The organism is Pseudogemmobacter faecipullorum (assembly GCF_020539525.1).
Classification (GTDB): domain Bacteria; phylum Pseudomonadota; class Alphaproteobacteria; order Rhodobacterales; family Rhodobacteraceae; genus Pseudogemmobacter; species Pseudogemmobacter faecipullorum.
Window position 1 is genome coordinate 114632 of the sequence record NZ_JACDXX010000008.1, and the last position, 57176, is coordinate 171807.

General features: G+C 63.2%; 55 protein-coding genes (2 of these 55 running past the window's edge). 19 read left to right on the forward strand and 36 right to left on the reverse strand.

The genetic code is table 11. The annotated features are described in order from the left end of the window. On the forward strand, window positions 1-739 hold the 3' portion of the coding sequence (fahA, locus tag H0485_RS10365; protein ID WP_226935301.1) for a fumarylacetoacetase. 524 nt of this gene lie to the left of the window's left edge; the window shows 739 of its 1263 coding nt (coding positions 525-1263); the start codon falls outside the window, past its left edge; its stop codon occupies window positions 737-739. 131 nt (window positions 740-870) lie between these two features. Here fahA and H0485_RS10370 read toward each other — a convergent pair whose 3' ends face one another. From H0485_RS10370 to H0485_RS10400, 7 genes are all read right to left on the reverse strand, one after another. Continuing rightward, entirely contained in the window at window positions 871-2589 is a 1719-nt protein-coding gene (locus H0485_RS10370) for an FAD-dependent oxidoreductase (RefSeq protein ID WP_226935302.1), read from the reverse strand. After that, window positions 2576-3358, reverse strand: coding sequence for an SDR family NAD(P)-dependent oxidoreductase (locus H0485_RS10375; protein ID WP_226935303.1), 783 nt, complete (start codon window positions 3356-3358; stop codon window positions 2576-2578). Before H0485_RS10375 ends, H0485_RS10370 begins: the two co-directional genes overlap by 14 nt. A gap of 10 nt (window positions 3359-3368) precedes the next feature. Beyond that, window positions 3369-4106, reverse strand: coding sequence for an SDR family NAD(P)-dependent oxidoreductase (locus H0485_RS10380; protein ID WP_226935304.1), 738 nt, complete (start codon window positions 4104-4106; stop codon window positions 3369-3371). Window positions 4107-4172: 66 nt separating this feature from the next. After that, window positions 4173-5291: a C4-dicarboxylate TRAP transporter substrate-binding protein gene (locus H0485_RS10385; RefSeq protein ID WP_226935305.1), complete on the reverse strand. Its 1119-nt coding sequence runs from the start codon at window positions 5289-5291 to the stop codon at window positions 4173-4175. A gap of 133 nt (window positions 5292-5424) precedes the next feature. Beyond that, window positions 5425-6732: a TRAP transporter large permease gene (locus H0485_RS10390; RefSeq protein ID WP_226935306.1), complete on the reverse strand. Its 1308-nt coding sequence runs from the start codon at window positions 6730-6732 to the stop codon at window positions 5425-5427. Between the two features lie 7 nt (window positions 6733-6739). Beyond that, a complete protein-coding gene (locus H0485_RS10395) occupies window positions 6740-7246 on the reverse strand; it encodes a TRAP transporter small permease subunit (protein ID WP_226935307.1) in 507 nt (168 codons plus the stop codon). 18 nt (window positions 7247-7264) lie between these two features. Further along, a complete protein-coding gene (locus H0485_RS10400) occupies window positions 7265-8023 on the reverse strand; it encodes an SDR family NAD(P)-dependent oxidoreductase (protein WP_226935308.1) in 759 nt (252 codons plus the stop codon). 118 nt (window positions 8024-8141) lie between these two features. Here H0485_RS10400 and H0485_RS10405 point away from each other — a divergent pair, with 118 nt between their 5' ends. Both H0485_RS10405 and H0485_RS10410 read left to right on the forward strand, forming a co-directional pair. Beyond that, on the forward strand, window positions 8142-8891 hold the full coding sequence (locus H0485_RS10405; protein ID WP_226935309.1) for a GntR family transcriptional regulator: 750 nt from the start codon (window positions 8142-8144) through the stop codon (window positions 8889-8891). Then, window positions 8888-9499, forward strand: coding sequence for a glutathione S-transferase family protein (locus H0485_RS10410; RefSeq protein ID WP_226935310.1), 612 nt, complete (start codon window positions 8888-8890; stop codon window positions 9497-9499). The genes H0485_RS10405 and H0485_RS10410 overlap by 4 nt, the downstream gene beginning before the upstream one ends. A gap of 59 nt (window positions 9500-9558) precedes the next feature. Here the strand turns inward: H0485_RS10410 and H0485_RS10415 are convergent, their stop codons facing one another. From H0485_RS10415 to H0485_RS10435, 5 genes are all read right to left on the reverse strand, one after another. Continuing rightward, the gene (locus H0485_RS10415; RefSeq protein WP_226935311.1) at window positions 9559-10296 is read right to left on the reverse strand and encodes an aspartate/glutamate racemase family protein; all 738 of its coding nucleotides are present in this window, start codon (window positions 10294-10296) and stop codon (window positions 9559-9561) included. A gap of 81 nt (window positions 10297-10377) precedes the next feature. Continuing rightward, window positions 10378-11181, reverse strand: coding sequence for an ABC transporter permease (locus H0485_RS10420; RefSeq protein WP_226935312.1), 804 nt, complete (start codon window positions 11179-11181; stop codon window positions 10378-10380). Continuing rightward, window positions 11181-12314 (reverse strand): ABC transporter permease, encoded by a 1134-nt coding sequence (locus H0485_RS10425; protein ID WP_226935313.1) that lies wholly within the window; start codon window positions 12312-12314, stop codon window positions 11181-11183. Before H0485_RS10425 ends, H0485_RS10420 begins: the two co-directional genes overlap by 1 nt. A gap of 95 nt (window positions 12315-12409) precedes the next feature. Next, the gene (locus tag H0485_RS10430; RefSeq protein WP_226935314.1) at window positions 12410-13459 is read right to left on the reverse strand and encodes an ABC transporter substrate-binding protein; all 1050 of its coding nucleotides are present in this window, start codon (window positions 13457-13459) and stop codon (window positions 12410-12412) included. Window positions 13460-13515: 56 nt separating this feature from the next. Then, entirely contained in the window at window positions 13516-14640 is a 1125-nt protein-coding gene (locus H0485_RS10435) for an ABC transporter ATP-binding protein (protein WP_226935315.1), read from the reverse strand. Between the two features lie 205 nt (window positions 14641-14845). Between H0485_RS10435 and H0485_RS10440 the strand changes: the two genes are divergently transcribed. Beyond that, on the forward strand, window positions 14846-16225 hold the full coding sequence (locus H0485_RS10440; protein ID WP_226935316.1) for an aminotransferase-like domain-containing protein: 1380 nt from the start codon (window positions 14846-14848) through the stop codon (window positions 16223-16225). A gap of 94 nt (window positions 16226-16319) precedes the next feature. Here H0485_RS10440 and H0485_RS10445 read toward each other — a convergent pair whose 3' ends face one another. Beyond that, window positions 16320-17339: a LacI family DNA-binding transcriptional regulator gene (locus H0485_RS10445; RefSeq protein ID WP_226935317.1), complete on the reverse strand. Its 1020-nt coding sequence runs from the start codon at window positions 17337-17339 to the stop codon at window positions 16320-16322. A gap of 198 nt (window positions 17340-17537) precedes the next feature. Between H0485_RS10445 and hisD the strand changes: the two genes are divergently transcribed. From hisD to H0485_RS10460, 3 genes are read left to right on the forward strand one after another with little or no spacing between them, the layout of a single operon-like run. Further along, window positions 17538-18845 (forward strand): histidinol dehydrogenase, encoded by a 1308-nt coding sequence (gene hisD / locus H0485_RS10450; protein ID WP_226935318.1) that lies wholly within the window; start codon window positions 17538-17540, stop codon window positions 18843-18845. Beyond that, window positions 18838-19590 (forward strand): SDR family NAD(P)-dependent oxidoreductase, encoded by a 753-nt coding sequence (locus H0485_RS10455; RefSeq protein WP_226935319.1) that lies wholly within the window; start codon window positions 18838-18840, stop codon window positions 19588-19590. Before hisD ends, H0485_RS10455 begins: the two co-directional genes overlap by 8 nt. Then, entirely contained in the window at window positions 19587-20564 is a 978-nt protein-coding gene (locus H0485_RS10460) for a zinc-dependent alcohol dehydrogenase (protein ID WP_226935320.1), read from the forward strand. The genes H0485_RS10455 and H0485_RS10460 overlap by 4 nt, the downstream gene beginning before the upstream one ends. Window positions 20565-20829: 265 nt before the next feature. On the opposite strand, the gene H0485_RS10465 is transcribed toward H0485_RS10460, so the two are convergent. From H0485_RS10465 to H0485_RS10545, 17 genes are all read right to left on the reverse strand, one after another. After that, window positions 20830-21726: an NAD(P)-binding domain-containing protein gene (locus H0485_RS10465; protein ID WP_226935321.1), complete on the reverse strand. Its 897-nt coding sequence runs from the start codon at window positions 21724-21726 to the stop codon at window positions 20830-20832. Window positions 21727-21751: 25 nt separating this feature from the next. Then, entirely contained in the window at window positions 21752-22804 is a 1053-nt protein-coding gene (locus tag H0485_RS10470; protein ID WP_226935322.1) for an ABC transporter substrate-binding protein, read from the reverse strand. 45 nt (window positions 22805-22849) lie between these two features. Further along, the gene (locus H0485_RS10475; protein ID WP_226935323.1) at window positions 22850-23644 is read right to left on the reverse strand and encodes an ABC transporter ATP-binding protein; all 795 of its coding nucleotides are present in this window, start codon (window positions 23642-23644) and stop codon (window positions 22850-22852) included. A 20-nt stretch (window positions 23645-23664) separates the two neighbouring features. Next, on the reverse strand, window positions 23665-24441 hold the full coding sequence (locus H0485_RS10480) for an ABC transporter permease (protein WP_226935324.1): 777 nt from the start codon (window positions 24439-24441) through the stop codon (window positions 23665-23667). Window position 24442: 1 nt separating this feature from the next. Beyond that, window positions 24443-25294 carry an ABC transporter permease gene (locus H0485_RS10485; protein WP_226935325.1) on the reverse strand — a complete coding sequence of 284 codons (852 nt, stop codon included), beginning with the start codon at window positions 25292-25294 and terminating at the stop codon, window positions 24443-24445. A gap of 198 nt (window positions 25295-25492) precedes the next feature. Further along, window positions 25493-26956, reverse strand: a complete 1464-nt coding sequence (locus tag H0485_RS10490; protein ID WP_226935326.1) for an NAD-dependent succinate-semialdehyde dehydrogenase — start codon at window positions 26954-26956, stop codon at window positions 25493-25495. Between the two features lie 132 nt (window positions 26957-27088). After that, window positions 27089-27403 (reverse strand): NIPSNAP family protein, encoded by a 315-nt coding sequence (locus tag H0485_RS10495; protein WP_226935327.1) that lies wholly within the window; start codon window positions 27401-27403, stop codon window positions 27089-27091. A gap of 21 nt (window positions 27404-27424) precedes the next feature. Beyond that, window positions 27425-28438, reverse strand: coding sequence for a YeiH family protein (locus H0485_RS10500; protein ID WP_226935328.1), 1014 nt, complete (start codon window positions 28436-28438; stop codon window positions 27425-27427). Further along, window positions 28435-29103, reverse strand: a complete 669-nt coding sequence (locus H0485_RS10505; protein ID WP_226935329.1) for a fumarate hydratase C-terminal domain-containing protein — start codon at window positions 29101-29103, stop codon at window positions 28435-28437. The genes H0485_RS10500 and H0485_RS10505 overlap by 4 nt, the downstream gene beginning before the upstream one ends. Then, window positions 29100-30056: a fumarate hydratase gene (locus H0485_RS10510; protein ID WP_226935330.1), complete on the reverse strand. Its 957-nt coding sequence runs from the start codon at window positions 30054-30056 to the stop codon at window positions 29100-29102. The genes H0485_RS10505 and H0485_RS10510 overlap by 4 nt, the downstream gene beginning before the upstream one ends. Window positions 30057-30068: 12 nt before the next feature. Then, a complete protein-coding gene (locus H0485_RS10515) occupies window positions 30069-31826 on the reverse strand; it encodes an L-aspartate oxidase (RefSeq protein WP_226935331.1) in 1758 nt (585 codons plus the stop codon). Between the two features lie 2 nt (window positions 31827-31828). After that, window positions 31829-32170 carry a succinate dehydrogenase, cytochrome b556 subunit gene (gene sdhC / locus H0485_RS10520; RefSeq protein WP_226935332.1) on the reverse strand — a complete coding sequence of 114 codons (342 nt, stop codon included), beginning with the start codon at window positions 32168-32170 and terminating at the stop codon, window positions 31829-31831. Continuing rightward, complete coding sequence (locus tag H0485_RS10525) at window positions 32167-32499, reverse strand: succinate dehydrogenase (protein WP_226935333.1); 333 nt, start codon at window positions 32497-32499, stop codon at window positions 32167-32169. The genes sdhC and H0485_RS10525 overlap by 4 nt, the downstream gene beginning before the upstream one ends. Window positions 32500-32501: 2 nt before the next feature. Then, window positions 32502-33209, reverse strand: a complete 708-nt coding sequence (locus H0485_RS10530) for a succinate dehydrogenase/fumarate reductase iron-sulfur subunit (RefSeq protein WP_226935439.1) — start codon at window positions 33207-33209, stop codon at window positions 32502-32504. 150 nt (window positions 33210-33359) lie between these two features. Then, complete coding sequence (locus H0485_RS10535; RefSeq protein WP_226935334.1) at window positions 33360-34406, reverse strand: YeiH family protein; 1047 nt, start codon at window positions 34404-34406, stop codon at window positions 33360-33362. Window positions 34407-34478: 72 nt separating this feature from the next. Continuing rightward, the gene (locus H0485_RS10540) at window positions 34479-35660 is read right to left on the reverse strand and encodes a UxaA family hydrolase (RefSeq protein ID WP_226935335.1); all 1182 of its coding nucleotides are present in this window, start codon (window positions 35658-35660) and stop codon (window positions 34479-34481) included. Between the two features lie 4 nt (window positions 35661-35664). Further along, a complete protein-coding gene (locus H0485_RS10545; protein ID WP_226935336.1) occupies window positions 35665-35952 on the reverse strand; it encodes a UxaA family hydrolase in 288 nt (95 codons plus the stop codon). A 142-nt stretch (window positions 35953-36094) separates the two neighbouring features. On the opposite strand from H0485_RS10545, the gene H0485_RS10550 reads away from it, so the two are divergent. The 5 genes from H0485_RS10550 (at window position 36095) to H0485_RS10570 (ending at window position 41076) form a co-directional block, all read left to right on the forward strand. Further along, complete coding sequence (locus H0485_RS10550; RefSeq protein ID WP_226935337.1) at window positions 36095-36796, forward strand: GntR family transcriptional regulator; 702 nt, start codon at window positions 36095-36097, stop codon at window positions 36794-36796. Window positions 36797-37423: 627 nt separating this feature from the next. Next, window positions 37424-38194, forward strand: a complete 771-nt coding sequence (locus tag H0485_RS10555; RefSeq protein ID WP_226935338.1) for an ABC transporter ATP-binding protein — start codon at window positions 37424-37426, stop codon at window positions 38192-38194. Next, entirely contained in the window at window positions 38187-39101 is a 915-nt protein-coding gene (locus tag H0485_RS10560; RefSeq protein WP_226935339.1) for an ABC transporter permease, read from the forward strand. Before H0485_RS10555 ends, H0485_RS10560 begins: the two co-directional genes overlap by 8 nt. A 64-nt stretch (window positions 39102-39165) precedes the next feature. Further along, a complete protein-coding gene (locus tag H0485_RS10565; RefSeq protein WP_226935340.1) occupies window positions 39166-40161 on the forward strand; it encodes an ABC transporter substrate-binding protein in 996 nt (331 codons plus the stop codon). A gap of 162 nt (window positions 40162-40323) precedes the next feature. Then, window positions 40324-41076, forward strand: coding sequence for a sulfite exporter TauE/SafE family protein (locus H0485_RS10570; protein WP_226935341.1), 753 nt, complete (start codon window positions 40324-40326; stop codon window positions 41074-41076). Here the strand turns inward: H0485_RS10570 and H0485_RS10575 are convergent, their stop codons facing one another. The 6 genes from H0485_RS10575 to H0485_RS10600 all read right to left on the reverse strand — a co-directional run bounded on the left by H0485_RS10575 (window position 41077) and on the right by H0485_RS10600 (window position 48796). Then, a complete protein-coding gene (locus H0485_RS10575; RefSeq protein ID WP_226935441.1) occupies window positions 41077-42066 on the reverse strand; it encodes an Ldh family oxidoreductase in 990 nt (329 codons plus the stop codon). Then, the gene (locus H0485_RS10580) at window positions 42066-43013 is read right to left on the reverse strand and encodes a hydroxyacid dehydrogenase (protein WP_226935343.1); all 948 of its coding nucleotides are present in this window, start codon (window positions 43011-43013) and stop codon (window positions 42066-42068) included. Before H0485_RS10580 ends, H0485_RS10575 begins: the two co-directional genes overlap by 1 nt. A gap of 128 nt (window positions 43014-43141) precedes the next feature. Further along, a complete protein-coding gene (locus tag H0485_RS10585; RefSeq protein WP_226935345.1) occupies window positions 43142-44056 on the reverse strand; it encodes a LysR family transcriptional regulator in 915 nt (304 codons plus the stop codon). Window positions 44057-44209: 153 nt separating this feature from the next. Beyond that, window positions 44210-47182 carry an AMP-binding protein gene (locus tag H0485_RS10590; RefSeq protein WP_226935347.1) on the reverse strand — a complete coding sequence of 991 codons (2973 nt, stop codon included), beginning with the start codon at window positions 47180-47182 and terminating at the stop codon, window positions 44210-44212. Continuing rightward, a complete protein-coding gene (locus H0485_RS10595) occupies window positions 47175-47738 on the reverse strand; it encodes a YdcF family protein (protein ID WP_226935349.1) in 564 nt (187 codons plus the stop codon). Before H0485_RS10595 ends, H0485_RS10590 begins: the two co-directional genes overlap by 8 nt. A gap of 284 nt (window positions 47739-48022) precedes the next feature. Further along, complete coding sequence (locus H0485_RS10600) at window positions 48023-48796, reverse strand: DeoR/GlpR family DNA-binding transcription regulator (RefSeq protein WP_226935351.1); 774 nt, start codon at window positions 48794-48796, stop codon at window positions 48023-48025. Between the two features lie 255 nt (window positions 48797-49051). Between H0485_RS10600 and hisN the strand changes: the two genes are divergently transcribed. The 7 genes from hisN to H0485_RS10635 form a co-directional block, all read left to right on the forward strand. After that, window positions 49052-49861 carry a histidinol-phosphatase gene (gene hisN, locus H0485_RS10605; protein ID WP_226935352.1) on the forward strand — a complete coding sequence of 270 codons (810 nt, stop codon included), beginning with the start codon at window positions 49052-49054 and terminating at the stop codon, window positions 49859-49861. A gap of 92 nt (window positions 49862-49953) precedes the next feature. Continuing rightward, window positions 49954-51531, forward strand: coding sequence for an ABC transporter substrate-binding protein (locus H0485_RS10610; protein WP_226935354.1), 1578 nt, complete (start codon window positions 49954-49956; stop codon window positions 51529-51531). A gap of 76 nt (window positions 51532-51607) precedes the next feature. After that, window positions 51608-52588: an ABC transporter permease gene (locus H0485_RS10615; RefSeq protein ID WP_226935356.1), complete on the forward strand. Its 981-nt coding sequence runs from the start codon at window positions 51608-51610 to the stop codon at window positions 52586-52588. Beyond that, window positions 52588-53496: an ABC transporter permease gene (locus H0485_RS10620; protein ID WP_226935358.1), complete on the forward strand. Its 909-nt coding sequence runs from the start codon at window positions 52588-52590 to the stop codon at window positions 53494-53496. The genes H0485_RS10615 and H0485_RS10620 overlap by 1 nt, the downstream gene beginning before the upstream one ends. After that, window positions 53493-55334, forward strand: coding sequence for an ABC transporter ATP-binding protein (locus H0485_RS10625; protein WP_226935360.1), 1842 nt, complete (start codon window positions 53493-53495; stop codon window positions 55332-55334). Before H0485_RS10620 ends, H0485_RS10625 begins: the two co-directional genes overlap by 4 nt. Further along, window positions 55327-56613, forward strand: coding sequence for a Zn-dependent hydrolase (locus tag H0485_RS10630; RefSeq protein ID WP_226935362.1), 1287 nt, complete (start codon window positions 55327-55329; stop codon window positions 56611-56613). The genes H0485_RS10625 and H0485_RS10630 overlap by 8 nt, the downstream gene beginning before the upstream one ends. A gap of 12 nt (window positions 56614-56625) precedes the next feature. Continuing rightward, on the forward strand, window positions 56626-57176 hold the 5' portion of the coding sequence (locus H0485_RS10635; RefSeq protein ID WP_226935364.1) for a phosphotransferase family protein. It continues 397 nt past the right edge of the window; the window shows 551 of its 948 coding nt (coding positions 1-551); it begins with the start codon at window positions 56626-56628; the stop codon falls past the right edge of the window.

Genomic DNA, 57176 nt, shown 5'->3' on the forward strand with positions numbered 1-57176 from the left:
CTGGGGTCAGCTGAAAGGCCCGAATGATGAGGCCCCGCGCTTTGCCCCCTCGCAGCGGTTTGATATCGAGCTGGAGATGGGCGCGATTGTCGGCACGCCCTCGGTGAGCGGCAAACCGGTGACTGTCGCCGAAGCCGATGAGATGATCTTCGGCTATGTCCTGCTCAATGACTGGTCGGCGCGCGACATTCAGGCCTGGGAATATCAGCCGCTCGGCCCCTTCCAGGCCAAGGCCACCGCAACGACGATTTCGCCCTGGATCGTGACCCGCGCGGCGCTGGAGCCGTTCCGCATCCCGACACCCGCCCGCCAGAAACCGCTTCTGCCGCATCTCGCAGAGCCAAAACCCATGCTCTATGATATCGCGCTGGAGGTTGGCCTGCAGCCCGAAGGGGCTGAGGAAACCATCATCTGCCGCACCAATTATGCCGAGATGTATTATTCGGCGGCCCAGCAGCTGGCGCATCACACCAGCTCGGGCTGTGCCATGTCGACCGGCGATCTGCTCGGCTCGGGCACGATCTCCGGTCCGGTGAAGGAAAGCCGGGGCAGTCTGCTGGAAATGAGCTGGGGCGGGAAAGAGCCGCTGACCCTCGCAGGCGGCGAGAGCCGCAGCTTCATCGCCGATCATGACACGCTTGTGCTGCGCGGCGCGGCGCGGGGCGAGGGCTATCGCATCGGCTTTGGCGACTGCAGCGGCAAGGTTCTGCCCGCCCTCGCTGATCCCTACGCCCGCTGATCCGGGCCAGAGCAATGAAAAAGGGGCGTGGTAAAACCACGCCCCTTTTTTGCGCCCTGCCGGAATATCGCCCGTGAGAACAGCCAGAGCAGAACCGCCCGGAACAGTGACGCTCCGGGCGGTTCATCCTGTCAGCCAGCTTGGTTTGCCGCTTGCTGGCCAATGATATAGCCAAAGGTCAGCGCCGGGCCCAGGGTGATGCCTGGCCCGGGATAAGAGCCTGACATAATTGAGTTAATGTCATTGCCACAGGCATAGAGCCCGTCAATCACCGCCCCCTCGCGATCTTTGACCTCGCCCCTAGCGGTGATCGCCAGCCCCATAGAGGTGCCGATATCCCCGGCAAAGATCTCAATCGCATAGAACGGCCCCTGCAGCGGCCGCAGACAGGCATTGGGCCGGTGCTCCATATCGCCGAGATAGCGCTGATAGGTGGTCGCGCCCTTGTTAAAGGCCGGATCCTCGCCCCGCGCCGCCGCCGCGTTAAAGCCCGCAACCGTGGCTTCAAAGGCGTCAGGCGCGATGCCGCAAAGCTTCGCAAGCCCTGCCAGGCTGTCCGCGCGCTTCAGATAGCCACTTTTCAGATGCGGCCTGATACTGGCCGGAAAGGCATGGGCCGCCCCCAGACCATAGCGCCGGACCGCCCGGTGATCCGCGATCAGCCAGGCCGATTTCTGCCCCTCGTCCAGCAGCTTTGCGATCAGGCCCTGGACGAAATCATGATAGCTTGAGGCCTCATTGACAAAGCGTCTGCCATCATGCCCGACCGCAATGACGCCGGGTTTGGCGCGGTCAAGGAACAGATGCGGGAAGGGGCGCCGCGTCCCGTCCTCATTGGGCAGCAGCGAGACCGGGGTCCAGAAACCGCCATTGGGATTACTGTCGACGAAAGCCGCCCCCACCGCCTCGGCGGCGGCAATCGCCCCGCCGGTGCCCGCGACCGGGGACATCGAGTAATGCGGCAGGCCACGGCGGACATGGTCAAACACCGCGTTGCGCCGCGCCTGATCATGGGCAAAGCCCCCTGCCGCCAGCACGACGCCGCGCCGGGCGGTGACGGTCCGGACGCCTTTCGGCCCCTTGACCTTCGCGCCGCAGACCCTGCCCTGCGGGTCACGGATCAGCGCCAGCAGCTCATGCCCGGTGCAAAGCGGAATATTCTGCGCAAAAACACTATGCGCCAGGCGACCGGCAACCGCCGCCCCCATCACCAGCCTGGTGTTGCGCCCTGCCGTCAGACGGTCGAGGAAATAGCGCATAACCCGTTTCGTGGCATAGAGCGCCGATTTCGCCGAGCGCGTCAGGCGCAGGAAATGGAAAATATCGGGCCGCCCGAGCGGCATGCCGCCAAGGATGGTGAAATCCTTATAGGGCGGACGCAGCCGGTATAATTCATCGCCGAGCTTTCTGCCGTCAAAGTCGAAAGCATCCAGCGCCCTGCCGCCCTCGGTCGCGCCATCCGCCTCGGGATGGTAATCGGGGGAAACCGGTCGATGCGCCATCTGCAGCGCAGTCTTCTCATGGAAAAAGCCGATTGCCTCCGGCCCGCGCGCAAGGAAAGCATCCACCAGTTCGGCATTGAACAGATTGCCGGTCTCGCCCTGGATATAACGCCGGGCGGCGGCAGGATCGTCTTTCATCCCGGCGGCTTCTGCCAAAGGGTTACAAGGCACCCAGATCGCGCCGCCGGAAACGGCGGTCGAGCCGCCGAAATAATCGGATTTCTCGATGATCACCGGTTTCAGCCCGTGATGCGCCGCCGAGAGGGCGGCGGCCATTCCGGCCGCGCCGGAGCCAACCACCAGCAGATCACAGCTCTCGGGCAGTTCGGGTTTCTCAGACCGGCGCATCAATCGCACTCTCTCTCGGGAAGCGGCCAACCGCCCAGCCCCCGTCAACCGCAAGAATTTCGCCGGTGATGAACGAGGCCTCATCCGAGGCAAGGAAGCGCACTGCCTTTGCCACTTCCTGCGCGCTGCCGACGCGGCGCAGCGGGGCGCCGTCAATCATCACCTGCCGGCGCCAGGCTTCACTGCGGATCCGCTCAGCGGTCAGCGGCGTCTCGATCAGCCCGGGGGCGACCGCATTGACGCGGATGCCATTCGGCCCGAAATCGGTGGCCATCTGCCGGGTCATGCCGACCACGGCAGATTTGGAAATCGAATAGCCGCAGGAATTCTGCGCTCCGATCATGCCAAAGATCGAGGCGGTGTTCACAATCGCGCCGCCCCCCCGCGGCATCATCCGCGCCACGGCCCAGCGGGACAGACGAAAATGTCCCATCACATTGATGTCGAGGAACCGCGCCAGATCCTCATCCGAAGTGCCAAGCGCATGCGAGCCACGCGCCACCCCGGCATTATTGCACAAAATATCGACGTCCCGGCCAAGCGCCCCGAGCCGGGCCGCGATCCGTTCGGGCAAAGTGGCATCGGTGATATCGCCGGTCAGCGCCGTGGCATTGCCCCCGGCGGCAAAGGCGTCGATCCCTTCGGCCTCGCGGTCAAGCGCCACCACATGCGCCCCCGCCTCGCGCAGCGCGCCGGCAATGGCCAGACCAATCCCCTGCCCCGCCCCCGACACGATCGCGGTGCGGCCATCCAGTCTTGCATAGCTCATATCAGCGCCCTCAGAATGCAGCGGTGCCGCCGACAGAGCGGCCGCCATCGACGATCAGGATCTGCCCGGTGACGTAATCGGCGCGCGGATCGACAAAGAACGCAACCGCATGGGCGATATGCTCAGGGGTGCCGAGCTTGCCGCCCGGCTGCTGCAGACGCAGGCCCTCCAGACCTTCGGCGCGCTCAAGCAGCATATCGGTCATGATCACCCCGGGGGCGACGCCATTCACCGTGATCTGCTTTGCCGCCAGCTCCAGCGCCAGCGCCTTGGTAAAGCCCGCCACCCCGGCTTTCGAGGCGACGTAATGCGCGTAATTGCGCGCGCCAAAGGCAGCGCGCGAGACCAGGTTGACGATGCGCCCGCCCTCGGGCAGCACCCGCGCCGCCTGCTGGCACAGGGTGAACATCGCCACCAGATTGACCTCGTACATTTTACGGAAATCTTCGGCGGTCAGGCTGTCGAAATCGCGGGTGTTGAAAATGCCGGCGTTATTGACCAGCACGCGCAGATTTTCAGCGCCGTCGATCAGGGCCTGGGTTGCCGCCGCATCGGTAATATCGAGCACCACGGCCCGGGCCTGATGCCCGGCCTCTGCCAGCAGGCGCACGGTCTCGGCAGCACCCGCGGCTGAGAGATCGGCGACGATGACCGCATAACCATCAGCGCCAAGGCGCTGTGCGATTGCCCGGCCGATACCCGAACCGGCGCCGGTGACGATTGCGGAGGGGAGCGTTTGACTGGCCATATGTGGCACCCGTAACTTTCAGAGAAAAGAAATCCCCGCAGCCCCGACAGGCTGCGGGGGGCAGGCTCAGTTCAGGCCAAAGCTCTCAGCGTCGAGCTTTGCGAAAACTTCGTCATGCAGGATTTTGCCAACCGCTTCGGCATCATTGCGGTCAACGCCTTCCAGAAGCGCGGTCCATTTTGCCGAGAGACGCAGATATTCCTCAATCAGCGGCGAGGGATCGGCGATGCCGCGCGCTTCCATGGTGCGCCCGGCCAGCTCGCCGAGCATACCCGACTGGAATTCCTCGAGTTTTGCCAGCAGCGCCGGATCTGCTTCCTGGGTTTTCACCCCCAGCCCGGCAGCAGCGGCAAAGCCGGTCTCGACCCCCTGCTGATAGGCAACCTGGGCGCGGGCGAGTCCAAGCGCAGTGGCATCAAGGATCGCACGGCGATCCGCAAGCTCCAGCCCGGCCCAGAAATCTTTGTTCAGCACATAGGTCGCGCCCAGCGAGGTTCCCTGGGGCAGGGTATTGATCACCTTGACGATCTCTTTGAATTTATAGCCAAATTCGAGATTGGTCGGATCAGACAATGTGCAGTCGAGCGAGCCGCGTTCCAGCCCGGTATAGACATCGGTCATCGGCACTGCGACCGGCACCGCCTGAAGGAAGGCGATCCATTCATTCTGGGCGGTTCCGGCGGTGCGGATTTTCAGCCCCTTCAGGCTTTCCGGCCCGCCCAGCTCTTTCATGCAAAACAGGTTATAGACCGGGGTCGAATAGCCTCCGAGGAAGACCGTGCCATGCTTGCTGTATTCCGCCAGCATATCGGGATTGGTCAGACCGATCTCGGTCAAAGCGAAAGCGGCGGCGAAATCATCGCGCGCGAGGAAAGCGAGGTCATTGATCAGACCCGACAGCGGCAGTTCCGAAGGCGTATAGGAAGCGGCAACAATCCCCAGCTGGGCCACACCATCGCCAAGCGCCTGCAGCGTGGTCGGCGCCGGCACCAGCGCGCCGGAGGAATAAAGCTCAAAGCTCACCCGGCCTTCGGTCACGCTGTCGATCTCTTTGAGATAGGGCTCATAGGCGACCGAATTCAGGATATGCGAAGGCGCCATCCAGTTGGTGGCCTGATAGGTATCGGCCTGGGCAGCAGAGGCCATAACGGCCAGCAGCGCGCAGCTGGTCAGATATTTTTTCATCTTTCTCTCTCCCGTTCAAAGCCCTTCGGGCTTTGCAGATCCAATGGCGGTCCTCCTCAGGCCCCGCCGGCACTTTTGCGCACCGCGGGCCCTCAGGCCCGCAGCACAGTTTCAGCTCTGACGGGCTATCAGATCAGCCCGCCAGCATCAGATTGGGCAGCCAGAGCGTGATCTGCGGCCAGGCGATCAGCACCGCAAGCATCACGAATTCGATGGCGATGAACCAGGAGACGCCGCCGAAGATCTGATTGATCGTCACTTTGTCGCCGAGTGAGCTTTTGATGACGAAGACATTCATCCCCACCGGCGGGCTGATCAGGCCGATGGTCATCACCTTGATCACCAGAATGCCGAACCAGGTCAGGTCGATATTCAGCGAGATCAGCAATGGCAGCAGCACCGGCATGGTCAGCAGCATGATGGAAATTTCTTCCATGAAGGTGCCCATGAGGATCAGGATCAGGCAGATCAGAACAACGACCATGGTCGGGCTCATGCCGTCAAAGAAGGTCATCACCCAGGTCGGGATGGTCGCCAGCGCCACAAAGCGGGTAAACAGCGCCGCCCCCACAACGATCATGAAAATCGCCGAAGTGCCCACAGCGGTATCGATCAGCGAACGCTTCAGCAGACCAAAGCTCATCGTGCCGCGGATAAAGGCGATCAGACAGGCAAGGAATGCCCCGACCGCGCCGGATTCGGTGGCGGTGAAGGCCCCCGAGAAAATCCCGCCCATGACAATCGCGGTGATCACCGGCAGCGGCCAGGCATCCCGCAGCAAGCGGATTTTTTCGGCCCGGCTGGTGGTGTCGGTATAACGCGGCGCCAGGTTCGGGTTCAGCATGCAGCGGATGGTGATCATGCCAATGAAGGCCACCGCCGTCAGAATGCCCGGCACAACCCCGGCCATAAAGACAGTATTGATCGAGGTATCGACCAGCAGGCAATAAACGATCATCAGCACCGAAGGCGGGATCAGCGCGGCCAGCGTGCCGGCCGCAGCCACCGAACCGGTCGCCAGACCGGGATCATATTTGCCTTTCAGCATTTCCGGCACTGCAATGCGCGAGAAAGCCGCCGAGGTCGCGACGCTGGAGCCGCTTGCCGCGCCAAACAGCGCCGAGGCAAATACCGTGGAAGAGGCAAGACCGCCGGGAATACGGGCAAGGAAAATCCGCGCCGCACCAAACAGGCCTTTCGACAGCCCCGCCTCGACCGCGACAAAGCCCATGAACAGGAACATCGGGATCGCCGAGAGATTCCAGTCCCCGATCAGGGTGAAAGGCACAGCCTTGGCGATGCCCACCGCCGGGTTAAAGCCCATCATCGCCCAGATGCCAAAGAAAGCAGTCGAGCCCATGGCGACACCAATCGGCACGCGGATGCCAATCAGCACCAGGATCATTGCGACGCCGGCAAAGCCAATTTCTAAACGTTCCATCGGCGCCTCAGATATCCAGAGCTTGAGAATTGGTGTGAACCCGGCCACGCGCGCCAAAGAACAGGCGCAGCAGGATCACCACCACCGCGATGGCAAAACCGAGCGGCAGCATGAATTTCGCGGGCCAGGTGGTGATGCGCCAGATGCCGTCGACCGTCTCTCCGACGCGGAAGGCGCGCATCGCCACCCCCCAGGAGAACCAGCCAAGGATCGCGTAATAGATCGCCGAGATCAGATCCGCAGCCTTGAGCATAAGGCCCTGCATCGCGACCGGGCATTTTTCGTAAATGACCTCAACCACGATCGAGCCGCCCGAAGCCTCCACCCAGGCCAGAGGCAGGAACACGCAGCCAATCATGTAATAGGCAGCCACCACCTCAGCCGTACCGGGCAGCGGGGCGTTGAAGACATATTTACCGATCACATCCGCCATAACATGCAGCATCATCAGCAGCACGGTGCCGCCGGCGATCCAGGCCAGCAGATGTGTCAGCCTTTCTGTAAGTTTAACCATAAAGCCCTCCCCGGCTTCTCACTGCATGCGGTAGCCACCGTTCACGTCGATCACCGAGCCGGTGATATAGCCCGCATCCGCGCTGAGCAGATAGGCCACCGCGCCTGCCACATCTTCCGGCGTTCCGATACGGTTCAGGGGGATATTGGCGGCAATTTTCGCATCATTTTCAGGGGCCAGCGACTGGCGCAGCATCGGCGCATCGATCAGCCCCGGGGCAACACCATTCACGGTAATGCCATGTTCGGCCGCCTCACGCGCGCCGGCTTTGATCAGCGCCAGAACCGCGCCTTTCGAGGCAATATAGGCCGAGCTCGAGCGATAGCCGCCCAGCTGCGCCGCAACCGAGGCAAAGCCGATAAAGCGGCCCTGGCTGACCGGGTGACGCGCCGCAGCGCGCAGATATTCCCGCAACAGCAGGAAAGTGCCGGTCGAATTGATCTTCTGGGTCTTTTCCCATTCGGCGAGGCTGATATCGGTGATCGGCGGGCGATTGCCATCAGCCGCGAAAATCAGAATGCCGGCAGCGGCAACAACCTGGCTGATCTGCAGGCCTTCCGCTTCGGTCGCGGCGAAAAGCGCAGAAACCTGCGCTTCGCTGGCGACATCCAGCGCCACCGCGCGATGCCCCTCGCCCGGCAGACCTGCCACCACACGCTCTGCATCATCAGGCGACAGATCGCTGGCCAGCACCCGATACCCATCAGCAGCCAGCCTGTAGCAGACAGCCGCACCAATGCCACCGGCGGCGCCGGTGACCAATACGAATCCTGTCATAATATGAGGCTCCTCCGCCATCGTTGCGTTAGCAATGAACACATTGTTGGGCTTATTGCAAAACTTAAATTCAACTTTTACAGATAATGGATACATTCTGACAGAAGGGCGGGAAGCCGTGCCAGAAAACCACACGAGTTCAGAATTTGCCGCCGAGCGGATTCGCGAGGCCATTCTGAGCGGTGAGCTGATGCCGGGCGAAAAGCTGCATCAGGATCGTCTGGCCGAAATGCTGGGGATCTCGCGCACGCCGCTGCGCGCAGCCCTCACCTCGATGGCGCAAACCGGCCTGGTCTCATACCAGACCAACCGGGGCTTTTATGTGCGCTCCTTTTCCTTCTCGGATGTGGCGGGGGCTTTTGCCGTGCGTGCCAGCATGGAGGCGCTGGCCTGCAGTCTTGCGGCAAAGCATATGACCCCGACCAGTATTGCTCTGCTGCAGGGCCTGGTTGCTGACGGAGACCGGCTGCTCGAAAGCGGCACATTGCTGCCCGAAAACCTGCAGCCCTACCGGCGGATGAATGTGGCCTTTCATACAAAGGTGATCGAACTTTCGGGCAATCCCTGGATCAGAACCTTTGTGCAGAGCCTGCAGAATGTGCCTGCTGCCTCTGACCGGATTATTATCTGGCGCGATTTCAGGGTGATACAGCGCTCGCATGATGATCACCGCCGCATCGCCAATGCGCTTGCCCGCAGGGATGGCACCCGCGCGGCGGCGATCATGCATGAGCATGTCACCTTTGCCCATGAACATCTGACTGCCGAGCTTAACGCACATCCCGAAGATTTCCTGCGCCTGCCAAGCGCGGATAAACCCCAGAAACAGCGCCCCTCCGGGCGCAGGATAAAGGACCTCTCTGCATGACCATCCGTCTGTTCTTCTCACCGGCCTCGCCTTTCGTGCGCAAGGTCATGGTTGCTGCTGCCGAGCGTGGTGTGGCGGTCGAAAAGCTGGCCTCTGCGGCCTGGCCGATCAGGCGCGACCCGAATATCGTGCAGCATAATTCGACGGGAAAAGTACCCTGCCTGCTGACCCAGAATGATGAGCCGGTATTCGACAGCCGGGTGATCACGCAATATGTCGATGCCCAGGGCCAGAGTGGCGCAACGCTCTATCCGCAGGACGCGCGGCGCTTTCAGGTGCTGACGCTGGAGGCTCTGGCCGATTCCGTGCTCGAGGCCAGCCTGTTGCACCGCTATGAAAATGTCCTGCGCCCGGAAGACAAACGCTGGGATGAATGGTCGCGCGGCCAGATGGAAAAAGTCGATTCCGGCCTCGACGATCTTGAGGGTCGCTGGTTTGATCTGCTGTCGCAGCAGTTCCATGCCGGTGCCATCGCCACCGCCTGCCTGCTCGGCTATCTCGATTTCCGCTTCCCCGAGAAAGACTGGCGCAGCGCCCATCCGCGTCTGAGCGCATGGTTCGCCGAAGTCAGCGCCCGCCCGTCGATGCAGGACAGCTTCCCGGCCTGAGCCGCGACAGCAAACAGGCTGAGACAGGGCTCCTGTCTCAGCCTCAGAACCCGTTAAATTCAGTAATTACCGATATAGGCCCGGCGACGGCCCGCGGCGCGGACGTAATCGGTCATGGTCACAAAATCGAAGACCGGCCGGCCAGTGGCTTTCTGCACCGCCGCCGCATAGGGCGGCAGGTTCGAGCATTCGAGCAAAATCGCACCGATGGCCGGATGGGCGGCGCAGAGATCGAGCGCCGCGCCGACGACTTCGGCCTCAATAGCGTCACTGTCGAGCGTATCGGTCTCATCAAGAATCGGGGCGCGGAAATTCGGGCAATGCTCAAGACCGGTTACATGCACCGGCAGCCGCGCCGCCGGATAAGCTTTTTCCAGCAGTTCCGGCGTCAGGCGCCGCTTATTGGCACAGACAATGCCCACCGCCTGATCCGGCCCCAGCAGCGAGGCGATGAAGGGCAGCTGCAGCAGCGAGGAGAGCATCACAGGGATCTTCACCGCCGCCGCGACCTGCTCCTGGAAATGCATCATATAGCCGCAATCGCTGGTGATCGCGGTCACGCCCGCATCCTCAAGCGCCCGGGCGGTCTCGATCACCTTATCGGTCAGCGTCAGATCGCCCTGCTCGATCAGGCGCTCCAGCGTGACATCGGGCACGGTGCGAAACAGCACCGGATAGGCATAGGTGCTGGCATTGCCGACATCGCCAGGGATGAAAGGCGTCCGGCAGTCGATCAGCAGAATGCCGATATCATGGCCATAGGATTCTGCATTCGGGCGGGTTTTATAGATCGGCATGGAAGATCCCTGAAAGGCGAAGAGTGGTAAAGGGGAACCGCCCCGGCTCTCGCCGGGGCGGGCAGGCCGGGGCGCGGGCCTCTAGCCTTCAAGGCGCTGCTTTTGCTTCTCGGCCCGGTTCTGCAGCCAGAGCATGACGATCAGCAATAGCGTCGACAGCAGAATCAGCATCGTCGCAACCGCCGCAATCGTCGGGGACAATTGCTCACGCACGCCGCTCCACATCTGCTTGGGCAGGGTGCGCTCCTCCGATCCGGTCAGGAACAAGGCCACCACCACCTCATCAAACGAGGTGGCAAAGGCGAAAAGCGCGCCTGAAAACACCCCCGGCGCAATCATCGGCAGCATGATCTGCAGGGTCGCAGTATGCGGGCGGGCACCGAGATTAGCGGCAGCGCGCATCAGATTATAGTCAAACCCCGCCAGCGAGGCACTGACCGTGATCAGCACGAAGGGCGCCCCAAGCGCGGTATGGGCCAGGATCAGGCCGGTCAGGCTGTTCAGCAGCCCCACCGCAGCAAAGGCATAATAAATGCCAACCGCCGAGACCACGATCGGCACGATCATCGGCGAGATCAGAATGGCCATGATCAGACCACGGACCGGACATTCCTTTCGCGCCAGGCCAATCGCCGCCAGTGTACCGAGGAAAGTCGCGAGGATAGTCGCGCAGACTGCGACGATCAGGCTGTTCTTCAGCGACATCAGCCAGACATTTGAGGTGAAAAATTCCTCATACCAGCGCAGCGACAGGCCTGGCATCGGATAGGTGAAGAAGGGCTCGGAATTGAACGACAGCGGCATGATCGCCAGGATCGGCGCGATCAGAAACAGAACCACCAGGCCGCCGGTCAGCCAGAGCAGGACAGAATAGCGCTGTGTCATCAGCCAACCCTCAGTTTCTGGATGCCAACGAGGCGGTTGTAAATCACATAGAGCAGCAGAACAGCCGCCACGAGGATCGCACTCAGCGCCGCCGCCATGCCCCAGTTGGTGACCTGATTGGCGTAATAGGCGATGAAATAGCTGATCATCTGATCCTTCGGACCACCGACAAGCGCCGGGGTGATGTAATAGCCAAGCGCGAGGATGAACACGAGCAGCGCACCGGCACTGACCCCGGGCATGGTCATCGGCAGATAGACCCGCCAGAAGGTGGCGAAGGGGCGTGCCCCGAGCGAGGCTGCGGCGCGGGTATAGACCGGCGGAATGCTCTTCATCACGCTGTAGATCGGCAGGATCATGAAGGGCAGCAGGATATGGGTCATGGCAATGACTACGCCGATGCGGTTGTAAATCAGCTCAAGCGGGGCATTGGGATCGATCAGGCCCATCCAGGCCAGCAGGGTATTGACCACACCCCGGCTCTGCAGCAGCACCACCCAGGCACTGGTGCGCACCAGCAGCGAGGTCCAGAACGGCAGCAGCACCAGGATCAGCAACAGGCTGGCCTTAAAGCCTTTGGCCCGGCTCATCAGCGCGGCCAGCGGATAGCCGAGCAGCAGACACATCAGCGTCACCGAAAGGCTGACGGTAAAGGTGCGGCTCAGCACCTCAAGGTTCAGCGCCTCGGCCTCGGGCACGGCCCCGATCGCCCCGCTTTCGTTGCGCTGGAGATCCAGCGCCGCCAGCAGATAGAAATCGGTCACTGCAGGAATGGCACGCTGCAAAGCCGTCAGATAACGCGGCGTGGCCCAGGCCGGATCGGTTTCGATCATGCCGGCGGCAAAGGGCGCGGTGGCGCTGCGGGCATGGCGGGCGGTGGCGATGAATTTTGAGCGCATGCCCGGGATGGTATAGTTCAGCTGTTTCGCAAGCTCGGCCACCTTTTCTTTCGGGGCCTGCTGCAGATCCCCGGCCAGGGCCGCGAAGAAAGGCTCCTCCGGAGCCGAGATCCCATCCCACTCCGCCAGGATGGCGGCGGTACGCGGCAGAAGCTCTGCCGCGTTTCCATTGTCAACTGCCCTGAGGAACAGGATGCCGATCGGCAGCAGAAAGACCAGCGTGAGCAAGGCCATGAGAGGGGCCACCAGCGCAAGCGCCCGAAGGCCTGCACGCCGGTTGGCCCGCTTCATCTGCTGTGCAATTTCGGTCTTTCCACCGCCTGCAGAGATCATTGCGCCAGCCACTTATTGAAGCGTTCGGTCAGCTCTTCATCATGGTTGGCCCAGAATTCGGCATCCACCACAAAGGCGTTTTCCATATTCTGCGGGGCGGTCGGCAGTTCGGCCAGGATCTCAGCCGGAACTTCGGCAATGGCTGAAAGCAGGGTCGGCCCATGCGGCAGCTCGCCCGCCTGGACAACCATTGGCGCCGGCTGCAGCGTCGAGGCGATGAATCTATCGGCGAGCTCAGAATTCTTGCCGCCCACCGGTTTGGCCCAGAGGTTGAAATCCATCCCCTGCCCGTCCCAGACGATTTTGAAATTCTTGCCGCTGTTGTGGATCGCGTCATAGATCCGGCCATTCCAGGCCGTCGACATCGCCACTTCGCCATCAGCCAGCAGCTGCGGCGGCTGCGCCCCGGCGCTCCACCAGACTTTCACATCGCCTTTGATGGTGTCGAGCTTGGCGAAAGCGCGGTCCACGCCCTCGGGGGTCGAGAGCACCTCATAGACTTCGGCCGCCGGGACGCCGTCACCGATCAGCGCCATCTCAAGCGTGGTCTTCGGGGCTTTGCGCATCGCGCGCGGGCCAGGGAATTTGGCGGTGTCGAAGAAATCCACCATGGTCTGCGGACCACCCTGGGGGAATTTATCAACATCATAGGCAAAGATCGTGCCGAAAACGATGGTGGCGACGGCGCAATCCATCGCCGCGCCCGGGACATAGCCCTCGCGGCCGCCGATTTTGTCGTAATCGATCTCTTCCAGCCAGCCCTCGTCACAGCCCTGCAGCGCATGGCCCGGCTCGACATCGACCACATCCCAGGTGATCTGGCCGGTCTCAACCATGCCCTTCAGCCGCGCGGTCGAGCCATCCCATTCATCTTGCAGGATCTCGACCCCGGTCGCGGCGGTGAAGGGTTTGTAAAACGCCGTTTCCTGGCTTTTAGCATAGGCCCCGCCATAGGAGGTGACGGTCAGCGGCCCCTCGGCCAGGGCCAGACCGGCGCTGGTCACCAGCGCCGTCGCGGAAAGCGCGGCGGTCAGAAAGGATTTCATGCAATTCCCCGTTGCTGTTGTTGGTCTTTGTGGTTGTCAGTAGAAAAAGCCCGGGCTCAGGCCTGCGGCAGGGCCCGGCAATGATCGGCGCGCCAGCCGATGCTGACATTGCTGCCCGCCGTAAGCGGTGCATCCAGGCTTCCGGCCGGAACCTTGATCTGAATGCCCTCGCTGCCCAGAAGGCTGATGCGCAGACGCAGGTGATCGCCGTGATAGATCACCTCATCGAGCCTGGCCCCGAACTGGTTTTCCAGGCCGGACCCGGCCGATCCTGGCAGCATCCTCTCGGGGCGCACCACCACCGCCGCTTTGCCGCCCATGACCAGCCCCTTGCCACAGCCCGCCCGGATGGTCGCACCATCCGCGCAGCGCAGCACACAGCTCTCGCCGTCAAGCGCGACAATCTCGCCGGAGAATGTGTTATTCTCCCCGACAAAACCGGCGACAAACAGATTGTCCGGCATCTCATAGAGCCGGTCGGGCGGCGCAACCTGCTGCAATATACCATCGCTGAAGACACCCACCCGGTCCGACATGGTCAGCGCTTCGCTCTGGTCATGGGTGACATAGACGATATTGATGCCGAGCCGGTCATGCAGATGTTTGATCTCCAGCTGCATATGCTCGCGCAGCTGCTTGTCCAGCGCGCCGAGCGGTTCATCCATCAAGATCAGCCGGGGCTCAAACACCAGGGCGCGCGCCAGAGCGATACGCTGCTGCTGCCCGCCAGAAAGCTGCGCAGGTTTTCGGCCCTCGAAGCCCGACATTCGAACCATATCAAGGGCTTTGCGCACCCGCTGCGTCACTTCCGAGCGGTTCATCCGGCGCATTTTCAGCGGAAAAGCGACGTTTTCGCCCACGGTCATATGCGGGAAAAGCGCATAGTTCTGGAACACCATGCCGATGTTACGGTCATAGGCCGGAACCTTTTCAATATGCTGACCGCCGAGCAGGATCGAGCCCGAGGTCGGGGTCTCAAACCCGGCCAGCATCATCAGGGTCGTGGTTTTACCCGAGCCTGACGGGCCAAGAAGCGTCAGAAATTCTCCCTCGGCAATATCCAGATCCAGACCGCGTACAACGTAGTTGATGCCATCATAAGACTTCCGGACGGATTCAAATGCGATGAAGCGGTCTTGCACGTCTGTTCTCCCCTCGCGACACCCTGAAAGATGTCTCATTTTTTTGACGACATTGTCTTGCGTACAATAACTCTGTCAAGCGGGATAAATGGACCGAAAGCAATATCCGGGATTTTTCTGATACTATTGAGTTATTTACTTGTTTATTAGAATCTCGCGTCGCAAGATTGCTGTGGCTTTCAGGGCTCCGGATGGCAGGACAGTGGTGAATCTGCGGTCGGATGAATCAGTCTCAGGATGAAATATGCGCACAAAGGAAGGTGACGAGCAGGACAATGTTCCGGCTTATCTGCGGCTGGCCCGCGAGTTTGAGCAGCAGATCCGTGAGGGCAATCTGCCGCTCGGCAGCCAGCTGCCGGCGCAGCGCGAGCTGGCCCTGGCGCGCAATGTGCATGTCTCAACCGTAACCCGGGCCTATCGTGAGCTGCAAAAGCTGGATCTGGTCACCGGCAGCACAAGGCGGGGCACCATCGTCACCGGCAATGGCACAATGCCGCGCGCTGACCGGGGCGGCTCCGGCGCGGCGCTGATTGATCTTACCGTGAACCGGCCCGCCTCTGATGCCTTTCTGCGGCAGCTCGAGGCAGAGATGCCCCGCCTTGCTGCCGATCCGCGTTTTGCCGAAGTCCAGGAATATCAGCTGCCCGAAGGGCCGCTCTGGGCGCGCGAAGCCGGGCAGAACTGGATTGCTCTGAACGGCTTCAGACCGCCGCTGAGTGACATCGTGCTGACCAGCGGCGCGCAGCATGCCCTGCTCGCGGTGATCTGCGGCCATATCAACCCGGGCGATACGATCGTGGCCGACCGGCTGACCTATTACGGTCTGCGCGCGCTGGCCCAGATGTTCCGCTTCCGGATTATCGGCATCGGCAGCGATCACGAGGGGCTGTCAGCCCAGGAGCTGCGCCAGCTCTGCGCCAGCCAGAGCATCAAGGCGCTGTTCGTCGTGCCGACGATGCAAAACCCGCTTGTGGTCTCGATGAGCGCTCAGCGGCGGCAGGATATTGTTGAAATTGCACGCGAATATGACCTGCTGATCATCGAGGATGACGTTTACGGCCCGCTGCAGGACAATCGTCCCCCCGCCTTCTGGCAGCTGGCGGGCGAGCGGAGCTATCACATCTCGACCCTTTCCAAGGCGCTGGCGCCGGGTCTGAGGATTGGCTGGCTCAGCTGTCCGCCCGGCCGCGCCGTCATCATGGGCGAGGCCATCCGCACCACGGCCTGGATGCCGGCCCCGCTGACCGCCCTGGTTGCGGCGCGCTGGATCGAGGATGGCACCGCGGCGACGATCCTGCGGGCGCAGCAGGCCGAAGTTCACGCGCGCCATCAGCTGATCACCCGCGAGCTGCGCGGCTTCGATCTCGTCTCGGACCCGCGCTGCATGTTCCTGTGGCTGCGCCTGCCTGCCCCCTGGCGGGCCCAGGAATTTGCCGAAACCCTTTATGCCCAGGGCGTGTCGGTAATGCCGGCGGATGCCTTCGCCTGTGATCGTCAGCCGGTTGAACATGCGGTCCGGATTAACTTTGGCGGCGCCAGCTCGCGTGAGGCGCTGCTGCAGGCGAGCCGGATCATTGCAGCCACCCTGGTTGACCGCCCCAGATCACTGGCAGGCCGGATCTGAGGCGGTGGCCTGCGCCAAAGCCCGCGCCCGTCACGATGGTTCCGGCTCTGCGGGGCGGCGCAAGCAGCGCCTGGCGGGCTGAGCAGCGTTCTTCTCAGGGCAGAATACCAGCCCCTGCCACCGCAGCATGGCTGCCGCGCCGCACCAGCTCGGTTGCCAGCAGCACACTTTCGCCCGGCCTGCCTGCGATCAGATCCTGGAGCAGCCGCGCCGCCTCTTCGCCCATCCGGCTGTGCGGCACCCGCACGGTGGTCAGCTGCGGCCAGGTGATTTCGGCAATATCAATATCGTCAAATCCGGTGATGGTGACATCTTCGGGGACACGCAGCCCCATGCCATGCGCCGCGCGCAAAGCCCCGGCTGCCAGCACATCATTGCCGCAGATCACCGCCGTAACCCGGCGATCCGCCATCAGCGCGCTAAAGGCCCCGGCCGCACTCTCCAGCCCGTAAGCCACCTCGCGCACCCCGCAAAAGCTGAGACCAGCCTGCGCCATGGCGCTGCGCGCGCCCTCGAGCCGGTCCCGTGCCCGGTCATTGCCGCTGGTTATGCCGGAAATCATCGCGATATTGCGATGGCCCAGCTCGAGCACCATGCCCACCATGGCGGCCATGCCCGACAGATTGTCGAAACCGGCATAGGGATGCGACTCACCGCTGGACCAGGCCAGGACGTAAGGCACTTTACGCAGCGCCAGCCAGTCATAGATCGCAGGATCGCGGTCGAAACCAACCAGCAAAAGCCCGTCAGCACCACGCGCAACCAAAGCCTCAATCTGGCGCTTTTCGCGCCCGGCCTCATAACCGGATGAGGCCACCAGCAGCGCGAATTTCCCCGGCGCCAGCGCGCGTTCAAACGCATCCACCCCATGCGCGAAAACCGCATTTTCCAGCGTCGGCACTACGGCGCCGATAATGCCGGTCCGCTTTGAGGCCAGGGCTTTTGCCCCGAAATTCGGCGTGTAATTCAGCGCCCGCACCGCTGTCATGACCTTTTCGCGCGTCGCGGCCGTCACCCTGTCGGGCGCGTTCAGGCAGCGCGACACCGTCGCGGTGGAAACCCCGGCCAGCGCCGCCACATCATCCACCGTCGCATGCGAAGTCTTTTCCGTCACCTGGTCTCTCCCGGCCTGGCGGCCATCCGGGGCCCAGTTTCGCAGTCTGCGGGAATTTTGGCCAGCAGCGATCAGCGGGGCTTGTAATGCATGAATGAAAGCGCTTACATTTTACCGCATAACAGGAAGAGAGGTCCTGGCTTCCGCGGGAATGCGCCCAGCGGGGCCCTGGCCCACTCATGCCAACCGGGGGATATCATGGCGCTGAACTATCTGAAAAAAGCCGCAAAAACCGCAAGCACCGATGCTGGCGAGACGCGCGAAATCGTGCAGCGCATGCTGAGCGATATTGAGGCGGGCGGCGATGCGGCGGCGCGCAGATATGCGGTGGAACTGGATAAATATGAGGGCAATATCGTCCTGACCCGTGACGAGATCGATGCCGCCCGGGCCCTGGTGCCGCAAAAGCTGCAAGATGATATCCGCTTTGCCCATGACAATGTCCGCCGCTTTGCCGAGGCGCAGCATGGCTCACTGAGCGATTTCCAGGTCGAGCTGGTGCCGGGGCTGATCACCGGCCAGCGGGCCATCCCCTGCCGTTCAGTCGGCTGCTATGTGCCAGGCGGGCGCTACAGCCATGTCGCTTCGGCGATCATGACCGTGACCACGGCGCGGGTGGCAGGCTGCCAGCATATCACCGCCTGTTCGCCGCCCCGCCCCGGCCTCGGCATCAATCCCGCCATCATCTACGCCGCCGATCTTTGCGGCGCCGACCGCATCATGTCACTTGGCGGCGTCCAGGGCATTGCCGCCATGGCCTTTGGCCTGTTTGACAGCCCGCCTGCCGATATTCTCGTCGGCCCCGGCAATCAGTTTGTGGCCGAAGCCAAGCGCATCCTCTTTGGACGCGTCGGCATCGACATGTTCGCAGGCCCCACCGACAGCCTGATCCTGGCCGATGCGACAGCCGATCCGATGGTGGTGGCGACCGATCTCGTCGGTCAGGCCGAGCACGGCTATAATTCGCCGGTCTGGCTGGTCACCGACAGCGAAGCCCTGGCGCGTGCGGTGCTGGAACTGGTGCCAGTGCTGATCTCCGGCCTGCCCGAGGTGAACCGGGTGAATGCCGAAGCCGCCTGGCGCGATTATGCCGAGGTTATTCTTTGCGCCAGCCGCGAAGAGATGGCCGCCACCTCCGATGATTACGCGCCCGAACATCTGACGGTTCAGGCCGGGGATCTCGACTGGTGGCTGAACCGGCTGCAATGCTACGGCTCGCTGTTCCTCGGCGAGGAAACCACCGTGGCCTTCGGCGATAAGGCATCGGGGCCGAACCATGTGCTGCCGACCTCGGGTGCGGCGCGCTATACCGGCGGGCTGTCGGTGCATAAATTCATGAAAGTGGTTACCTGGCAGCGCGCCACCCGTGAGGGGGCCCGCCCGATTGCCGAGGCGACCGCGCGGATTTCGCGGCTTGAAGGCATGGAGGGCCATGCCCGGACCGCCGATATCCGGCTGAAGAAATATTTCCCCGACACCGCTTTCGAGCTCAGTGCAAATGGCTGATCTCTTCTCGGTCGAGGGCCGCGTCGTCTGTGTCACCGGCGCCAGCAGCGGGCTGGGGCGTCAGGCCGCGCTGACCCTGGCCCGGCGCGGTGCCAAAGTCATCGCCATCGCCCGGCGCGAGGCAGAGCTGGCCGATCTCGCGCGGGAAGGCGGCGAGGCCATCCACCCCATCGCCGCCGATCTGTCGCGCCGCAACGGTCTCAGCTATCTGGCGCATCAGGCGGCACAGGTTTTCGGCGCCCCCGATATCCTGATCAATGCGGCCGGGGTGAATACCCGCCAGCCCGCCGGTCAGGTGGATGATGAAGCCTGGGATCTGACCCTGGCGCTGAACCTCTCGGCGCCGTTTTTTCTTGCCCAGGCGCTGGTCCCCAGCATGCAGGCAAAGGGCTGGGGGCGGATCGTCAATTTTGCCTCGCTGCAATCCTGTCGCGCCTTCCCCGCCGGCATTGCCTACGGCGCGTCAAAGGGGGGCGTGGCACAGCTGACCCGCGCCATGGCCGAGGCCTGGTCGGGCTCCGGCATCACCGCCAATGCGATCGGCCCCGGCTTTTTCCGCACCGAACTGACCGCCCGCGTCTTCGCCGATCCGGCGCTGGCGGCCCGAAATGCGGCTCAGACCTGTATCGGCCGCAATGGCGAGCCCGAAGATCTGGAGGGGCCGCTGCTTTTTCTGTGTTCGGAGGCGTCATCCTACGTCACCGGGCAAATTCTGATGGTTGACGGGGGGTTCACCGCGAAATGAAGGCTCTGGTCTATACCGGCGAACGCCGGCTCGAGATGCGCGAGCTGCCCGATCCGGTCCCCGGCCCGGGTGAGGCGCTGATCCGCGTCGATGCCTCGGGCATCTGCGGCTCTGACATACACGCCTGGCTCGGCCATGATGAGCGCCGCCCGGCGCCGCTGATCCTCGGCCATGAGGTGGCGGGCACGGTGATGAGCGGCGCGATGCAGGGTCAGCGCGTCACCGTCAACCCGCTGGCAACCTGCGGCAACTGCCCGGCCTGCCTGGCCGGGCGCGACAATCTCTGTCCCGAACGCCAGATCATCTCGATGCCGCCGCGCGAGGGCGGCTTTGCCGAATTTATCACCTCGCCCGAACGCAATCTGGTCACGATCCCTGACAGCCTGCCAGCCAGCATTGCCTGTATGGCCGAGCCGCTGGCCTGTGGCTGGCACGGCATCCGGCTGGCCAGCCGGGCCCTGGAGGGGGCGGCAGAGCGCGCGCTGATCCTTGGCGGTGGCGCCATCGGCTTTGGGGCCGCGCTCGCGGCCCGCGCCTTCGGCACCAGGGATATCACCATCGTCGAGCCGAATCCGACCCGGCGCAGCCGCCTCTCCACGCTCGATAATTTCCGCATTACCGAAAGCGCGCCTGCCGGGCTGAACCCCGACCTGGTCGTCGATGCCGCCGGGTTTGCCGCCACCCGCCTGATCGCCTCGGATCTGGTGCGTCCGGGCGGGGTGATCGTGCATATCGGCCTCGGAGAGGCAATGGCGGGGCTGAACATCCGCCGTATGACCCTGCAGGAAATCAGCTTTATCGGCACCTATACCTATACCAGCCGCGATTTCACCGATTGCGCCAAAGCGATCAGCGAGGGAAGCCTCGGCCCCTGCAACTGGGCCGAGACCCGCGCGCTGCACGAGGGCGCCGCAGCCTTCAGTGACATCATCAGCGGCCGCATCGCCGCCCCGAAACTGGTCTTGCTGCCCTGACCGGCCGCTGATCAGACCGGCTTTGCTTCGGCAGATCCGGTCTGACCGGATTTCGTGCCGCCAGCCCGCCCGGGCGACGCCGGGTTTATGCCGCAGCCCGGGAGAGGCGTTGACCCTCTGGCCAGGCCGGGCAGCAACGCCTGCCGGGCCCTTTGCGCTGGAATACCGCCCTGCCCCCGGGAAGGGGCGGATGCGGCAGCGCCAAAAGCTGTGCCGCAACCGTCAGACGGCTGCGGCACAGGCAAGGTTTAAGCGATGGATCAGCTCAGGAGAAGCTCTGCTCCGGCAAGGCCGCCCGGCGGCGCAGCGTCTCCAGCGCAGCCGACCAGTCATTGCCGCCAAAGCCTTCGGCTTTCGCCATCTGATAGACCTGCGAGGCCGCCGCACCAACGCCAAGCGGCACATTCAGATTGGCAGCATAGATCAGCGCCAGGGTCAGGTCTTTCGACGCCAGCCCGAGGCCAAATTCCGCCGAGATATCCCCGGCAAAGATCTTGCGCGCATAGGCCCCGGTCAGAAAGCCCTTCCCGGCGGTGGTTCCGGCCAGCACCTTCACCGTGCGCTGCACGTCAAGCCCGGCGGCTTCGGCAAAGGCAAGGGTCTCTGCCGTCAGCACATTCAGCGCCGTGGACATGAAGTTATTGACGATCTTCGTCCGCGTCCCGGCGCCGTTTTCGCCGCAATGAATGGTCTCACGCCCCACCGCGTCAAAGACCGGCATCGCCGCCGCCACATCTGCCGCCTCTCCCCCGGCAAGGATCAGCAGCTGGCCGCGCTCGGCAAATTCCGACGTGCCGCCGACCGGCGCGTCAACCATGCGGATGCCCTGGGCTTTCAGCCGCGCCGCGATACGGTCTGTCGCCTCGGGGGCGACGGTGCTCATATCAATGTACAGCGTGTCCTGACCCATCGCCGCCGCCACAGCGGGCGCGCCGAAAAGTGTTTCTTCCACATCCGGACCATTCGGCAGCATCGTCACCACAAAATCGCGGCCCGATGCGGCAGCGGCGGCGCTGTCTGCGCCCGCCGCGCCAAGTGCCGCGAGGCTCTGCACCGCCGCCGGATTGATGTCATAGACACTGACATCATGCCCGGCCGCGATCAGTTGCCGCGACATAGCATGGCCCATACGGCCAAGCCCGATAAACCCAATTCTGGCCATTATCTTAACCTTAGTCCTGACTGGTTTATTTCGGATCGAATTCTACGGCGAAAGCGCGCAGCTTCTCATCGCCGGCAATCGCCTGAAGATATGTGTCGGTGATATGTGCCTCGGCATCGGGGGCCTCGGTGATGGTGCCGACCGTGGCAAGGAAAGCGCCGATCTCGCCCGCCCAGCCATCGACTTTCGACGCCCCGGCCGCGCGCGACATCAGCTCAAGCTGCTCATCGAGCAGGAAGACCGGGCGCAGCCCGAATTCCTTGTCCATTGATTCCGGGGTCACTTCCAGCCCGCCGCTGGCATAGAATTCCAGCGCCAGCTGTTTCGCTTCTTCCGGATTGGCTTTGGCCCAGGACCAGCCGCGCAGATAGACCGCAAGGAATTTCCCGATCTGCCCGGGCGAGGCTTCAGCATAGGCCTCGGTCGCGATCACAAAGCTCGGCACCACCGCGCCGCTATCGGCACCGCTGCACAGCAGTTTCGCGCCCAGCTTATCTTCCAGCGTGTAAAGATTGGGGGCCCAGACCCCGGCCAGCGAGCCGCTGTCCGAGCTCATCGCGGTGATGATCTGCGCCTGACCCAGATTGACGAAACGCACATCATCAAAGGCGAGGCCGAATTTCCCGAGGCATTTACGGGCGGTGAAATCGACGGTGGAATTGGTGGTCAGCAGGATCTGCTGGCCCTTGATCAGCGCGGGATCGGCCAGGATCGCATCAGCATCGGGTCCGGCCACAACCAGAGCATTGGTTTGCGATTCATCATTGGCCACCGCGATGGTCGAGATATTGAACCGGGCTGCCCCCAGCACCGCGGGAACGGCACCGGTGATCCCCACATCCCAGGAACCCGAAGAGCCTGCCGCAATCTGCGGTGCCCCCGCCGGGAAGGTGACGAATTCCGGGGCGAGGCCAACCTCGGACCACCAGCCCTTTTCATTGGCGAAATGCAGCGGCAGCGCCCAGTACATCGCAGGCTGGTAGCTGATGGTGATTTTTTCCTGCGCGAAAGCAGTCCCCGACAGCGCGGTGCTCAGCACAAGTCCAAGCGCGGCGGAGAGCGTAGATTTCACAGACATTCATTTTCCCTGTTATGATGTCGCGGGCCATGCAGGCCCCGGTTATTATTTCGATGCGCCTTTTTCCTCGCGCAGAGATTTCCAGATATGGGTGCGCAGATGGATGAAGGATTCGGTGTCCATCACATCCTCGATGCGCTCAAGTGAATCCCATTTCTCGGCCTCGCGGATGGCGCGGACATCGACCACCTCTTTGATGCGGCCCGGGCGTTTGGTCATGATCGCAACCCGGTCGGCCAGATAGACCGCCTCTTCCACCCCATGGGTGATGAAAAGAACCGTGCGCGGCTGAACCCGGGCCAGACGCACCAGCTCTTCCTGCATCACCACCCGGGTCTGGGCATCCAGCGCGCCGAAAGGCTCATCCATCAGCAAGACCGCCGGATCGAGCACATAGGCCCGGGCAATCGCCACCCGCTGCTGCATCCCGCCGGAAAGCTGATGCGGATAGGCGCTGGCATGGCTTTCCAGCCCCATGAGCTGCAAAGCCCCCTCGACCAGCGACTGACGCTCGCCCTTCGGCAGGCCCTTGTTGCGCAGACCGAATTCGATGTTTTCGGCCACGGTCTTCCAGGGAAACAGCGCGAATTGCTGGAACACCACGGCGCGGTCCGGCCCGGGCGCGGTCACATCCTGACCATTGACCATGACCCGGCCCGAAGTCACCGGCTCAAACCCTGCCACCATACGCAGGCAGGTGGTCTTGCCGCAGCCCGAGGGGCCGACGATGGCCACGAATTCCTTCTCGCGCACATCCAGCGTCACATTCTGTAAGGCCTGAAACGCGCCTGGCCCGCTGCCATAGATCTTACCGGCATTCTCGAAACGAATGGATCCCATATCTTCCTCCCGCAGAACGCTTACTTGCCTTGCGTCACGGCGCGCTCTAGCCGTCGAAGCAGGATGTCGATGATGAGGCCGATGATCCCGATCGAGACCATGCCTGCGACCACGGTCGGGGTGGCGATATTGGCCTGGGCCTGAACCATCATGAAGCCGACCCCGGTCGAGGCGACGATCAGCTCGGCGCCGACCAGCGACTGCCAGCCCAGCCCGGCTGAAATGCGCAGCCCCGCGATGATCGAAGGGATCGAGGCGGGCATGATCACCCGGGTAATCATGCCAAAATGACTGGTGCCCAGCATTCTGGCCGCTTCAATCAGGCGGATATCGACCCGTTTCGCGCCTTGCCAGGCATTGATCACACAGGGCGGGAAAGCCCCGGCGAAGATGATCATGATCGGGCCGCCGATGCCGGTGCCGAACCACAGCGCCGCGAAAGGCACCCAGGCGATCGGCGCGATGAAGCGCAGCGCATCCAGGAGCGGCGCGGCAATCGCATCAACCGTCGGGAACCAGCCCATCATCAGCCCCAGCGGCACACCGATCAGCGCCGCGAGCAGGAAGCCGCCCAGAAAACGCCCGAGGCTGGAGAGAAGATGCCCGGGCAGGGTCGCCCCGGCAAAGGGCTCGGTGATCAGATGCAGCGCACGGCTGAACACCGCGCCCGGGCCGGGCAGAAACTGCTCTGACACCAGGCCGCTGGCCGGGATCACAAACCAGACCGCCATAAAGGCGCTCAGGCTGATCAGCGCCAGAACGGCGTTGCGACCGGGAATAAGTGCCAGTCCGCTCATCTCAGCTTCTCCCCTGCGGCCAGCGCGCCAGCGCAGCCTGTTCCACCATCACCAGGCCCTTCGTCGTCAGCCAGCCCAGCAGCCCGACCGTGACCATTCCGACCAGGATCATCGACGGATAGATATCCTGCTGCGCCACGTTCAGAATGAAGCCGACCCCCATCAGCGCCCCGACCAGCTCGGCCGCGACCAGGGTGGTCCAGGCCGCCTGAAGCGACAGCCGCAACCCGGTGAAGATCATCGGCAGCGCGCCGGGCAGGATCACTTCGCTCACCATGCGCAGCCGGGGCACGCCCAGCATTCTCGCCGCAGCAAACAGCCCGCCATCGATGCCGCGCACCCCGGTATGGGCGTTGATCACCGAGGGCACAAAGGCCGCGAACCAGATCACCAGAACCTTGGCGGCATCGCCCAGCCCCAGCCAGAGGATCGCCAGCGGGATCCAGGCCAGCGGCGGAATGGGCCGGATCAGCGAGAAGACCGGGCTGATCAGCGCCTCGGCGGTGCGGTTATATCCCATCAGCAGGCCAAGCGGCACGCCGGCCAGCGTGGCACAGACAAAGCCGATAGCGACCAGACGCAGGCTGTGCCAGGCATGTTCGGCCAGGGGCGCACCGGCATAGCCGCTGACGAGGCTCTGGCGCAAAGCGGCCCAGAATTCGGCCGGAGACGGGAAACGCCCGGCCGGAATCAGCTGCAGCCAGCTGGTGGCCGCGAACCACAAAAGCAGCACACATCCGACCGAGATCAGACTGATCCGCGCCTTTTGCGACAGAAGTCGCTTTCTGCGGCCGGAGCGGGCCTTGCTGCGCAGCCCCTTCCCCGCCCTGGTTGCATCTGTATCAGACGCCATGAATATTTCCTCCCACATCCCCGCCCCGGGTTTCGGGCCTGTCCGGGCGCTCTGGCCCGCCCGGGCCAGAGCCACCAGGCAAACCCGCTATGCCAGACCGAACCCCGGGAACCATCGTGATTGAGGCGCCGCCGGGCGGCGCCTCAGCCAGGCGGCCGCTGCGGGCTGCCGGCTTTCATCATCGCTTCCGGCCCGATCTCAGGCCGAAAGACCGCCCATGCAGCGGTATTTGATATCCAGATATTCCGCGATTCCGTAGCGTGACCCCTCACGCCCGAAGCCCGATTCTTTCACCCCGCCAAAGGGCGCGACCTCGTTGGAAATCGCAACCTCATTGATGCCAACCATGCCATATTGCAGCGCTTCTGAGACGCGCCAGGCCCGCGCGAGATCGCGGGTATAGATATAGGAGGCCAGCCCATAGGGCGTGTCATTGGCCAGACGGATCACCTCATCCTCATCCGTAAAGCTCAGCAAAGCCGCAATCGGGCCGAAGATCTCATCGCGCGCCACATCCATCTCCGGCGTAACCCCGGCAAGCACCGTCGGCGGGTAAAAGCCGCTGTCCTGGCTGGCTTCGCCGCCGCCCGTCAGCAGATCTGCGCCCTGTTCCAGCGCACGCGCAACGATGCGTGCCATATCCGCCGCCGCCGCCGGTGTGATCAGCGGGCCGATCTCGACCCCCGGCAGCCCGCCTGGCCCCGATTTCAGCGCCTCTGCCCTGGCCACGAAAGCGCGGGCGAAATCGCCGGCAATGCTTTCATGCACAAAGATGCGGTTGGCGCAGACACAGGTCTGGCCCGCATTGCGGAATTTCAGCGCCATCAGCCCGTTCAGCGCCGCCTCTATATCGGCATCAGCGAAGATGATCACCGGCGCATTGCCACCCAGCTCCATCGACATGCGTTTCACCGTCGAGGCGCATTGCGCGATCAGATCCTTGCCGACGGCGGTCGACCCGGTGAAGGAGAGTTTGCGCACCACCGGGCTGTCACTGATCACCCGCATAATCTCTCGCGAAGAGCCGGTCAGCACCTGGATCACCCCCGGCGGAATGCCCGCCGCTTCGGCCAGCCGCACCAGCGCCAGCGCGATGAAAGGCGTGCGGTCCGAGGGTTTCACCAGCATGGTGCAGCCCGCCGCCAGTGCCGGGGCCAGTTTGCGCGTCACCATCGAGGCGGGGAAATTCCACGGCGTGATCGCGCAGGTCACCCCCACCGGATGCTGGGTCACGATGGTCTGCCTGCCGCGCGCGGGCGAGGGAATGACATCACCATAGACCCGCCGCGCCTCTTCGGCGAACCATTCGATATAGGCGGCGCTGATATCGATCTCGACCCGCGATTCCGCCAGCGGCTTGCCCTGCTCAAGGGTCAGGATCTGCGCCAGCGCCTCGCGGTTTTCCAGGATCAGCCGGTGCCAGGCCTTCATCAGCTGCGCCCGCTCTGCGGCCAGCAAAGCCGACCAGGAGGCAAAGGCCTGCTCCGAGGCACGGATCGCGGTCCGGACATCCCCGGCCGAAAGTTTCGGCAGCTCGCCGATCTTTTCACCGCTGGCCGGATTGGTCACGGCAAAGCTCTGCCCCTCTGTGGCCGCCTGCCAGCCACCGCCAAAACAGGCCAGACCATTTATCATCAGATTGGTATCAACGGGGCATTGCATCGGCAGAACTCATGCTGGCAGGGGAAGAAGCTTGCAGTCGGACAGTCTATGAATTGTTATATATATTACATCAAATCAATTATTTTGTAATTGATTGTAAGTCCGACTAACAAAAAGACGATCAGAAGGCTCTCAGCCCGGTCTGAAGAAGGGGGCGGGGATCAGGATCTTATTCTCGATATGATCGACCAGTGGCCGCATCTGAACCGCATAGGCCTGCCATTCCGGCGAGGCCTGCAGGGCTTTGCGGCGCTCCCAGCGGTCATCCATACCGGAGTAGCCCCACATATGCACAATCTGGTTCAGCGGCCCGATATCGGTGAAATAATAGCCGACCAGATTGCCGAGGATCCGGGTCTGCACCGCAAGCCCCTCGGCCTCATAAAGCTGCAGGAATTTGCCGACATTGCCATTTTTCAGCGTATAGGTCCGCATATCAACGAACATGGATATCATCCTTTTACAGCGTCAGAGGTGGAACAGCCGGATGGCGACAAGGGCGAAAACCGCCAGCAGAACCGTCAGCCCGCAGACCAGTGCCACAGCACCGCCGCCAACCTCGCTCAGCTTTTTCAGTGAAGTCTTCATTCCCAGCGCCGCGATGGCCGCGATCAGGCACCAGCGCGACAGCTCAAGCAGCAGTGCGGTCAGATCCGCCGGGATCAGGCCGGTGCTGCCAGCCAGCACCAGAGCGGCAAATCCGATCACGAAGAACGGCACCTGCACCCGCGCAGTCTGGCCACCCTGCTGGCTCTGGCGAAACAGCACAGACAGCGTCACCACAACCGGCACCAGCAAAGCCACCCGCAGCAGTTTGACAAAGGTCGCCGTGGCGCCGGTCTCTTCCGAAACCGTATAGCCCGCACCAACCACCTGGGCGACATCGTGGATCGTCGCCCCGAGGAAAATCCCCATCGCATGATCGGACAGGCCGAGCCAGGCCCCGATCATCGGATAGAGGATCATGGCAAGGGTCGAAAGCGCGGTCACCGCAATAACGGTGAAACTGGTGTCGCGGTCCTGCTCCGGCCCGGTACGCGGCAGCACAGCCGCAATGGCCAGCGCGGCTGAGGCACCGCAGATCGCCACCGCGCCGCCGGTCAGCAGCCCGAAGGGCAGCGAGCGGCCGCTGGCCTTTGCCAGCCCGACGCCCGCAGCAATGGTCAGGCCGACACCGGCAAAGACCAGCAGCACAACGCCGAACCCGGCCGAGGCGATCTGCTGCAGCGTGATGCCGAGACCGAGCAGCGCCACGCCAAAGCGCAGGAGCTTTCGGGCCGCGAAATCCACCCCGGCGGCGGTTTTCATGTCGGGCTCGGCAAGGAAGGTAAAGGCCATGCCGATCAGCAGCGCCATCAGCATCACCGGGGCGCCGTAATGTTCAGAGATAAATTTAGCCGCCAGCGCGACCGTCACAGCCGAAGCCAGGCCGGGGAACAGCCGCCGGAAGGCTCCGGACGTTTCAAGGACAGAGCTGTTCATCCGATCAGTTCTTCACCACGATCATCGGTCTCGCCGAAGCGCTTGAGAACCGCCGGTTTCGTGCCTTCATAGACCCGGTCCAGATTTTCGGCGATCCGGGCATTCTCGCGCTCGAACAGGCAATTGCCCTCAAGATCTGAGGCGACGAGGAAGGGTCCCATGCGGTTGCAGCGGATCACCCACATCGCCTGGGCAAGGCCGAGTTCCTCATTCCAGTGCACCGCTTCGACATTCTCGACGCCGCGCCCGAGCAAAGCCCCGGTGCCATAGCCCACGGTCGAAAGATAGACCGCGCCATTGGGAACGAAATAGTCCTTATAGTCTTTCGACGACATGCCGCCCTTGCCGATGATCAGCTTTGCGCCGGTGCGGGCGATCCAGTCCGGCAGCCATTTGGCAAAGCGGAAACTGGCGGTGGCGGTCACCGCGCCAAGGTCAAAACTGCCATCCTCACGGATGGTGGCGGCCGGCGAGCAGTGGAAATTCGCCGCGCTCTGCGAGGGCAGTTCCATCGGAATATTGGCATTGGCCTCAAGCGCGCGCATATAGACGCCCTCACGCGCGGTATACATCAGCCCGTTCAGGTAAACGATATCCCCGAGGCGCAGCTCTGCGATCTCTTCGGCGGTTGGGGTGGTGGAAAGGATAACCTCGCGCGGCTTCATTCTGCAGCCTCCGCCGCCATATCCCAGCCCACGGTCTCGCGGCGCTGATAGGGGGTGAACCAGTCGGGATCGGTGCGATGCTCGACGCGGCCATCGGGATAGATCCGGGCCACGGCGCGGCGCGAGGACAGGCAGAAGGCATGAACCGACATCTGCATGCCGCCGGTATGGCAATAGCCAACCTCGATATGGGTATCGATCACCATATTCTTGCCGACAAAGCCCATGGCGCCCATGCCGATCGAATTGCCCAGTTCTTTGAACTCTTCCTCAAGCGCGGCGATCTTCGGATCGGAATTGCGGTCCCCCACCGTGCGCAGACAGGCGGCGCGCTTGCCAAGCACCATGCAGCTGTCCTTACAGCCCCCCAGGCCGATGCCGATGATCGCGGGCTGACAGGCCAGACCGCGTTTGCCAAAAGCAACGAGGCAGTCGAGATAGAAGCGTTTGATGCCCTGAATGCCATCCGAGGGGAACAGCATCCGGTAATCGGTGCCGAACAGCCCGCCTTTATGCACGGTGATCAGATCGATCCAGTCGCCGCCCGGCTCATAGGCATATTCAATCTCGGGCGCGCCGATGCCGATGTTGTTATTGTGATCAGTGCGCCACAGAGGATGCACCCGGTTCGGCCGCAGAGGCACCGAAGAGGTCGCGTTTGAGGTCGCACGGCGCAAAGCCTCTTCCAGCGCCACCGGGCCGCCCTCGATCCGGGCGTCATTGCCCATTTTCACATACCAGCGCGGCGTGCCGGTATCGCCGCACATGGCGCGGCGGTCCTGTTTGGCGGCCTCATAATTTTCCAGCATCGCCTGCAGCACGAAAGACGAGAGATCGCCATCCTCGGTGGCCGCAGCGGCCTTAAGCCCGCCGAGATAATCCTCGGGGATCTCGATAGCCGCCTTGGCCATCAGAACCTCGGCGGTGGACTGGATCAGATTGATCGGTATCACAAGACAGCTTCCTTACTGGGTGGCCACGAGCGTTTCGGGTTCATGCGCGGGCAGAATGGTCTCGCCGGGGCGCACGATGGTAAAGGCGACCTGCTCGCGGCTCAGGTTCAGCTCCTCGCCCTGTTTGCGCGCCAGGGTGAAATATGAGCTTTCCAGATCGCCGCTCTCGGGGAAGTCCTCGCGGAAATGCGCCCCGCGCGAGTTTTCGCGCAGCTCACCCGCCCGGGCGATGACCTCCGAGACCTCAACCAGCGAGGCCATATTGAGCCAGTCATGCCAGGTCAGATTAAAGGCGAGATTATCCGCACTGACGCCAGTTTCCATCAGCTCGGCGCCAATCTCGGCAATGCGCTTCTGGCCGCGCTGCAACCCGGCGCCGGTGCGCATCACGCCGACATCTTCCCACATCGCTTCCTGCAGATTGTGGCGCAAAGGATGGATCTGGCCGGGCTTTTTCGCAAACGGCCGGCAGGCGCGTTCCAGTTCCGCGGCCAGAACCGTCTCATCAGGGTCGCGCAGGGTCATGCGGCGCATATCCTGGCCCATCACATCGCCGGCAATACCGCCAAAGACGGTGGAATTCGCCACACCATTGCCGCCCAGACGGTTCGAGCCATGCGCGCCACCGGCATCCTCGCCCGCAACGTAAAGCCCCTCCATCGCGGTACGGGTGTCGGGATCGACCACCACACCGCCCATGAAGTAATGCGCCGTCGGCACCACCTCGACTTTGCCCGCCGCCAGATCAAAGCCGCTGTCGGCGCAGCGTTTCACCATACCGGCGAATTTTTTGCGCACATTCTCCGGCCCGAGATGGCCCATCGAGATGAACATGCCGACCTGGCTCGGGTCATTATTCTTGCGCATCTCGGCATAGATGCCGCGGCTGACCACATCGCGGGTCGCGCGCTCGCCCTTCTTGTCATAGTCGAACATGAAACGCTCGCCGCGCGCATTGAGCAGCTGCCCGCCCGCGCCGCGCAGACCCTCCTCCAGCACCGTGCCGGTCATGCGGGTATAATCCCCGGCCAGCAGGCCGGTCGGGTGGAACTGCACCATCTCCATATCCCGCAGCGGCAGCCCGGCCCGCAGAGCCATCGCGAGGCCATCCATGGTCTTATCGCCCGAAGGGGTATGATATTTATACATGGTCGGGCCGCCGCCGGTGCCCATCATCACGCATTTGGCCCGGACAAAGCGGAAGCGGCCGGTGCGCATATCGATGAACAGAACCCCGGCCAGCGAGGCGCCGTCCACCGTCGGGATCAGGCCGATGGCGCGGTGTTCCTGCAGCTTATGCACCGGGCGCGCCAGCACCTGCTCCATCAGCCGCGAGATGATCTCGATCCCGGTCAGATCGCCCTTATGCACCGTGCGGTCGGCGGTCTGACCGGCAAAGGCCTTCTGGTGCAATGTGCCGTCGGGATTGCGGTCAAAGAAGCAGCCGACCTCATTCTCCAGCTCGCGGATCCGCACCACCGCCTGCTCACAGAGCCGCCAGGCCATATCCTGGTTCGGCAGCCATTTGCCGCCATTGATCGTATCCATGAAATGGCGCTCGACGGTATCGCCGCCACCAAGGGCGACGTTATAGCCGCCCTGGACCATACGGGTGCAGCCGCATTTACCGATCAGCCCTTTCACCGCCAGAGTGATTTTCGTCCCCGCCGGCGCGGTCTGGCTGGCATGAAGCGCGGCAAACAGCCCCGCGCCGCCTGAGCCAAGGATCAGGATATCGGTGTCTTCGCGTTCGATCTCAAATCTGGACATGCTCATACCGCTCTGAGAAGAAAGAGGCCGGAGATCAGAAACGCCCCGGCAATCGCACCCGCCGCAAGGCTTTTCTGCCGCTGCGACCAGGGCAGAAACTCAAGGACAAGCAGTCTGATCCCGCCAAAGAAATGCACGGCGAGCAGGAAGACGAGGCCGGCTTCCGCCAGTTTGACCGCCGGATTATCGGCAAAGCCCAGCAACTGGTCGAGCTGTGCCGGATCCGTCAGCGCCAGCGACAGCACCCAGAAATGCGCCGGCAGGAACAAAGCCAGCGCGAGGCCGGACAGCCGGTGCAGCATATAGGCCAGCCAGAGCGGATGACGGCGATGCGGACGGATCATAAGAATGTCACGGCCAGAACGGCGCGTGCCCCCAGAGCGGTCAGGATAAGCAGGAAACCCCAGGTGAATGCCCCGAGGGCCCGGCCCTTCAGCCCGGTCACCTCATGCAGGATGACACGAAGCCCGATGGCGGCATGGATGGAAACCGCCAGAACTAATGTGCCGTAAAACAGCAGCCAGGCGAGGCTGCCCCGGGTGCGCGACAGGATCTCGGCCGAGGACAGCCCGCCCTGAATGGCATAGATCATCAGCGCCAGATGGCCGAGCACCAGCGGGCCCATCACCATCGCGCTCAGACGCTGCGCCATATAAAGTCTCAGGCTCAGCATCGTTACGCCTTTCCTTTAAAGAAGGCGCGCGCCGCGGCCCGTTTCAGCCCCGCCACCGCGCTGAGAGGATCGAGCTCATTGGGACAGAATTTGCTGCAGCTGCCCTGGCTGTGGCAGCTCATACAGCCGCCAGGCCCGGTGGCCGTGGCCAGAACCGCCGCCCGGTCCGCAACCTTGACATCATTGTAAAGCGTCCAGACCCGCTGCAGCGCCGCCGGGCCGAGATAATCCGGGCTGGCCGCAACCGTATCGCAGGCGGCATAGCAGACGGCGCAGTTGATACATTCGATGGCCTTATTGGCCTCGACACGACCGCTTTCTTCCGGGCTGACCTGCTGGATCGGCTCATCGCGGCTGCGCCCGGGCTTATGCACCCCGCCCGCTTTGACCCATTTCTCAAAAAACGGATCCATATCGGCCGCGAGATCGCGGATCACCGGCAGATTGCGCAGCGGCGCGATGCTCAGGCGATCTTCCTGCAACACCTTTTTCACATGGGTGCGGCAGGTCCAGCGCGGCTGGCCATTCACCATCATCGCGCAGGAGCCGCACATGCCGACCCGGCAGGCGTAGCGATAGGTCAGCGAGGGGTCCAGCTCCTGCTGAATCCAGCTGACCACATCCAGCACGGTCTGATTGTCGCGCGCCGGTACAGTGAAGGTTTCATAGCCGCCCTGGTCTCCCGAGCCGCGCCAGACCGACACCTCCATCGTTTTCGTATTTCCGCTCACAGGGCACCCGTTGGCTCTCTTACCTGTAACGGTGTAACCCAATTTTTTACTAACACTAAGGAACTAATATTAAAGTATTCAGTAAGATTTACTTACGTCAGCCCCCGGTTGCCGGGGGCTGGTGCTGTTTCAGCCGAAAGACTGCAGGCCGATCAGAATGAAACAGGCCAGGAAAAGCGTCTCGACCACAACAAGGCCAATGGCGCTGCCACCCACCTCGATCATCTTCACCAGCGAGGTCTTGATCCCGACGGCGGCAATCGCCGTCAGCAGGGCCCACCGGCTTGCCTCTTCGGCCAGTGAGGCAAGCAAGGAGGGGATCAGCCCGGCCGAATTCAGCGCCGCCAGAGCCAGGAACCACAGCACGAATCCCGGCAGCAGCGGCGGTCGCTTGCCGCCCGGGCTGCCCGCATCGAGTTTTCCGGCCCGGATCACCAGCGAGAAGATCAGCACCACCGGCGCCAGCATCGCCACCCGGATCAGCTTGACCACGGTCGCGGTTTCCCCAACCTCGGGGCTGACCGAAAACCCGGCCCCGACCACCTGGGCCACATCATGGATGGTGCCGCCGAGGAAGACCCCCGATTTCAGGGCATCAAAGCCAAACCAGGATGAGAGCGGCGGATAGGCGATCATCGCGACCGTCGAGAGAATCGTCACCGCCATCACGGTAAAGGCGAGATTGCGCTCGGATTTATCGGTTCGGGGCAGGACCGCGGCGATAGCCATGGCCGCCGAGGCGCCGCAGATCGCCACCGCGCCGCCCGAGAGCAGCGCCATGCGCCAGCCCCGCCCGAACAGCTTTGCCGCCAGCATGGCGAAAAGAATGGTTGCCGCCACACCCAGAATGACCAGCACGATCATGCCGGTGCCAAGCCTGGTCAGCATTTCAACCGAAATACGCGCACCGAGCAGCGCAACCCCGAGCCGCAGCACCGTGCGGGCGGCGCAGCCAATGCCGGGCGCGGTCCGGGTCTCTGGCTCCGAGAGGAAATTCAGCGACAGGCCGATCAGCAGCGCCATCAGCATGGCCGGAGCGCCGTAATGTTCCGACAGGAACTGCGCCGCCACTGCGACCAGCACGGCCACGGCTATGCCCGGAAATAACAGGCCTGCGCTTTGCCAGATCGCGGTCGGGCGCAGCCCGGTGAAGGATGCGTGGTTTATCTGTACCATTGCCGTAGGATCCGAAAGCCGGTCACACCGTTCAGGCCCCTGCGCAACCGGCAGGGGCCTGACAGGCGCAGATCAGGCGCTGCGATAGAGTTTGGTCATCGAGAATTCACGATGGCCAAGGGCCTCGGCGCAGGTCATGCGGCCATTGGCAGTGCGGATGATCATCTCAATCAGCGAGTCACCGGCCTGATCGATGGTCATTTCGCGGGTCAGAACCCCGGTCACATCCACATCGATATGTTCCGACATGGTGCGCAAAGTGCGCGGATTTCCCGAGATTTTGATCACCGGCACGATCGGATTGCCGACCACATTGCCCTGGCCCGTCGGGAAGGTGTGGATGACATAGCCACCCGCCGCCATCAGGGTCACGCATTCTGCGGCAGCAGAAGAGCTGTCCATGAAGTAAAGCCCCGGGCCTTTCGACGGCGCCTCAGCCGGGCCCATTGCGTCGATATAGGTCGAGGTCCGGCCGATCTTTTCCAGATTGCCGAGCGCCTTTTCCTCAATCGTGGTCAGACCGCCGAGAATATTACCCTTGGTGGGCTGGCTGTCCGAGAGATCGTCGGTCTGATGCGCGAAGATCACGTCATCGGTATAGGCCTGCCAGATCGCTTTGAATTTGGCGGCGGCTTCCGGGGTGGCGGCGCGCTTTTCGCAGATATGCTCGGCGCCGGTGATCTCCGAGGTTTCACCAAAGCAGCCATAGATGCCCTGGGGCAGAAGCTTGTCATACATATTGCCGACGGTGGGACAGGAAGACAGGCCGGTGGTGGTGTCGCTCTCGCCGCATTTGGTCGAGATCCACAGTTCCGAGATCGGGCAGTCTTCTTTCTGCAGCTCGGAGGCCCAGTGGACATATTCCTTGGCCTGCCAGCTGGCCGCGCGGATGGTCTCGAAATCGCCCTTCTGCTCAATCGAGAAGCCCATGACCGGCTTGCCGGTTTTGGCAATGCCATCGACGATGATCTTGGTCCATTCCGGCTCGATACCGATCACCACCACGGCGGCGACATTGGGGTTTGCCCCGGTGCCGATGATGGTGCGGAAATGCAGCGCCAGATCCTCGCCGAACTGCAGACGGCCATAGGCATGCGGGATCGCCATCGTGCCCTTGACGTTATTCGCCACCGCCTCACAGGCGGCGTTGGAAATATCATCCACCGGCAGGATCAGCACATGGTTGCGCACGCCGACACGGCCATTCTCACGACGCCAGGCTTTTACGGTCGCATTGTTGAAATCGAGGGCCATCTGATCACCACCGCTTGGTTTTGCAATTATGGGTATGAACGTGCTCGCCGATGCCGGCATCGCCCACCATACGGCCGATATCCTCGCCATATTTGGTGACGGTATCCCCGGCCTTCAGTGCCCGGAGCGCGACCTTATGGCCAATCGGAATATCGGCTTTGGCGGTCAGGCGGAAATCAGAATTATCTGCCGTCACCACGCAGATCATCTCTGTGCCTGCCTTCAGATCCTCAACGACAACGACACCGACATTGTCCTCGTGATCGTGGACAAGAAGCTGCGGAATACTCATGGGCCCCTCCCTTGGATAGCTTTTTGATCCGATGGCGGATCGCTAACATATAGATGTACTCTTATACAAGAGTTATTCTATAAATGTTGCACCTTGTCCCGGGGCTGTGGTAGGCATCGATAAGCTGAACAGGAACTTTGCAATGGCCGCACCACTCTACCAGACAGTGATTGACCGGATCATTGCGCAGATCTCCTCGGGAGAGCTGCTGCCGGGCTCAATGCTGCCGAGCGAGATGCAGATCGCGGCGGAAACCGGGGTTTCACAGGGCACGGCGCGCAAATCGCTGATGGTGCTCGAGCAGCTGGGCATCGTGAAACGCGAACAGGGCCGGGGCACCTTTGTCACCGCCCGCACGCCGGATAATGCGCTGTTCAACTTTTTCCGCCTGCGCGAGCCGGACGGAACAACCGTCCGGCCGGAACTGCTGAGTGAAGCGGTGCTGTCGCGCGACTCGACCGAAGCAGAGCGCAGCATCCTCGATGATGCCCCGGCCATGGTCTATGAGATCCGCCGCCTGCGCAGCCTGAAAGGCATTCCAAGCGTCATTGAAACCGCCGTCGTCTCTGCCAGCCGTTTTGCCGGGCTGGCGATGCGGGCGCCGCTGCCCAATACGCTCTATGTGCTCTATCAGCAGAATTATGGCTGCATCATTCTGCGCGCCGATGAATCCATCACCGCGATTGAGGCCAGCCCGGAAGTGGCAAAGGCGCTGAACCTCCGACCCGGGGCGCCGGTCCTGCAGATTGATCGTGTGGCCTTTGACATCATGGGCCGCGCCGTCGAGTGCCGCCAGAGCCTGTGCCGCACCGAAGGGCTGATTTATCAGGTCTCGCTGACCTGATCCCCTGCCTCTCAAAGTGACGGGATGATCCAGCGGCGGCCCGGGGCCGGGACATGACGCTCCCGCCGAATCCTGATCCGGACCGCCGTAAAAGCTGCGCAGCTACAGGGCCGCGGAAGACCATTTCCGGCGTGGCTGCCACTCCGGATCTATAGCCTTCAGACCCGCATACCGCTTCCGGCCGGTATGCGCCCGAGAGCTCTGTGCCACAGAGTGTGAAACCGGCTGAAACACCCCGCCGCCACCGGTATAAATTTCGGAATTCTGTGCAAAAAATGCTGGTTAATCCGTGCCTTAGCGCAATAACCTGCAAAGGCTGAAAGGGGCTGCTCTGCATGGAGAAACTGTAAGAAAATCTATCGATTTCTTTAAATATTTCTAAGTTTTTTTGACGGCCTAACTTCACTAGGCTTTCGTCAGGAGGGCTGCGAAAGGCGGAACCTTCGAGCCGGGCCCGGCCGGAATAACGCATTCTCCAACATCCCGGGACCGCAGGAAAGCCCGGCCTGAAGGGCTCTGCCGGCCCCCATTCCGCTGTCATAAAGGCGCGATGAAGCCTGCAGTCAGCCCTATCCACGAAGAGCAGCGTTGGGAGGCGATGCTCTGGCAGATCTGAGAGGGAGGAACATGCAGCAAAATAATCCGCTGCTGACAGTGCAGGGGGTAACCCTGCAGTATAAAACACCAAACCACCTGATTACCGCGACCTATCGTGTCAGTTTCGACGTGTTTCAGGGGGATCGCTTCATCCTGCTTGGGCCCTCGGGATGCGGGAAATCAACGCTGCAGAAAGCCGTCGGGGGCTATATCACCCCCACCGAGGGCGAGATGCGGCTGAAGGGCAAGAAAATCACCGCCCCCGGCCCCGACCGCATGATGGTCTTCCAGGAGTTTGACCAGCTCCTGCCCTGGAAAACGGTGCGCCAGAATGTCGCTTTTGCCCTGACCGCCTCAAAAAAGCTCAATGCGCGCGAAGCCGATGAGAAGGCGATGGAATATGTGGTCAAGGTCGGGCTCGAGAAATTCGCCGACAGCCATCCGCATATGCTGTCAGGCGGGATGAAACAGCGCGTCGCCATTGCCCGCGGCATGGCGATGGAACCCGATATCCTGCTGATGGATGAGCCTTTCGCCGCGCTGGATGCGCTGACCAGGCGCCGGATGCAGGATGAGCTGCTGCGGCTGTGGGAAGATACGAAATTTACCGTGCTCTTCGTCACCCATTCCATTGCCGAGGCGATTAAGATCGGCAACCGCATCCTGCTGCTCTCGCCGCATCCGGGCCGGGTGAAGGCCGAGATGAACAGCACCAATGATCCCCAGAAGGCCGCAGCACTCGAGCGGCAGATCCATGAGATGCTCTTCGCCCATGAAGCGGGGGAGGTGGAGCATGTCTGAGGCAGTCACAAGGCTCAGAAATATGGCAGAACCAGGCATTCCCGGTGCGACACAGGACCGGCCCGAAATCTTCCACGAGGAGGTCGGGGCGGGAGAACTCACGATTGTGGAGCAAAAGCTCTCCTGGTTTGAGATGCTCTACCGTGAGACCTGGCTCAGAAAGCTGCTCATCCTGGTCGTGCTTGCCGCTATCTGGGAGGTCTATGGCCGGGCGCTGAACAATGATCTGCTGTTCCCCACTTTCAGCGCGACGATCGCGGCATTCTTTGGCGGGCTGACCGATGGCACCCTGCCCGCCGCTGCCTGGGGCTCGGGCAAGGTGCTGCTGATGGGCTATGGCCTTGGCATCGTGCTGGCCTCGGTGCTGACCGCGCTGGCGATTGCCTCGAAAATCGGCACCGATTTCCTTGAAACCATGACCTCGATGTTCAACCCGCTGCCGGCGATTGCGCTGCTGCCGCTGGCGCTGATCTGGTTTGGTCTGGGCAATGGCAGCCTGATTTTCGTCCTGGTGCATTCTGTCACCTGGGCAATCGCGCTGAACACCCATTCCGGCTTCCTCGGGGTGTCGAAGACGCTGAAAATGGTGGGGCGGAACTACGGTCTGCGCGGCCCTTCCTTCATTCTCAAAATCCTGATCCCCGCCGCCTTCCCCTCGATCCTGACCGGGCTGAAAATCGGCTGGGCCTTCGCCTGGCGTACCCTGATCGCGGCCGAGCTGGTCTTCGGTGTCAGCTCCGGTTCGGGCGGTCTCGGCTGGTTCATCTTCGAGAACAAGAACATGCTCGATATCCCCAAGGTTTTCGCCGGGCTTCTGACGGTGATCATCATCGGTCTGGTGGTCGAGAACCTCGTCTTCCGCACCATCGAACGCCTGACCATCCAGCGCTGGGGCGTTCAGCACTAGCCATTAAAACAAGGCTGGCACCGCGCCTCAGGGGGCGGTGACCGGCCGTTATGGGAGGATAAACATGAAAAAATTCAGACTATCTGCGGCCCTGGCCCTCGGGCTTTCGGCGCTTTTCACCGCGCCTGCCAGCGCCGAGGTCGAAACCCTGCGCATGGCGCGCCAGTTCGGCATCGGCTATCTGCCCCTGACCCTGATCGAGGAGCAGGGCCTGCTCGAGAAACATGCCGCCGCGGCCGGGCTCGAATTCACCACCGAATGGCTGCGCTTCACCGGCGGCTCGGGGATGAATGAGGCCCTGCTCTCGGGCAATCTCGATATTGCCGCCGGCGGCGTCGGCCCGGCGCTGACCATCTGGGCCCGGACCCAGAGCAATCTGAAGGTCCGCGGCGTCGCCGCGCTTGAATCGATGCCGCTCTATCTGGTCACCACCGATCCCGAAATCAAAGAGCTGAAAGATTTCACCGGCCAGAGCAAAATCGCTCTGCCGGCGGTGAAAACCTCGATCCAGGCCATCACGCTGCAGATGGCGGCCGAGAAATACCTCGGCGAGGGTCAGCACGCTGCGCTTGATGCCTTTACCGTCTCGATGGGCCATCCCGATGCTTTGCTGGCGCTGCTGGGCGGCCAGTCCGAGATCAGCGCGCATTTCGGCGCCCCGCCCTTCCAGAACCAGGAGCTGAAAGACCCGCGCGCCCATCTGGTGCTCGACAGCTATGATGTGCTCGGCGGGCCGCATACCTTCAATATGATCTGGTCGAGCGGCGCTTTCGTCGACGCGAACCCGAAGACCGTCGCGGTGCTGATGGCGGCGCTGGACGAAGCCATGGGCTTTATCCGCGAAAATCCGCAGGAGGCGGCAAAGATCTGGATGGCGGCCGAAAGCACCAATCTGACCGAGGAAGAGGTGGTCGCGCTGATCACCGATCCGCGCGTCACCTGGTCGGTCACCCCTGAGGGCATCGCGCCCTATCTGGAATATATGACCCGCGCCGGGCTGATCAGCACCGATGTCACCGACTGGAAAGAGATCTTCTTCCCGACCGCTTTCCCCGGCTGATCCCCCCAGATTGATCAGCCGGTTGATCCCGCGACTGATCGCCGGTCTCCTGCTTCGCTTTCATGCCCCTGCACGCTGCGGCAGGGGCATGTCTCTGCCTGATCTCAAGGAATATCGACATGAGCCGTAACCTCTGCCACCGGCGCGATGAGGGCCCTGCATATGGGGGCTGAAACCATTATCTTTCTGATGCTTGGCGCCTTTGCCGGCGGCTTTATCAACGGACTTGCCGGATTCGGCACCGCGCTGCTGGCCCTCGGCTTCTGGCTGCAGGTGCTGCCGCCGGTTCAGGCGGTCTCAATGGCGGTCGCCATGTCGGTGATCAGCGGTCTGCAGGGCGTCTGGATCGTGCGGCGCGAAATCAGTGCCAATAGGGGCCGGCTTTTGCGCTTTTTGCTGCCTGCCCTGCCCGGCATCCCTCTGGGCGCCATGGTGCTGACCATGATCTCTGCCCCGGTGCTGAAGCTGACGATTGCCGCGCTGATGATCCTCTACGGCGCCTTCTTCAGCCTGCGCCGCGCCCTGCCCAAATTCACCCGGCCGACCCCGGTCGCGGATTCAGCGGTGGGTTTTCTCGGCGGCCTGCTTGGCGGCGCGGCAGGATTATCGGGCGCCCTGCCAACCATGTGGTGCGCCATGCGGCCCTGGAGCAAGGCCGAAACCCGCGCCGTGCTGCAGCCCTATAATGTGATCGTGCTGGCGCTGACCATGCTCTCGATGCTGCTGCTTGGCCATTACAGCAAACAGACGCTGCTCTTCATCCTGCTGGTGCTGCCCGTCACCCTGATCGGGGCGCAGCTCGGGATCAGCGTTTACCGCCGGCTGAGCGATGAACGCTTTCGCCGGCTGCTGATCCTGATGCTGTTTGCCTCCGGGCTGTTGCTGCTTTTGCGCGAACTGCCCGGGCTTTTGTGATCAGAGCGCGCGGATCTCGGCCAGCAGGGCCGGATCGGGACTGATCCCCACCTGCCTTGCCGCAGCCCGGGCGGCAAGGCGGCGCGCGCCGGGCAGACGCGCCCCGGGCTGATCGGTGATCAGCCCGGCCAGCAGGCTGAAACGCTCCAGCGCATTCGCGGCAAAAGCCGTGGGATCAATCGCGATCAGCAATTGCCCGGTGCCGGGAGGCGGGCCTTTGTCATCAAGGAATGAGCTGGCCTGTGAGGCATAATTCGCCCCGCACATCCCGGCGGCCAGCAATTCCACCATCAGCGCCAGCGCAATGCCCTTGGCATCACCAAGCGGCGCCATAGTGCCCTGCAGCGCCTTTTGCGCATCGGTGGTGGGCTGGCCATCGGCATCAAAGGCCCAGCCGGCGGGAATGGCCTCGCCTTTGCGGGCGGCGGCGGCGATATTGCCCCTCGCCACAGTCGAAAGCGCCATATCGACCACAATCGGCTCATCCCCGGCGCGTGGAGCGGCAAAAGCAATCGGATTGGTGCCAAAGACCGCCTGACTTCCACCCCAGGGCGCCATGGCAGCAGGGGTATTGGCAAAGAGAATGGCAACCAGCCCCTGCCCGGCCAGCCGCTCGACAAAGGCCCCGGCCGAGCCACAATGATGCGAGCGGGTAATGGCGGCACAGGCAATGCCCTGGGCGCGGGTCAGAGCCGGCAGCTCTGCCACCGCCAGATCCAGCGCCGGAAAGGCAAAGCCAAAGCCCGCATCAATCAGCAAAGCCCCCGGGCGGGGCCGGCTGAGCCCGGGCAGGGCATCGCCTTTTACCTTACCGCTGCGCAGCTGCGCCACATAAGAGGGCAGCCGCGACAGGCCATGGCCCTTAAAACCATCGGCTTCGGCCTGGACCAGCGCCCCGGCCACGCTGGCGGCGGCCACAGCCCCCGCGCCATTGCGCGCCAGCGCGGCGCTGGCAAGATCAACCGCCTGCTCAAGGCTCAGTCTTTCCATCACAGCGCCTCGCCTTGCAGATGATTGCGCACCGAGCGCACCGTGACTTCCGAGACCCGCAGGTTCGATTCCCGGCTGAGCCCGGCGATATGCGGGGTCAGAATGACATTGCCGAGCCCGGCAAAACGCGCGGTATCGGCCTGCGGCGGCGGTTCGGTCTCAAACACATCGAGCGCCGCCCCCCCCAGCCTGCCCGCGCGCAGCGCCTCTGCCAGCGCCGCCTCATCAATCACCCCGCCCCTTGCGGCATTGATAACGATCGCATCGGGTTTCATCCGGCCAAGCGCTGCCGCATCAACCATATGCCGCGTCGCCGCGGTCAGCGGCACATGCAGCGACAGCACATCACAGCCCGCCAGCACCGCCTCCAGCGCTTCCGGCTGCACCTGCCCGCTCTTCAGTCGCCAGTGCGGCCCCTCAGCGGCAAGATGCGGGTCAAAGGCGCTGACCTCCATCCCCAGCGCCAGCGCCCGAACCGCGGTTTCACGGGCAATCGAGCCGAAACCGATCAGACCCAGCCGCTTGCCGCTGATCTCGCGCCCGTTCATCAGCGCCGCGCGCGCCCAGTCTCCATCTGCCAGCCGCGAGGGCATGGCATGGATGCCACGCAGCAGCACCATGGCCGAGGAAATAACATATTCCGCCACCGAAATATCATTGGCCCCCGAGGCCGGGAAAACCGCGATGCCCCGCGCCTTACAGGCCTGCAGATCGATATTGTCGAGACCGACCCCCAGCCGGCCCACCGCCCTGAGCTTTGGCGCTTTTTCCAGCAGTGCCGCATCTACCCGGGTACGGTTGCGCACGATGATCGCATCCGCGCCGCCGAGGCAGGCCAGCAGATCCTCGCGCCGCTCAACCAGGCCCGGGTCATAGGTGATCCCGCATCCCGGCAGACCAGCACGAAGAATATCCTCTTCCATGAATTCGGGAACGACGATCTGCATGGTTTTGACCTCAGGCTTGCTGTCCTATTTCTTATATATCAACTCATATATAAGACATGCCGGCCGGGCAAGAATTTTCACCTGCCAGAGGACAGGAATTTCAGTTTCCCTATCGCTTTGGCAAAGTCTCAGCGGGTGGCGGCGGCAATGGCCTCGGGGCAGAATCTGCCACTGTCCACCGCGGCGGAAATGGCGCGCAATATCTCTTCGATCACCCGGGTTTTGGTGCTGTCGCGCCGGTGCACCAGACCCAGATGCCGCTGCGGCCCGCCCTCGGCGAGCAGCGGAATCCGCTTCAGCGCCTGAATATCGGGCACCCGCACACAGGGTTCGGGAATGATCGAGACCCCAAGCTCGGCCTGGACCATGGCATAGATCGCCTCCAGCCCGGCCAGCTCCATACTCTCGCTGACCTGGATATTATGGCTTTGCAGCCAGGCCTCGATGATCGAGCCGACCACCGCATCGCGCGAGAAGCGGATGAAGGGATTGCTTTGCAGCACCTCGACCGGATCGGCCGAGCTGACCCGCTCCGAGGCAATCAGCACCAGCTCTTCCGCCGCAACCTGATGCCAGACCAGATTGGCGGGCAGCACCGCCGGGCGCGACAACAGGGCGGCGTCGATGGTATTGCGATCAACCTCATTGATCAGATGCGTGGTCAGCCCCGGGAAAAGCCCGACATGCAGCTCGGGAAAGCGCGCTTTCAGCACCGCCGTGGCGAAGGGCGTCAGCCCGGTCAGCGTGGTCGGAACCGCGCCGAGCAGAAACTCGCCCTTCAGCCCGTCATCACCGATCACCGAGGGCACAATATCATCATAGGCCCGGACCACCTCGCGCGCTTTGGCCAGCAGCGCGCGGCCAAGCGGGGTAAATTCCGGCGTGCGGGTCGAGCGGTTGAAAATCTGCACCCGCCATTCCGCCTCAAGCGCGCGCATCTGCTGGCTGACCGCGGCATGGGTCACAAAAACCGCCTCGGCGGCGGCGCTGAAGGTGCCGTGATCAGCGATTGCCACAAGGGTTTTAAGCATCCGGATCGACATGAAACCCCCAGACCTGCCGCCGCAGCGGCAGCCATCAGTTAACCTGAGCTTAAATAAGGCGGTGAAATCCGATCAGATATCAAGAAGAACTTTCGTCGCAGCCCGAAAACAGCTTTCCAGGTCGTATCCGCCCCCTCCCTGCCTGCCCCGGCTTCAGCTGCCCCGCACCGCACGGCGCCGCCGCAACAGCCGCCGGTACCAGGGCAGAGCCGCCTTTTGCGGGCGCGGCAGGATGGTGACCGGGATCTGCAGGGCCTTGCCGCTGACCTCGGCAAACCAGCGCAGCCCCTCTTCGGCAAGATCGAGCTCCAGCAGCGCCGGTCCGGGCCGCTCGGGCGCCCGGATCATCAGGCGCAGGCCCATGCTCTGATGCGGCGCAAGCAGCCGCGGCAAGGGGCAATGCCCATCCGACCAGATCAGAATTTCGCCCTCCGGGCTCAGCCAGTGATTGCCAAGCGCGAGGCCGCTTTGCGCATGGGCGGGCCAGGGCAGCTCACTGCGATTTCGCACCGAGACCGGCAGGATATACTCCTGCCCCGCCACCAGGCTCAGCCGGCGGATGCGGCTGCGCAAACGGCGCTGGTAAAAGCTGCTGGCGGGCGGCGCGGGCGCGGGCAGATCAACGGCGGGCTGCAGCGCCCTCGCCTGGCCGATCGCGTCCAGAATGGCATCGGCGGTGCGGGCGCCATGATCCGCCGCCAAAGTCTGGGCATAAGTCCCCGGCAGAATGCGCAGCATAAAACCGCGCGGCGCATATTTCCTGAGCCCCGCCTCGGGGTCGCGAAACCAGCGCCGGGGATTAAAACGGCTGCCCGCCAGAGCAAGCAGCACCAGCGGCACGTCAAAGGCCTGATCCCGGGCAAGGCGCTGAAAATGGGCATCCGCCACGATGAACAGATCCACCGCGCGCCCGGCAGCACGCAGCAGTGGCAGGATCTCGCGGATCAGCATCGCCCCCTGACAATCACCGCCCAGGATCAGCGGTCCCTCAGGCGCAAGGCGCAAAATTTCATCGGCATAAAGCCGGGCCGCGGCCCTGGCCTGAGGGGAATCGTAATGGAACAGATAAACGCCCGAGCGCAAAACATAGCTGTTCAGCCGCCGCGCCAGATATTTGCGCAGCATCCCGGCGCCGGTCGCATCCTGGGTACACCAGAACAGCCGCTCCGGGCGACCGGGCAGATCGCCGGGGCTCAGCTGGCGGATCAGCCCGTCCGGCAGCGCCGCCCGGCCCGGCCAGTCCGCCATCAGCTGGCGCAGCCGCGCCGCCAGCCCCTCATCACCGCCCTCCCCGGCGCGGTCGCTGCCCCTGATCCGGGCGCCGAGATCGCTGAGGCTGAAACGATCCGGGAAATCCTGCAAATTCAGCTGGCAGCCCCAGATCCGCTCCACCGCCGCGCTCAGCTGCAGCGCCTTCAGCGACGTGCCGCCCAGCAGGAAAAAATCAGCCTCAGGGTCAAATCCAGGCCCGAGCTCCAGGACTTCGCGCCAGATCCTGCTCAGCTGATCTGTATCAGCGCCATCCGCCGCCGCCCTGCCAGCACGCAGCGCCAGCATCAGATTAGGGCTGTCACTCTCAGCCAGGGCCAGACGGCGCAGCTTGCCAAGGCCCGTGCGCGGCAGATCTCCGGGCGCGATCTGCGAAATCCGGCCCGGGGTAAAGCGAAACTCCGCCGCCATCGCCGCGGCGAGCTGTCGGGCCAGATCCGGCGGGGCCTCGTGTTTTGCGCAGACCACAAACAGCGCACAGGCCGCCCCGAGACCGCCGCCCTGCTCCTGGTGCTGCGCCGGGGTCAGCGGAACCGCGTAAATTTCGCTCAGCCCGGTCGCTGCGCGCAGACAGGCCTCGATCTCCTGGCAGGTGTATTTTTTCGCATCCACGATGATCAGCTCTTTGGCGCGCCCGGTCACCGTCAGCCTGCCATCGCGCAGCAGGCCCAGATCGCCGGTGCGCAGCCAGCCATCCGCCGTGAACAGCGCGGCATTGGCTTCGGGATCACCGATATAGCCAGAGGTCATGGTCGGGCCGCGCACCTCAATCGCGCCGGTCTCGCCCTCGGCCAGCACCTCTCCCGCCGCACCGGTGATGCGCAGAGCATGTCCGGCGGTCGGGCGATCAAGCTCAGGCGGGCTGTCATCCCCCCCTGCCCCGGGCAGAAACGGCGTGCCGCCCCCTGCCACCGGCCCGCATTCCGTCATACCGTAACCGGCGATCATCGCATCCTCGCGCAGCCCGAAGGGCATCAGCGCCCGCAAGGCCGCCTCAACCATCGGGCGCGACACGCTTTCCGCCCCGATGCCGATCCGCTGCACCTGACGCAGATCCCAGACCCGCTCGGGCGAGCCAGCCAGCGCCTTTACCAGCAGCGACAGGCCAAAACTGGTCATGGTCGCATGGCTGGCCCCGCTCTGCTGCAGCGCATCCAGCCAGGTCAGCGGCTGGCTGATAAAGCGCCGGGTGTCGAGATGCAGCTTCAGCGGCAGATCCGGCATCGCCATGCCCATGCCCATCACATGGTCAAAAGCGGTCCAGGACAGAAAGCCGGTCGCGCCGCCGGGGCCGGGCAGCACCGGCCACCAGCGGGCCAGGGCCGCCGCATCAGACAGGCCGACCAGCCGCGCGGTGCCGGTGGTGCCCGAGGTCGGAATGGCAAAACGCAGCGCCGCGCCACCCTGATCTTCGGGCAGGTCAGCTGCGGGGGCCGGGCTGGTGAGCAGCCGGGCAAGCTCGGGGGCGTCAATGACACAGAGCCGGCGGAACTGCGCCGCGCAGAGCGGTTGCAGCGCGCTGGCCGGGCGCGTGGTACAGGGGATGATGCAATAGCCGCCCAGAATACCGGCATGAACCGCCGTCACCAGATCCGCCGCCGCCCCGCTCTGCAGCAAAAGCGCATCGCCCGGGCCAAAGCCCCGGGCCTGCAATCCCGCCACCAGCCGCAGCGCCCGATCGGCACTCTCCTGCCAGGCCAGGCGGATCTGCTGGCCATCGGGCCCGATGCTGACAAAACCGCCACCGCCCGCCCGCGCAAACCCGGCCCGCAGCGCCGCCGCGAGCGAAGCATAGGCCGGCTCACGCGGCACCCCACAGGAAAGCGAAAGCCGGGCAGTACTGCAGGGATCAGACAAGGTCGAAACTTTCGCTGAACGGCGCCGCATCTGCATAATAGCGGCGGATTTTTTCGCTTTCGCCCGCCACATCCTGGCGCGCGCGCGCCGCTCCGGGCCAGTCTTCGGCACGGTAATAGCGGCTGGAATAGCTGCTCCAGCCGCGCACCGCCTGGGGGCCGAACCAGCGCTGCGCCGCCAGACGGCAGCGCCGCAGATGGAAATGCACCGCGACGATCAGCAGCCCTCTGCCCGGCTCGCCCGCCAGCAGACGCGCGGCAAATTCCGCATTCTGATCGGTATGGGCCGCGCAGGGTTCGAGCAAAATCGCGTCGCGCGGCACCCCCTCCTGCCCGGCGAGCCCCGCCATCACCCCGGCCTCGGTCGCCCCGAGGCGCGGATTATAGCCGCCGGTGAACAAAAGCCGCTTCACATAGCCCTGACGCCAGAGCCGGATCGCATGCATCGCCGGTCGCGCCGGGCTGTTCATGCCAAAAACAAGAGCAATATCGGCGGGCACCAGCCGGTCGGGCGGGAAATAGATATCCCGCTCTCTTTCTGCATGTTGTACTTGCAAGTCTCAGGCTTTCTTCATGCAGTCCGGGCAGTTTTCACCGCCCCTCCCTACAGCCAAAGCCCTGCAGGTGAAAAGAGACCTGCGCCTAAAATATTGTTTTTATGTTACAATAAAGAACACTGCCGGATCACCTGCGATCCGCGCTGCATTTTCATCAATACATGCAGTTCTTATATGCTGAGGGGGTCACGGCACGGCATCCGCCTGCGCCCCCGTTCCGCTGCGCCCGCTGGCCTGAGCTGCCTCTTTCGCCTGCTGCAGTTACAGATGCCGCAGATCCGGCCTCACACTGCCGTCCCGCTGCGCGCCAGATGCAGCCTGCCGCGCGGCAGGCTCAGCGCCAGGCTGCGCGGATCGTCATCGCTGACCAGATGATCGATCTCATCCGTCCGGCAGATCGAGACCCGGCTTTCAATGCCGATCTTTCCGGAATGGCACAGCAGGATATTCTCACGGGCGCGGCGCATCATCGCCCGCGCCACCTCCGCCTCATGCAGTTCGTAATCGGTCACACCACGATCCGGATGCAGCCCCACCGGCGAAATCACCGCGAAATCGGCAAGGAAGCGGTCGATCTGAGACAGGGTCATCTCGCCATAGGTGGCCGGGACATCGCGGTGAGGCCGCCCGCCCAGAAGCAGCACATCACACTCCCGGCCGCGCGACATGATGCCCGCGATCTCGAAGGAATTGGTGATCACCCGGATATTGCCCCGCGCGGCCAGATCGGCGGCAAAGGTGATCGTCGTGGTGCCGGTATCGATAAACACCGTCGATCCTTCCGGGATCAGCGTCAGCGCCAGGCGGCCGATGGCGCGTTTTTGCGCCACATTATGGCTCTGGCGCTGATTATAATCCGGCTCCGGCTCAATCAGACCGGCCAGCCGGGTCGCGCCGCCATGCACCCGGCTCAAGAGGCCGCGCTCTTCCATTTCCAGCAGGTCGCGCCGGATGGTCTCACGCGAGACCGAGAACCGGCTGACCAGCGCAGCGGTCGATACCTGTTGCTGACTGGACAGCAGTCCGAGGATCTGCGCCTGGCGTTCATGCGACCACATCGTTCACCTTCCCAGCCTGAGCCGTCTCTGCCTGCAGCTGACGCCACAGAATTGCACATCACCCGCCCGGTCAGGCGTTTTTTGCCGCAGAGCTGCAGCGCAATCCGCCCTTCAGGGCCAGGATTTCGCCAGGCTCTGCGGCCCCGGGCCCGAAACGCAATTTATTCCACAAAAATCCAGACAAATGCACAAAGTTCTTGCCCTGTAGATAAAACTATTTCAACCATATGAAACAATATCGCTCAGGTGCAATAAATGCCACGAGATTCCAGCCTGTCCCTGACTGAAGAAATCGGCTTCCTGGCCCTGGCGGCAGAGGCGGCGAAAGAAATTACCCTGTCCTGGTTTCGCCAGCCGATCGAGATTGAGGATAAAGAGGATCATTCCCCGGTCACCATTGCCGACCGCGCCACCGAGGCCGAGCTGCGCCGCCTGATTGCCAGCCACTTCCCCGCGGACGGCATCCTTGGCGAGGAAGAGGCACCCAGCAATCCCGAAAGCCGCCGCATCTGGGTGGTTGATCCGATTGATGGCACCAGGAGCTTTATCACCGGCCATCCGCTCTATGGCTGCCTGATCGCTTTGCTGCAGGACGGCATTCCCCTGCTCGGCCAGATTGATATGCCGGTGCTGGGCGAGCGCTGGCAGGGCCGCAAAGGCGCGCCCAGCACCCTGAACGGGGCAGCCTGCCGAACCCGCAAATGCCAGCGGCTCAGCGATGCCTGGATCTATACCACCAGTCCCCAGGCCTTTCCGGGGCGCTCGCTTGCCGCCTTCGAGGCGCTTTCCGCCCGGGGCCGCCTTACCCGCTATGGCGGTGATTGCTACAATTACGGCCTGCTCGCCTCCGGCCATTGCGATCTGGTGGCCGAGACCGGCCTGCAGCCCTTTGATTATCTGCCGCTGGTGCCAGTCATCGAGGGCGCAGGCGGCGTGATCACCGACTGGCAGGGCCAGAGCCTCAGCCTGCATTCCGCCGGCGATGTCATCGCGGCAGCCACGCCGGAACTACATGCCGAAGCGCTCAGCCTTCTGCGCGGTCAGGCCCCCGGCCCGGCCGGCTGAGCGATCCCAAGTAACCTGAACGCATGGGGCAAAATCATCATGCGCAGGACAAAACCGCCCATCCCGCACGGGCAGCCAACATGGAGAATGAAATGATCAGCAGACGGAAGTTTCTGAACTATTCTGCCGCTTTCGGCGCGCTCGCCGCCACGCCGCAGATCAATACAGATTTCCTGTTCAGCCCGGCCATGGCCCAGGCCAGCAGGCCGATCACCTTCCTCTCGGCCGAGAATATCACCGGCAACTGGGATCCGACCGCCCATACCACCCTGTCACAGACCAATATCGAAGGCTTTGTGATGGGCTATCTGACCCGGGCGCCGATGACGCCTGAAAAGCCCGATGAAGTGGTCTATGAACTGGCCACCAGCATCACCGAAATCGATGCCCACAGGCTTGAGATCAAACTCCGCGAAGGCGTGACCTTCCATGACGGCAAGCCCTTCACTGCGGCGGATGTCAAAGCGACCTTTGAATATGGCGCGGGCGCAGACCGCCCCAAGCAGGTCTATCCCGGCACCACCGATACATTCGCCGTCACCACACCAGACGATTACACCGTCATCATCGACACCTCGAAAGGCGGCTTCGGCGCGTCGCTCTTCATTTTCCTCGCTTCCTATCTGCCGATCCTCTCCGCCGATGATGTCGCTCAGGGCCCCTCCGGCCCGCTGTCACAGCGCCTGAATGGCACCGGCCCGTTCAGATTCGTCGAGCAGCGTGGCAATGACACGGTGATGGAGGCCTTTGACGGCTATTTCAAAGGCAAGGCCACCGTGCCGGGCGTCACCTTCTCCTTCGTCGGCGATGGCACGACCCGGATGCTGTCGCTGATGTCGGGCCAGGCCGATATTATCGAGCGGCTCGAGCCGGAACAGGCCGAAACGCTTGAGGCTGAAGCAGGCATCGTCATCAAACGCCAGGTCTCGGTCGAGAATAAATATCTCTGGTTCCGCTGCTCGAAAGCGCCGTTTGACAATCCGCTGGTGCGCCGCGCCGCCTGCCATGCCATTGACCGCGATATGATCATGGAGATCATGGGCTCGGCCGGACATGCCTCGTCGAACTTCGTCTCGCCGATCAAATTCGGCTATACCGACCTCGCGAATTATCCGAAATACGACCCCGAGGAATGCCAGCGCCTGCTGGCCGAGGCGGGCTATCCCAATGGCGAGGGCCTGCCCGAGCTGGAATATATCACCTCGACCGGCTTCTATCCCAAGACCAAGGAATATGGCGAGATCATCACCGCGCTGATGCAGGAACAGGGCTTCCCGGTCACGCTGAATGTGATGGAGGTGGCGGCCTGGAATGAGCGGCTCTATGACCGTCCCGGCGGCGGCCCGGGCCATATGGTCGATTGCGGCTGGTCGACCGGCTCGCCCGAACCCGATCTGGTGCTGCGCTCGCATTTCCATTCCTCGTCGAAGCGGATCTGCGGCATCGAAGATCCCGAGATTGACGCGGCCCTCGATGAAGAGCGCAATGCCCCCTCGCTTGAGGCGCGCAAGACCTCGCTGCAGAGCAATCTGATGCCGATGCTGGCCGATAAGGTTCCGGCGCTGTCGCTGTTCACCTCGGTGCTGATGCATGGCATGCGCGAAAATCTGGCCGGGCTGATCATGTATCCCGATGGTCAGATCGACGCCTCACAGGCCAGCTTCAGCTGATCCTGCCCGGCCGGGTGCAGCACGCGCCCGGCCGGACCCTTCCAGCGAAATTTCTGCCAGACCGTCCGGGGGTTGAATGTTCATCCTGAGGTTTCTTGCCCGTCGCCTGCTGCAGGGCGTGATTATCGTTTTTCTCGTCTCGGCGCTGATCTTTACCCTTCTGCGCGTGGTGCCCGGCGATCCGGTGCGCCTGATGGCGGGCGGCATGGCCCCGGAGGCGCTGATCGAGGAAATTGCCACAGAGATGGGGCTGCGCGACCCGATCCCGGTGCAGTTCTCCCGCTATATCACCGGGGTTTTCCAGGGTGATTTCGGCCAGAGCTTCGTGCGTCCGGCCTCGGGCGCGGCAGTGGGCGGGGCCAGTTTCAACGACAGCACCCGCGGCGAGCGGGCAAGGGTGCTCGACCTGATCGCCCAGACCGCGCCGATGACCATTCAGCTGGCGCTGCTGGCTATGGTCTTCGCGCTGATCCTCGCTTTACCGATTGGCATTGCCGGCGGGCTGAACCCCGGGCGCTGGCCCGACCGCATGGCGCTTTACCTGTCGTCACTCTTTGTCAGCCTGCCGAATTTCTGGCTCGGCATTGTGCTGGCGCTGGTGGTCTCGGTGAAATGGCAGCTCGTGCCCTCGATCGGCTATCACGGCTTTGCCTATACGATCCTGCCCGCCTTCGTGCTGGCGATTGAGATTGCGCCTTTCCTGATCCGCACCCTTACGGTCTCGGTCGCGGGCGTCATGGCGCAGAATTTCATCGATATCGCCCGGGTGCGCGGCCTGTCGACGCGCCAGATCATCTTCCGCCATGCGCTGAAGAACGCCTCGGTTCCACTGCTGAACCTGATCGGGGTGCAATTCTCGATGCTGCTGGGCGGCGTGCTGGTGATCGAATTTATCTTTGATTACCCGGGCCTTGGCCTGCTGACGATCAATGCTGTGATGCAGCGCGACTTCCCGCTGATCCAGGGCATTGCCATCATCACCGCCGCCGCCTTCGTCCTGATCAATATCGTGGTTGACCTCGCCGCAACCGCCATCGACCCGAGGCTGGATTACTGATGTCTGTCACCTCACTCACCCCTGAAGATCGCCTGGTCCGGGCGCAGACCGTCTCGTCGCGGATCTGGCGGCTGGCCTTCTCCTCAGTCGAATTCCGCATCGGCCTTGTGGTCTTCGTGCTGCTGGTGCTGGCCGCCGCGCTTTACCCCGGGATCAGCGGCATCGATCCGGTCAAACTCAGCGTGCGCGAAAAGCTGATCCCGCCGCTGTTTCTGGGCGAGGGCTGGACCCTGAAACACCCGCTCGGCACCGATCAGCTCGGCCGCGATATGCTGGCGCGCGCGCTGGTGGGGCTGCGCTATTCGCTGCTGATCGGCGTGGCGACCACGGTTCTGATGCTGATCACCGGGGCACTGATCGGGCTGTTTGCCGGCTATTATGGCGGGCGGGCTGATATGGTGCTGATGCGGCTGACCGATGCGCAGCTGGCCATTCCGATGATCATCCTCGCCATCACCATTCTCGGCGTCTCGCGCCCGACCATCCCCTCGATCATCCTGGTGCTCGGCCTGGCGGGCTGGCCGGTCTATGCAAGGGTGATGCGCTCCACCGTAATGGCCGAGGCGCGCAAGGAATATGTGCGCGGCGCCATGGTGCTGGGCGCCACCAATCTGCGCATCATGTTTTTACTGATCCTGCCGCTTTTGCTGCCGCCAATGGCCTTTGTCGCCGTGCTCGATATCGCGCGGATGATGATCTTTGAAAGCGTACTGGGCTTTATCGGCCTCGGCGTGCAGCCGCCCACCCCGACTTTCGGCAATATCATCGCTGACGGGCGCAAATACATCATGAATGCCTGGTGGATCGCCACCATGCCCGGCGCCTTCATGGTGCTGACGCTGACCAGCATCAATCTGATGGGGGCCGCACTCGAACGCGCCCGCAATAAAATCTACGGAGGGGCATGAGCATGGAAACTCCGGGCAAAACCGAACCCGTGCTGAAGGTCAGCGGCCTTTCGGTCGCAGCGGGCGGGCGTGAAATCCTCTCGGATATCTCCTTCGAGCTGCATCCGCGCGAAATCCTGTCGGTGATCGGCGAAAGCGGCTCGGGAAAAACCGTGCTGGCGCGTGCCATAGCCAGCTGGCTCTCGGATCCTTTGCGCATCACCGGCGGCTCGGTCCGCTTTCGCGGCACCGATCTGCTGCGCGATCCCGGCCTCGCCCGGCGGCTGGCCGGGCGCGAGATCGCCTATGTCGGCGGCAATCCGGCGGGGGCGCTCGACCCGACCATGACCGTGGGGTCGCAGCTGGTCGAGAAGCTGCGCGCGGTGCGGCCCGAAATTTCCGCCGCCGAGGCGCGCAAAAAGGCGATCCGCCTGCTCAATGCCGTGCGCATTCCCGCTGCCGCCAGACGCTTTGACGAATATCCCTTCCAGTATTCCGGCGGCATGATGCAGCGCGCGATGATTGTCGATGCGCTGATCTCGGATCCGGCGCTGCTGATCGCCGATAACATCACCCAGCCGCTCGATGTGACGGTGGCCGCGCAGATCCTCAAGCTGATGCGCGAACTGAATGCCGAATTTTCGACCGCCGTGCTGTTCATCTGCTCCTCGCTGCCGGTGGCCTGTGATGCCTCTGACCGGGTGATGGTGCTGAATGCGGGCCGCGTCGCCGAAATCCAGACCCCGCCCCGGCTGATAGCGGCCCCGCAAAGCGCCTATACCGCACAGCTGATCCGCGAACTGCCCCGGCTCTGGGACGACAGCCCGCACAGCCCGCGCGCGGTCGCCGCCGCGCCGGTGCCGGTGCTCTCGATCCGCGATGTTGCCAGGGCCTACCACATCCGCCGCCGCGGCGAGGCCCGGCTCTCGGTGGTCCAGGCGGTTCGCAATGTCTCATTCGACGTGTTCCAGGGCGATAATTTCGGCGTGGTCGGCGAATCCGGCTGCGGAAAATCCTCGCTGATGCGGCTGCTGACCGGGCTGGAGCGGCCCGACCGGGGCGAAATCCTGTTTGACGGCGAGGATGTCGGCTCGGCCAGCCCGGCCAGGCTGCGTCAGATGCGGCGCAAATTCCAGCTGGTGCTGCAAGATCCCTATGGCTCGCTGCCACCGCAATGGCCGATTGGCAAAATTCTGGAAGAACCGCTGAAAATCCACGGGCTCGGCACAGCCGGCGAAAGGCGCGAGCGCGCCCGGGCGGTGATGAATGAGGTCGGCCTGCCCGAAAGCCTCTGTCACGATCTGACCAGCCGCCTCTCGGCCGGGCAGCGCCAGCGGCTGAACGTGGCCCGCGCCATGATCCTTGAGCCAAAACTGCTGATCATGGATGAAACCCTCTCGGCGCTCGATCAGACCGAACAGGGCAAACTGCTTGATCTCTTCGAGCGCCTGCAGGCCCAGCACGGCTTTACCTATATTTTCATCTCGCATGATCTGACCATGGTGCGCCGGGTCTGCTCGCGCATTGCGGTGATGTATCTGGGCGAAGTGGTCGAGGTAGCGCCCAATGAGCGGCTGTTTTTCGACCCCGGCCATCCCTATAGCCGCGCCCTGCTCTCGGCAGCCCCGACGCTTGAGCCACGGCGCTATCGCCCCGAAGACTGCCTGCTTGAGGGCGAGCCGCCCTCTCCGATCGATCTGCCGCCCGGCTGCGCCTTTGCCGGACGCTGCCCGCATGCCTTTGAACGCTGCTCGCGGGAAAATCCTGCCCTGAGCGATCGCGGCAACCGCGCTCTGGCGGCCTGTTTTCTTAATGACCTGACCCCCGGCACTATCGAGACGGAGAAGACCTATGCCTGAGACCAATCTGCCCGGCAAAATCGATGCGGCCCTGCTGAACGCGCTGATGGAGAAAGTCTCGGAATTTGGCGCAACGCCGATGGGCGGGGTGGATCGTCCCGCGCTCAGCGATGCCCATGCCGCGGCGCGCAACTGGTTTTCCGCCGAAATGGCCGCGCGGGGCTATCAGATCAGGATCGATGCCATCGGCAATCTCTTTGGCCAGATCGATCTCGCCGGTGAAGGCGCGCCGCTCATAATGCTCGGCTCGCATATCGACAGCCAGCCGCTTGGCGGGCGGTTTGACGGCGCCTATGGCGTCATGGCGGCGCTCGCGGCAATTGAGAGCTACCGCGCCTGGTGCTCCCGGACCGGAACCCGGCCGAAATGCAATTTCTGCGTGGCGGACTGGATGAATGAGGAAGGCGCGCGCTTCACCCCCAGCCTGCTCGGCTCTTCGGTCTTCTCCGGTGAAAACAGCCTTGAATTCGCTTTGTCGCGCCAGGACCGCGACGGTAAAAGCGTGGCCGATGAGCTGGCGCGGACCGGCTATGCCGGCACTGATACCGCCCCCGAGCCGGTGGCCTATCTTGAGGTCCATATCGAAGGCGAATCCGAACTGGAACAGGCCGGTCGCCATATCGCGCCTTTCGCCCGCCACTGGGGCGCGCTGAAGGTGAAGATTGAGGTGACGGGCGAACAGGCCCATACCGGCCCGACGAAAATGGCTTTGCGCAAGGATGCGCTGCTCGGCGCAGCCTATATCATGGCCGAACTGCGCCGCCTCGCCGATACCGCACCCGATACGCTTTATACCTCCTGCGCCAGGCTCGATATTTCGCCCAATTCCGCCAATATCGTGCCGGAAAAGGTGGTGATGTTCTGCGAGCTGCGCGCGCCCGAACAGAATATGCTCGACTGGTCCGAGGCGGGCCTGCGCGCCGCTTTGCCGGGCCTTGCCGAACAAGCCTTCGTCAGCGCTGAGATCGTCTCGGTTGACCGCCGTCCCGCCGGGCGCTTTGACAGCCGTCTGATCAGACTGGTCGAACGCGGTGCCGATGAGAACGGCTATGGCCGGCTGGAACTTGACACTGTCGGTGGTCATGACGCGGTCACGATCCAGCGCCGCATCCCCGCTATTGTCTTCGTCGTGCCCTCGGTCGACGGGGTGATCCACCGCTATAATGAATATACCAGCCCCGAGGATCTCGCGAAGGGCGGCGATGTTCTGGTGTCGATGATCCGCCGCATAGATGCGGCCGGCGGCAATCTCGACAAGGCCGTCAGCATCAATTTCTGAGCGGAGAAGCCAATGAACGCCATCCTCTCTGAGGCGGATTTCACCAGGGTGATCGCCGGACTTCCGGGTGCCGGGGGGGCTGTAACCCGCCCGGGCCCTGTGGCACTGGCCTCGCCTTCGGGGCGCGGGCTGGAGGGCGAGGGCGTTTTCCTCGACCTGGCCGGAGGCGGGAGCGGCTATCTCAAGCTGTTTCACCCCGAAGTGCTGCCATTTTTCGATCTTGCCACCGGCTTTGAGGTGGCGCGGCGCGCCGGGGCGGCCGGGATCGCCCCCGCCGTGCTCTGGTCCGATACCGCCGCCGGGGCGATCCTCTTTGCCGCAGCCCCCTCTGGCTGGCGCGAGGCAAAGCTGTCCGATTACCTCTCTCCTGCCCTGCGTCAGGCCAAGCTCACCGCCTTGCGCCGCCTGCATGAATTGCCCGCGACCGGCCAGCGGTTTGACGCCTTTGCCCGTACTGACGCGCTGATCGCCGAAGCCCGGGCCCGCCAGATCGCACTGCCCGAGGATCTCGCCTGGTGTATGGAGCTGCTGGAAGCGGCGCGCCCGGTGCTTGAGGCCGCGCC

Bases quoted from the DNA above. Each gene is read 5' to 3' on its own strand.
- H0485_RS10370 (WP_226935302.1), bottom strand. From the start codon at position 2,589: ATGCGCCGGTCTGAGAAACCCGAACTGCCCGAGAGCTGTGATCTGCTG.
- H0485_RS10375 (WP_226935303.1), bottom strand. From the start codon at position 3,358: ATGAGCTATGCAAGACTGGATGGCCGCACCGCGATCGTGTCGGGGGCG.
- H0485_RS10380 (WP_226935304.1), bottom strand. From the start codon at position 4,106: ATGGCCAGTCAAACGCTCCCCTCCGCAATCGTCACCGGCGCCGGTTCG.
- H0485_RS10385 (WP_226935305.1), bottom strand. From the start codon at position 5,291: ATGAAAAAATATCTGACCAGCTGCGCGCTGCTGGCCGTTATGGCCTCT.
- H0485_RS10390 (WP_226935306.1), bottom strand. From the start codon at position 6,732: ATGGAACGTTTAGAAATTGGCTTTGCCGGCGTCGCAATGATCCTGGTG.
- H0485_RS10395 (WP_226935307.1), bottom strand. From the start codon at position 7,246: ATGGTTAAACTTACAGAAAGGCTGACACATCTGCTGGCCTGGATCGCC.
- H0485_RS10400 (WP_226935308.1), bottom strand. From the start codon at position 8,023: ATGACAGGATTCGTATTGGTCACCGGCGCCGCCGGTGGCATTGGTGCG.
- H0485_RS10410 (WP_226935310.1), top strand. From the start codon at position 8,888: ATGACCATCCGTCTGTTCTTCTCACCGGCCTCGCCTTTCGTGCGCAAG.
- H0485_RS10415 (WP_226935311.1), bottom strand. From the start codon at position 10,296: ATGCCGATCTATAAAACCCGCCCGAATGCAGAATCCTATGGCCATGAT.
- H0485_RS10420 (WP_226935312.1), bottom strand. From the start codon at position 11,181: ATGACACAGCGCTATTCTGTCCTGCTCTGGCTGACCGGCGGCCTGGTG.
- H0485_RS10425 (WP_226935313.1), bottom strand. From the start codon at position 12,314: ATGGCCTTGCTCACGCTGGTCTTTCTGCTGCCGATCGGCATCCTGTTC.
- H0485_RS10430 (WP_226935314.1), bottom strand. From the start codon at position 13,459: ATGAAATCCTTTCTGACCGCCGCGCTTTCCGCGACGGCGCTGGTGACC.
- H0485_RS10435 (WP_226935315.1), bottom strand. From the start codon at position 14,640: ATGAGACATCTTTCAGGGTGTCGCGAGGGGAGAACAGACGTGCAAGAC.
- H0485_RS10440 (WP_226935316.1), top strand. From the start codon at position 14,846: ATGCGCACAAAGGAAGGTGACGAGCAGGACAATGTTCCGGCTTATCTG.
- hisD (WP_226935318.1), top strand. From the start codon at position 17,538: ATGGCGCTGAACTATCTGAAAAAAGCCGCAAAAACCGCAAGCACCGAT.
- H0485_RS10455 (WP_226935319.1), top strand. From the start codon at position 18,838: ATGGCTGATCTCTTCTCGGTCGAGGGCCGCGTCGTCTGTGTCACCGGC.
- H0485_RS10460 (WP_226935320.1), top strand. From the start codon at position 19,587: ATGAAGGCTCTGGTCTATACCGGCGAACGCCGGCTCGAGATGCGCGAG.
- H0485_RS10465 (WP_226935321.1), bottom strand. From the start codon at position 21,726: ATGGCCAGAATTGGGTTTATCGGGCTTGGCCGTATGGGCCATGCTATG.
- H0485_RS10470 (WP_226935322.1), bottom strand. From the start codon at position 22,804: ATGTCTGTGAAATCTACGCTCTCCGCCGCGCTTGGACTTGTGCTGAGC.
- H0485_RS10475 (WP_226935323.1), bottom strand. From the start codon at position 23,644: ATGGGATCCATTCGTTTCGAGAATGCCGGTAAGATCTATGGCAGCGGG.
- H0485_RS10480 (WP_226935324.1), bottom strand. From the start codon at position 24,441: ATGAGCGGACTGGCACTTATTCCCGGTCGCAACGCCGTTCTGGCGCTG.
- H0485_RS10485 (WP_226935325.1), bottom strand. From the start codon at position 25,294: ATGGCGTCTGATACAGATGCAACCAGGGCGGGGAAGGGGCTGCGCAGC.
- H0485_RS10490 (WP_226935326.1), bottom strand. From the start codon at position 26,956: ATGCAATGCCCCGTTGATACCAATCTGATGATAAATGGTCTGGCCTGT.
- H0485_RS10495 (WP_226935327.1), bottom strand. From the start codon at position 27,403: ATGTTCGTTGATATGCGGACCTATACGCTGAAAAATGGCAATGTCGGC.
- H0485_RS10500 (WP_226935328.1), bottom strand. From the start codon at position 28,438: ATGAACAGCTCTGTCCTTGAAACGTCCGGAGCCTTCCGGCGGCTGTTC.
- H0485_RS10505 (WP_226935329.1), bottom strand. From the start codon at position 29,103: ATGAAGCCGCGCGAGGTTATCCTTTCCACCACCCCAACCGCCGAAGAG.
- H0485_RS10515 (WP_226935331.1), bottom strand. From the start codon at position 31,826: ATGTCCAGATTTGAGATCGAACGCGAAGACACCGATATCCTGATCCTT.
- sdhC (WP_226935332.1), bottom strand. From the start codon at position 32,170: ATGATCCGTCCGCATCGCCGTCATCCGCTCTGGCTGGCCTATATGCTG.
- H0485_RS10525 (WP_226935333.1), bottom strand. From the start codon at position 32,499: ATGCTGAGCCTGAGACTTTATATGGCGCAGCGTCTGAGCGCGATGGTG.
- H0485_RS10530 (WP_226935439.1), bottom strand. From the start codon at position 33,209: ATGGAGGTGTCGGTCTGGCGCGGCTCGGGAGACCAGGGCGGCTATGAA.
- H0485_RS10535 (WP_226935334.1), bottom strand. From the start codon at position 34,406: ATGGTACAGATAAACCACGCATCCTTCACCGGGCTGCGCCCGACCGCG.
- H0485_RS10540 (WP_226935335.1), bottom strand. From the start codon at position 35,660: ATGGCCCTCGATTTCAACAATGCGACCGTAAAAGCCTGGCGTCGTGAG.
- H0485_RS10545 (WP_226935336.1), bottom strand. From the start codon at position 35,952: ATGAGTATTCCGCAGCTTCTTGTCCACGATCACGAGGACAATGTCGGT.
- H0485_RS10550 (WP_226935337.1), top strand. From the start codon at position 36,095: ATGGCCGCACCACTCTACCAGACAGTGATTGACCGGATCATTGCGCAG.
- H0485_RS10555 (WP_226935338.1), top strand. From the start codon at position 37,424: ATGCAGCAAAATAATCCGCTGCTGACAGTGCAGGGGGTAACCCTGCAG.
- H0485_RS10560 (WP_226935339.1), top strand. From the start codon at position 38,187: ATGTCTGAGGCAGTCACAAGGCTCAGAAATATGGCAGAACCAGGCATT.
- H0485_RS10565 (WP_226935340.1), top strand. From the start codon at position 39,166: ATGAAAAAATTCAGACTATCTGCGGCCCTGGCCCTCGGGCTTTCGGCG.
- H0485_RS10570 (WP_226935341.1), top strand. From the start codon at position 40,324: ATGGGGGCTGAAACCATTATCTTTCTGATGCTTGGCGCCTTTGCCGGC.
- H0485_RS10575 (WP_226935441.1), bottom strand. From the start codon at position 42,066: ATGGAAAGACTGAGCCTTGAGCAGGCGGTTGATCTTGCCAGCGCCGCG.
- H0485_RS10580 (WP_226935343.1), bottom strand. From the start codon at position 43,013: ATGCAGATCGTCGTTCCCGAATTCATGGAAGAGGATATTCTTCGTGCT.
- H0485_RS10585 (WP_226935345.1), bottom strand. From the start codon at position 44,056: ATGTCGATCCGGATGCTTAAAACCCTTGTGGCAATCGCTGATCACGGC.
- H0485_RS10600 (WP_226935351.1), bottom strand. From the start codon at position 48,796: ATGTGGTCGCATGAACGCCAGGCGCAGATCCTCGGACTGCTGTCCAGT.
- hisN (WP_226935352.1), top strand. From the start codon at position 49,052: ATGCCACGAGATTCCAGCCTGTCCCTGACTGAAGAAATCGGCTTCCTG.
- H0485_RS10610 (WP_226935354.1), top strand. From the start codon at position 49,954: ATGATCAGCAGACGGAAGTTTCTGAACTATTCTGCCGCTTTCGGCGCG.
- H0485_RS10615 (WP_226935356.1), top strand. From the start codon at position 51,608: ATGTTCATCCTGAGGTTTCTTGCCCGTCGCCTGCTGCAGGGCGTGATT.
- H0485_RS10620 (WP_226935358.1), top strand. From the start codon at position 52,588: ATGTCTGTCACCTCACTCACCCCTGAAGATCGCCTGGTCCGGGCGCAG.
- H0485_RS10625 (WP_226935360.1), top strand. From the start codon at position 53,493: ATGAGCATGGAAACTCCGGGCAAAACCGAACCCGTGCTGAAGGTCAGC.
- H0485_RS10630 (WP_226935362.1), top strand. From the start codon at position 55,327: ATGCCTGAGACCAATCTGCCCGGCAAAATCGATGCGGCCCTGCTGAAC.